The organism is Streptomyces bugieae, from assembly GCF_036352915.1.
Classification (GTDB): domain Bacteria; phylum Actinomycetota; class Actinomycetes; order Streptomycetales; family Streptomycetaceae; genus Streptomyces; species Streptomyces endophytica.
On sequence record NZ_JAZBJP010000023.1, the window covers coordinates 56,441 to 112,527 of the forward strand.

The following is a 56,087-nucleotide window of genomic DNA, read 5'->3' on the forward strand; positions in this document are numbered from 1 at the left end:
CGTCCCGGGCCCGCTTCGCCGCCTCGGTCCGCCCTCCGCTCAACACCACCCTCGCCGTGGTCGCCACCGACGCCGTGCTCACCCGCGCCCAGGCCCAGAAGCTCGCCGGCACCGCGCACGACGGGCTGGCCCGCGCGGTCCGCCCGGTGCACCTGCTCTCCGACGGCGACACCGTCTTCGCGCTGTCCACCGCCACCCGCCCGCTGGTCCCGGAAGAGACCGTCGTGGCCGATCCCGCCTTCGGCGTCCATGTGGAGGCCGGTGCGCTGAACGACATCCTGGCCGCCGGCGCGGACGTGCTGACCCGTGCGGTGGTGCGGGCCGCGCTCACCGCGGAGACGGTGGACGGGCCCGGCGGCCACTTCCCCTCGTACCGGGACCTGTACGGCGGCTGAGCGCCCTCCGGGGTGCGGGCGGCGTTCACCACGAACACGGAGGCCGGGCCCGGCAGCCGCGTCCCCTCGTACCGGGACCGCCACGAAGGCGGCCGAGCGATCTTCCAGGGGCGGCCCGGGTCAGGCGCCGACGGCGCCCAGCAGGGTCCCCGCCGCGTAGGTGACCGCCATGGCCAGCGCGCCGCCGCCGGCGTTCCGCAGCACCGCGCGCCCGGGCGGCGCGGACCCCAGCCGGGCGCTGGACCAGCCGCAGACCGCCAGCGCGACCAGCACCGCCACCACCGTGATCCACAGCCGGTGCGCGGCGGGCGGCAGCACGATCGCGAGCAGCGGCAGCAGCGCCCCGGCGGTGAAGGCGAGGAAGCTGGCGGCGGCCGCGTGCCAGGGGTTGGTGAGTTCGTCGGGGTCGATGCCCAGCTCGACCTCGGCATGGGCGCGCAACGCGTCGTGTTCGGTGAGCTGCTCGGCGACCTCGCGGGCGAGCTGCCGCTCCAGCCCCTTGCCCTCCAACAGGTCGGTCAGCTCGACCAGTTCGGCCTGCGGTGCGGTCGCCAGCTCCCGGCGCTCCAGGGCCAGCGCCGCCTTCTCCGAGTCGCGCTGGGTGGACACCGAGACGTACTCGCCGGCCGCCATCGACATCGAACCGGCCAGCAGCCCGGCCAGACCGGCCGTCAGCAGCGTCGCGCGGTCCTGGGTCGCGCCCGCCACCCCGACGACCAGCCCGGCGGTGGACACGATGCCGTCGTTGGCGCCGAGCACCGCCGCCCGCAGCCAGTTGAGCCGGCTGCCGAGGCCGCCGCCGTGCGCCTCGTCGTGCTCCGGAGTCTGCAAGGTCACCTCCTGAGGGTCTCACCTGTATCCCTTGTGCCCCGCCCGACGCCCCCGCCGCACCCCGGTTCGGCCGGTGGTAGAAACGGCCCTATGTCCGCACCACCCCCCTCCCGTCCTCCCCAACACCCACCGCCCACGCTCGTCCAGCCGGCTCCCGAGAAGCCCGCAGCGCCCGCGCCACGCCGCCGACTGTGGTGGCACCGGCTGATATTCGGGCTCTGGTACCGGCCGGTGGAGGTCCTGGACGAAGCGCGGGACCGCAGCGCGTGGAGCGCGGCGGTGCTGCTGTCGCTGATCAGCGGCGGCATCGGGGTGCTGTCGGTGGACGCGTTCCACGGCCAGTGGGCGGCCGACCGCTCGGCCGCGCTGCAGCTCGTCGGGCTGGCCGAGGCCGGGGTGCTGGCGGCGAGCCTGGCGCTGGGCGCGGTGACCCATGCGATAGCCCGCACGCTCGGCGGCAGCGGCCGGTTCGCGCCGACCGCGAGCCTGTTCATCGTGCTCTTCTGGGTGACGGACCTGCCGCGGCTGGCGATCGTCGCCTGGCTGCCGACCGACGCCACCTTCGTCCAGGCCGCGACCTGGACGACCTGGGGCTTCGGCTACGTCCTCGCGGTGCTGCTGATACGCGGCCAGCACCACCTGCCGACGGGGAAGTCGGCGCTGTCGGTGACCGTGCAGATGCTGGCCGCGCTGGCCCTGCTCAGGCTCGGCCCGGTCCGCTGAACCGGGCCGGCGCTCCCTCGCCCGCCCACGGGGCCGGCCGGTCCGGGTCCGGCCCCCGTGGCACCGGTCAGCTGCGGCTGGTCAGCTGCCGGACGAGCTCCTCGAACGCCTCGCGCTCGGCGGCGCTCAGCTCCACGCACTCCGCCGGCGGCCCGGCCGGGCCGGTCTGCCGGGGCACCGAGCCGAGCAGCTCCGGCGGTTCGGGGAGCCGCTCCGGGCCGGGCGCCGCGTACCGCATCCGCATCTCGCGCCGGTCGCGCCGCATGGCCGCCTCGTACCGGCCGTTCCGCAGCAGTCTGACGATGCCGACGACCCAGAGCACGGCCACCGCGAGGAGCACGCCGAGGCCGATCTGCTGCAGAATCGATACGGAGGGGAGCATGCGGTCCTCCAGGACGTATGAGGCTCTGGGCTAGAGCCAGTAGACACTACGCATCCACGGTTACAACAGAGGATCTTGGGACTTAAGTCCCGAAGTGACGCATCTCCTATGACATTTCGCCACATTTCTGGCGCCGCTCCAGATCCCCGCGACTGTCCATACGTACCGAAGAGGCCGACCCGTCAGAGTCGGGACCGTGTCCTTGGACACCCCGGACGCTTCCCCGCGGCGCGGCGGGCCGCCCACGATGGCGGCACATCGCCCGCGACGTGAGGAGCACCGCCGTGCCGCAGCCGCCCCGACCGCCCGCGTCCCCGCCCGCCCGCGCCCTCGACGGCATCCTCGTCGCGGACTTCAGCCGGGTGCTGGCCGGCCCGCTGGCCGCCGCGACGCTCGCCGACCTCGGCGCCGAGGTGATCAAGGTGGAGCGGCCGGACACCGGTGACGACACCCGCGCCTGGGGTCCGCCGTTCGGCCCGGACGGCACGGCCGCGTACTTCGACGCCGCCAACCGCTCCAAGCGGGGGCTCGCCCTGGACCTCGGCGACCCGGCCGACGCGGCCGCGGCCCGCGAACTGGCGCGGCGGGCCGACGTACTGATCGAGAACTTCCGCCCCGGCGCGCTCACCAGGTTCGGCCTGGACCACACCGCCACCCGCGCCGCCAACCCGCGCCTGGTGCACTGCACCATCACCGGCTTCGGCTCCGGCGCGGGGGCCTCACTGCCCGGCTACGACTTCGTCGTGCAGGCCGTCGGCGGGCTGATGAGCATCACCGGCGAGCCCGGCGGCCCGGCCCTGAAGGCGGGGGTCGCGCTGGTGGACGTGCTGACCGCCAAGGACGCCACGACCGGCATCCTCGCCGCACTGCGCCACCGCGACCGCACCGGCCGGGGCCAGCTGGTGGAGGTCAATCTGCTGTCGTCCCTGCTGGGTTCGCTGGTCAACCAGGCGTCCGGCCACCTGGCCACCGGCCGCGACCCGGGCCCGATGGGCAACCGCCACCCGAGCATCGCCCCGTACGAGACGCTGGCCTGCCGGGACGGGCGGCCGCTGGCGGTGGCGGCGGGCAACGACCGCCAATTCCGGGCCCTGGCCACGGCACTGGGCGCCCCGGAACTGGCCGACGACCCCCGCTTCGCCCGCAACCAGGACCGGGTGCAGAACCGTACAGATCTCATCAAAGCGCTGGAGGAACGACTGGCCTCCGACACCCCGGAGAACTGGACCTCCCGCCTGCTCGCCGCCTCCGTCCCCTGCGGCCCGGTCAACACCCTCTCGCAGGCCCTTCAGTTGGCCGGGCGGCTCGGGCTCGGCCCGGTCACCCCCGTCGGCGAGGGCCGGATCCCCCAAGTCACCAGCCCGCTCCGGCTCTCGGACACGCCGGTGACGCCACCGACGGCACCACCCCGCCTGGACGAACACGGCACCGCGCTGCGAACCTGGCTGTCGGGACCGGCCGACCACCCTCTCCCTCCCGAAATGTGACGTTCGTCACAACATGGCCTGACCCGCAACCAAATCTGCCCGTAGGTGCTGTTTACCAGCACGGAAATACACAACACCCCTGTATGGAGCAGCTCGTGACATCGCCGGACACCCCCGCGCCCGATCGGTCCCGCACCCCGCACCAGCTGTTCCCGTCAGCCGAGCAGCAGGTGACCGGCGCCCCGCGCCGCACCCGCCGGATGCGGCGCACGCTCGCGGTGACCGCCCTGCTCGCAGCGGGTGCGCTGGCCCTGTCGGCCTGTGGCGGCGACGCCGAGGCCGGCGGCAACGACGACGGGAAGAACGGCCAGGCGGGCGCGGACGCCGCGGCCAAGAAGGACGCCTCGGACGCCAAGATCACCGTCTCCTCGAAGGACGGCGCCACCGACGCCAGCATCAACGACACCGGTGTGAAGGTCACCGGTGGCAAGTTGACCGACGTCAAGCTCACCGCCGCCGACACGGGCGCCACGGTGGCGGGCGCCATATCGCCCGACGGCACGTCCTGGAAGCCGGGCGCCCAGCTGGAGCGCGGCACCAAGTACAAGATCGTGGCGAACGCGAAGGACGCCAAGGGCCGTTCGGCCACCGAGAACGCCACCTTCACGACGGTCTCGTCGGCCAACAGCTTCATCGGCACCTACACCCCCGACAACGGCAAGACCGTCGGCGTCGGCATGCCGGTGTCCTTCAACTTCGACAAGGTGATCACCAACAAGAAGGACGTCCAGTCCCACATCAAGGTGACGTCCAGCAGCGGCCAGGAGGTCGTCGGCCACTGGTTCGGGGCCCAGCGCCTGGACTTCCGGCCGGAGGACTACTGGAAGGCCGGCTCCAAGATCACCATGAAGATCGACCTGGACGGCGTGAAGGGCGGCAACGGCATCACCGGCGTGCAGTCCAAGACGGTGTCCTTCACGATCGGGCGCTCGCAGGTCTCCACGGTCGACATGAACACCCAGACCATGACGGTCAAGCGGGACGGCAAGGTCCTCAAGAGGGTCCCGATCTCCGGCGGCAGCCCCGAGCACCCCACCTACAACGGCCAGATGGTGATCTCGGAGAAGTTCGAGCAGACCCGGATGGACGGCTCGACGGTCGGCTTCGGCGGTGAGTACGACATCAAGGACGTCCCGCACGCCATGCGGCTGTCGTCGTCCGGCACCTTCATCCACGGCAACTACTGGGGCCCCTCCTCCGTCTTCGGCAACTCCGGCACCAGCCACGGCTGCGTCGGCCTGCGCGACAACAAGGGCGGCGGGGGCGACACCCCCGGCAAGTGGTTCTTCAACGAGTCGCTGGTCGGCGACGTGGTCATCGTGAAGAACTCCCACGACCGGATGGTCCAGCCGGACAACGGCCTCAACGGCTGGAACCTGTCCTGGTCCGACTGGAAGGCGGGCAGCGCGTCCTGACCCGCGTCCCGGACGAGTAGAGCGGTGGCCGGCCCCGAAAGGGACCGGCCACCGTCGTCTGCGGTACGTGACAGGTGCCGCGGAGCCCTAACCCTTCAGCAACTCCACGACCCCCGCGAACCCCTCGCTCCCGTGCCCGTCCGCCACCCGCCGCTCCATCAGCGCCAGTACCGGCGCCCACAGCTCCGGGCTCACCCCCTGCGCCCGCGAGACGTCGCCGATGGCGTCGTGCGAGACCTGCATGGCCAGGGGCGACCCGGTGACCGAGTAGTCGCCGGAATCGACCTGCTCCGCCATCGCGGGCAAAGCGCCGGCCATCGCCTGGATCCAGGGCACCAGCAGCGTGCTCGTGAACCCGGCGACCGGCCCGCCCGCCGAGCGGATCAGCGCCGCGGCGTGCGCGAAGCCGCCGAACATCCCGTACATCCCGCTCAGCAGCGCAAGATCGTTGAGCGGTGCGAGCCCGGGGTCCTCGCCCAGGTAGACGCTCCGCGCGAAGGAGTCCAGCAGCCCCCGGTACGTCTCGAAGGCCGTCCGGGACCCGCTGTACAGCACGAACGCCTGCGGCGTCGCCAGGATCTCCGGCACGGCCATGATGCCGCCGTCGAGGTATGCGCCACCGAGCGCGGCCACCCGCTTCGCCATCTCCCGGGCCTCCTCGGGCGACCCGTTGGTCACATTGACCACCACCCGCCCCTGCAACCCCGCCGGCCCGCCGGCCTGCTCCAGCAGCGGCCCGACATCGCCGTAGTCCAGGATGCAGACGATCACGACGTCACTGCCGTCCACCGCCTCGGCCACCGACCCGGCCTCCCGGGCCCCCCGCGCCACGAGCTCCCCGGCCTTCCCCGGCGTGCGGTTCCACACCCGCACCGCATGCCCGCCCGCCAACAACGCCCCGGCCAGCGCACTCCCCATGCTGCCCAGCCCCAGCACCGCAACACCAGTCTTCTCCACCGACACGACAGAACTCCCCCTCCACCTGGTGACTCGCGATCTCTCGCGCTTTCGATCTTGCGATCTCCCGCTCAGTCTTGGCCCGGGCGAAAGCAGCGACAAGTACCCACTTTTTAGTGCGTACTCACCTTGAGGTGGCCGGCTTACTCCCAGGTGAGTGCGGCGCGGAACGCAGAGCCGCCGCCACGAGGCCGGGGCCCGGGCCGCCTGTGGTGGCGGTCCCGGGCCCCGGTGGGGTGGAGGGTCAGGCGGCGGCCGGGACGACGGGGTGGTCGGACGGGGTCTCGGCCGGGGTGGGGGTGGGCCTGCGGAGGGCCTTGAGGAGGAGGACCAGGGCGGTGCTGACGCACGTACCGGCGGCGATGGCGAGCAGGTAGAGCAGGGGCTGGCCGATCAGCGGGACGACGAAGACGCCGCCGTGCGGGGCGCGCAGGGTGCAGCCGAAGGCCATCGACAGGGCGCCGGTGACCGCGCCGCCGACCATCGCGGAGGGGATGACGCGCAGCGGATCGGCGGCCGCGAACGGGATCGCGCCCTCGGTGATGAAGGACGCCCCGAGCACCCAGGCCGCCTTGCCGTTCTCCCGCTCGGTCTTGGTGAAGAGCCGCCCGCGGACGGTCGTCGCCAGTGCCATCGCCAGCGGGGGGACCATACCGGCGGCCATCACCGCGGCCATCACCTTCAGGCTGCCCTCGTTGGGATTGGCCAGGCCGCCGACCGCGAAGGCGTAGGCGACCTTGTTCAGCGGACCGCCGAGGTCGAAGCACATCATGAGGCCGAGCAGCGCGCCGAGGATGATCGCGTTGGCGCCGGTGAGCCCGGACAGCCAGTCGGTCAGCCCCTTCTGCAGCGCGGCGATCGGCTTGCCGACCACCAGGAACATCAGGAAGCCGACGAGCGCGGAGGACACGAGTGGGATCACGACGACCGGCATGATGCCGCGCAACGGTGCCGGGACGTTCAGGCGCTGGATCGTCATCACCACCCCGCCCGCGAGGAGACCGGCGATCAGACCGCCGAGGAAGCCCGCGTTGATGGTGAGCGCGATGGCCCCGCCGACGAAGCCGGGGACGAGCCCGGGCCGGTCGGCCATGCCGTACGCGATGAAGCCGGCCAGGACGGGGACGAGGAAGCCGAAGGCGACGCTGCCTATCTGGAACAGCAGGGCCGCCCAGCTGGTGGACTCGGTCCACAGGAAGTGGTCGGCGACGGACGGCGCCTTGTTGATCGTGTAGCCGCCGATCGCGAAGGCGAGCGCGATGAGCAGACCGCCGGCGGCGACGAACGGAACCATGTAACTGACGCCGGTCATCAGCCACTTGCGCAGGCGGGTGGCGTAGCCGTCGGCGGCGTCGGCACCCCGGTCCATGGGCACGGCGGGGCGCGCGGCCGCGCCGGCCGCACCGGTCTCGCCCCGGGCGGCCTTCTCCCGTACCTCCGCGATGAGTTCGGCGGAGCGGTTGATGCCCGCCTTCACCCCGACGTCGACGGTCGGCTTGCCGGCGAACCGTTCCTTGTCCCGCACCTCGACGTCATGGGCGAAGATCACGCCGTCCGCGTCGGCCACGAGCTGCGGATCGAGCCGCTTGAACCCGGCCGAGCCCTGCGTCTCGACGAACACCTCGACGCCGGCGGCCCGTCCGGCCTTCTCCAGCGACTCGGCGGCCATGTAGGTGTGCGCGATGCCGGTGGGACAGGAGGTGATGGCGACGATACGGAAGGGGGCGGGGGTGGGGGCGGGAGTGGGGGCCGAGGCGGTCTCCGGTTCCGGTTCCGGGGTGGGCTCCGGCTCCGGGGCGGCTGCGGCCGTCGGCTCCTCCGCCTCGGTCGGCTCCGGGGCGGCGGTGGGCTCCTCCGCCGCGGTGGGCTCCTCCGCCTCCTCCGGCGCCTCGCCCCGTATCAGCGCCGCCGCGCGGCCCGGTCCGGTGGCGGAGCGCAGGGCTCCGGTGAAGGACTCGTCCATCAGCTGGCGGGCGAGGCTGGAGAGGATCGACAGGTGGTCCGCGTCGCCGCCCGCCGGGGCCGCGATCAGGAAGATCAGGTCGGCCGGGCCGTCCGGCGCCCCGAAGTCGATCCCGGCGGCACTGCGCCCGAAGGCCAGCGTCGGTTCGGTGACGTGCGCGCTGCGGCAGTGCGGGATCCCGATCCCGCCGTCCAGCCCGGTCGGCATCTGGGCCTCACGCGCGGCCACGTCCGCGAGGAAGCCCTCCAGGTCGGTGACGCGACCGGACGCGACCATCCGCTCGGCCAGCGACCGCGCGGCGGCGTCCTTGGTGTCTGCGGACAGGTCGAGATCGACCAGGTCCGCGGTGATCAGCTCGCTCATCACGGGCTCCCTTCAGTACCGGCCCGAACGCCTGCCGGGCGACCGACCCTCGCGAACAACACGTCGGCGGACGGCAGCACACACTCCGCATCTGCCACCGCCCTGCTCCCCCGGCTCTTGATGACCCCCGCCCGGCGCCGCATGCCGCCCGCCCGGGCCCGGCGAACGCTCACCCGCGTCCGCCGCTCGCTCACCCGGCGCCGCATGCCGCCCGCCCGCCCGGTCATGACACCGGCTCCGTCAGCGGCCGGTCGTACGGCACGTCATCGGTGGTCAGGACCGCCGCCGGAGCCAGGTCCCGCGGCGTCGGCATCTGACTGCCGGGCAGTTGGACGGCGGCCGCGCCGTGCGCCACCGCGGCGGCCAGCGCGGCCGTCCCCGTACCGCCGGCCGCGAGGAATCCGGCCAGCGACGCGTCGCCGGCCCCCACGTTGCTGCGGACGGCGGCGACCGGTGCGCTGCCGAAGTGGGTGCCGTCCCCGTCGACCAGCAGCTGGCCGTCCGCCCCCAGGGAGGCGAGGACGGCCCGCGCACCGCGCGCCCGCAGCTCCTCGGCGGCCTTGACCGCCTCGCCCACGGTCGTGAGCGGGCGGCCGACGGCCTGCGCCAGCTCCTCGGCGTTCGGCTTGACGACGTCCGGCCGTTCGCGCAGGGCGGCGGTCAGCGACGGGCCGGACGTGTCCAGGGCGATCCGGGCCCCGGCACCGTGCGCCCGGGCGACCAGCTCCGCGTACCACTCGGGCGCCAGGCCGCGCGGCAGGCTGCCGCAGCAGGCGATCCAGCCGGCGCCCGCCGACCGCTCGCCGACCGTCGCGAGCAGCGCCTCCGACTCCTCGGCGGACAGCTCCGGACCGGTCGCGTTGATCTTGGTGAGGGTGCCGTCGGGCTCGGCGACCGAGATGTTGGAGCGGGTCTGGCCGGCCACCGGTACGCCCGCCACCTCGATCCCCTCCGCGTTCAGCAGCCCGGCCAGCGCCGCGCCCGCGGGGCCGCCCAGCGGCAGTACGGCGAGGGTGCGGTGTCCGGCGGCGGCGAGCGCCCGGGAGACGTTGACGCCCTTGCCGCCGGGGTCGATCCGGTCCGCGGTGGCCCGGAGCACGGCCCCGCGGTCCAGCGCCGGGATCTCGTACGTGCGGTCCAGGCTGGGGTTGGGCGTGACGGTGAGAATCATGGGCTTCTCGGAGGGGGTCATGCGCGTACTACTTCCGTGCCCGCGCGCTCGATGGCGAGGGCGTCGTCGGGGCTCAGCCCGGTGTCGGTGATGAGCAGGTCCACGTCCGAGAGGTCGCCGAAGCGGGCGAAGTGCCGCTGCTCGAACTTGCCGGAGTCGGCGAGCAGGACGACCCGGCGGGCGGCGCGGATCAGCGCCCGCTTGACCGCGGCCTCCGCGAGGTCGGGGGTGGTCAGCCCGCCCTCCAGGGAGAAGCCGTTGGTCGCCAGGAACAGCACGTCGGCGTTGATCTCGCGGTAGGCGCGCAGCGCCCAGTCGTCGACCGCGGCCCGGGTGCGGTGCCGGATCCGGCCGCCTACGAGGTGCAGGGTCAGCCCGGGGTGGTCGGCCAGCCGCGCGGCCACCGGCAGGCCGTGGGTGACCACGGTCAGCTCGGCCTCCAGCGGGATCTCGGCGGCGAGCCGGGCGGACGTCGTACCGGCGTCCAGGATCACGCTGCCGAAACCGCGGCCGCCGGGAGACCCGGCGCCCTGCTCGCCGTTCTCGCTGCCCGGGAGCTCGGCGAGCGCCGCGCGGGCGATGCGCAGCTTCTCGTCGGCGGCGACGGCGTCCCGCTCGGCGAGGTCCGGCTCGAAGTCCAGCCGGCCGGCCGGGATGGCACCGCCGTGCACCCTGCGCACCAGACCGGCCCGGTCCAGGGCCTTGAGGTCGCGCCGAACGGTCTCGGCGGTGACCTGGAACTCCTCGGCGAGGGAGAGCACGTCGACCCGCCCGCACTCACGGGCCAGTCGCAGAATCTCCTGCTGACGTTCCGGTGCGTACATCGCGTTTGTGTCCGTTTCCCTGCCCGAACCTGTGGTTTCACTGCGATGCTACGCCTGCATGTCAGTGAAGTAAACAGACTCGGGCGTCGATCGGACCCAAACAGACATCAGTGGGCTCGGGGCAGCGGGAGGGACGGAGTCCGCGCCCGCGCCCCCGCCGGGCGAGCGGGCGGCACCGTGGGCGACTCGGACGACACAAAAGGGCCCCGGCGCCGCGAAGGGCGCCGGGGCTCGTCCTGCTTGCCGGGGAGGGGGCGGCGGGGTTACGCGGCCGCGTCGAACCCCGTGTCGTGCGCCATCCGCTTCAGCTCCAGCAGCGCGTGCTTCTCGATCTGCCGGATCCGCTCGCGGGTGAGGCCGTGCTGCTTGCCGACCTCGGTCAGCGTGCGCTCGCGGCCGTCCTCGATGCCGTAGCGCGCCTTGATGATCGAGGCGGTGCGGTGGTCGAGGCGGTCGATGAGGTCCTCCAGCTCCTCGCTGCGCAGCAGCGTGAGGACCGACTGCTCGGGCGAGGCCGCGGAGGTGTCCTCCAGCAGGTCGCCGAACTGGGTGTCGCCGTCGTCGTCCACCGACATGTTGAGGCTGACCGGGTCGCGCGCCCAGTCCAGTACGTCGGTGACGCGGGCGGGCGTGGTGCCCAGCTCGCCGGCGACCTCCTCGGGCTCCGGGTCGCGGCCGTTCTCGCGGTTGAACTCGCGCTGCACCCGGCGGATCCGGCCCAGCTCCTCGACGAGGTGCACGGGCAGCCGGATCGTGCGCGACTGGTCGGCGATGGAGCGGGTGATCGCCTGACGGATCCACCACGTGGCGTACGTCGAGAACTTGAAGCCCTTGGCGTAGTCGAACTTCTCCACGGCCCGCACCAGGCCGGCGTTGCCCTCCTGGATCAGGTCGAGCAGGGGGAGTCCGGCGCGCGGATAGCGGCGCGCCACCGCGACGACCAGCCGCAGGTTGGAGCGGATGAAGACGTCCTTGGCCTTGGCGGCCTCCGCGGCCAGCGCCTCCAGCTCCTCGCGGCCGGCACCTGCGGCATTGCCGTCGGTGACCTCACCGTCCAGGATCTGCTGGGCGTAGACACCTGCCTCGATGGTCTGGGACAGCTCGACCTCCTTGGCGGCGTCGAGCAGGGGCGTACGCGCGATCTCGTCGAGGTACATGCCGACCAGGTCGCGGTCGGCGATCTCCCCGCCTACGGCGCGAACGCTGTGGGCCCCGTCAGAAGCGCTGCTGCTTTCCTGACGTCGGGCGACGGCACGGGTTGCCATGCGTGTGCTCCCTTTGCGATGAGTCGGTCGCGGGACGGTGGGGCGGGCCGGTTGGTGCACCGATGTACTGCGACGTTTGCCGTGCGACGTGGCGCGTCGCACCGGCTGACGTGCGCCGATACCGGTAGGGCATCGACTGCGATGCTTGCCGAGTGACCCGTCCGAAGGAAACAACGGCTGGAATCCGGACAGAATTCCCACCCGGCGCGGCTATTTTTCTGATCATGCAGTACCCTGCCCCCTCATCGAGGGAGGCCGTATGCCGTTCGGGCAAGGGGAAGTGCAGGTCAGAGCGGGCGTCGAGGCGGACCTTCCGGCCCTTACGGATCTTTACAACCACTACATCCGTGAGACTCCGATCACCTTCGACCTGGAGCCCTTCACCCCTGAGGAGCGCCGCCCCTGGCTGCTCTCCCACCCTCAAGACGGCCCCCACCGCCTTCTGGTTGCGCAGCTACCCGCAGACCGGACACACCACACGCCCAACGGGCCGCTGAAGGAGCAGGTGGCTCCGCTGCTCGGCTACGCGACCAGCAGCGCCTTCCGCCCCAAGGCGGCCTACGACCCGTCCGTCGAGGTCACCGTCTACTGCGCCCCACAGGCCGCGGGCCGTGGCGTCGGCACGCTCCTCTACGAGGCCCTGTTCGAGGCGCTGGCCGAAGAGGACGTGCACCGCGCCTACGCGGGCATCACCCAGCCGAACGAGGCGTCCACCCGGCTGCACACCCGCTTCGGCTTCCGGCACATCGGCACGTACACGGAGGTGGGCCGCAAGTTCGGCCGCTACTGGGACGTGGCCTGGTACCAGAAGGACCTCGGCTGAGGACCTGGTCAGGCCCTTCCGCCGCTCCGGTTGACGCGGCGGCCCCCCGGGTGTCGCCTGGACAGGAGGCGTGCCCGGCAGGCACGAAGACGCCCGGGCACGCAGGCATACGGTCCTGCGCCCGGTGAACGCGGGCCCGGGACCGGCGGGGCGATCGAGAGGAGCCCGCCATGGACCAGCACGCTCGCCGGCACGGCGCGAGGGCCGCCCGCTCACACGGCACGGTCGAGGGCGAACACGGAGCCACCGCCGGCCCCCGCCCCGGCTCCGCGGAACGGGCCTCCGGCAGATCGGGGACGACCTCACGCCTGGCGGCCATGGCCGAGCGCGTCCCGGCCACCGTCGCCTGGCCGCTCATCGCGGCGCTCGCCTTCGGTCTGTTCACGATCTTCCGCACCCACACCGCCGGCACGAAGGGCGGACCGGCCCTGCTGTACGGCGTGGCCGCGGCCGTGGTCAGCGGCGTCCTCGGGCTGCTGGTGGCACGCCACCAGTCGTCGATGCTCACCGAAACCCGGGCGCTCTCCTACGGCGCACTCTTCGGGCTGTCGATCGGCTGGGTCTACAGCCTGGCGGCGAGTCGATCCTGAAGTCCTGCATCTTCGGGTTCGTCATGGGCGGGATCATGTTCCTCTCCGTTCTGTACCTCTTCCGCACCCACAGCGCCCACGAACCGCACGGCCGGCACCGTCCGCACCAGGAGCACGGCACCGGGCGCCGCCGCCTGCCCGCCGCCACCCACTGATTCCGGGCGCCGGCGGCCTTGACCTCAAGCGCAATGGAGGTCCTGGCGTCGTCGGCATGACCACTCCACCTCCTGCTCAGCACGCCCAGGTCCTCACCGCCGTCGAACGGGAGTACCTCGCGGGTCAGCCACTGGCCCGCCTGGCGACCGTCGGGCCGGACGGCGGGCCCCAGGTGCGCCCGGTCGGCTTCGTCCTCAACGACGACGACACCCTCGACATCGGCGGACCGGCCCTCCGCCGCAGCCAGAAGTACCGCAACGCCGAGGCCCGGCCCGAGGTCTCGCTGCTGATCGACGACATGGCACCGGCCGACGACCCGATCGCGCCCGGCTGGGGCCGCGGCGTCGAGATCCGTGGCCGTGCCGAGGTGCTGACCCTCGACGCGCCTCCCATGGCGCCCGACTTCTTCAGCAACGACGTGATCCGCGTCCACCCGCGCCGGGTCATCAGCTGGCACCTCGAAGCGGACGGCGCCCGCACCCGCGCCCGCAACGTCAACGCCAACGCCGACGCCAACCCCGACGCCCGCTGAAGGTCAGAGACCGGCCCCCGGCCAGCCGGGCCAGGAGTCCCCTCACCCCACCTTCGGCGTCGCATCCTTCGACGTCCGCCGTATCGTGCGCACCGGCCGCCCCGGCGACCAGGTCTCCACCACCACATACGGGCTCTCGATGTACGTACGCACCACCTCCGTCACCTCCGCCCGGAACAGCTGGAACGGCTCGGGCGGGCGCACCTGCGCCGCATAGCGCGCGAGCAGCTCGGGGTCGGTCACTTCCACCGCCCGCCCGGACACCCGTACGTCCCCCAGCTCCGGCACCTCGGCGCGCTCCCCCGGATTGGCATGGAGCGAGAAGCGGGCATCGCGCCGCAGGTCCAGGACCTTGCGCGAGCCGTTCATCATCCCCAGCCACAGCTCCCCGCGCCGGAAGTCCGCCTCCAGGCCGCTGAGTCGCGGCGCGCCGTCCCGCCGGAGCGTGGCCAGCACGTGGTGCCGGTACGCCGCGAAGCGCGCCCGCACCCGGCCGGCCAGCTCGGGCGCCGCCTCCTCGACCACCGACCAGGCGGCCCCGTCGATCGCCGCGTCGTCACTTCGACCCGCCATGCCGTCACTCATGGCGCCCCTCATGCCGTTGCTCATGACGCCACTCTCCGCCCGATACCGGACACCCCCTGTCGGGATTTCCGTACGGCCTTACGACCAGCGCCGTAAGCCGAAAGCCCGTTACGTTCCCGCCCGCGGCCGACCTAGCCTCGCTCCATGGAAACGACGAGCGGCACACTCGACGAGGCGTTACAGCGCCTGCACGCAGCCGGCCCCGAATTCAAGGGGTTCCTGAGCAACCACGGCCCGATGGCCATCGAGGCGCTGGTCCGCAACGGCCAGGCCCGCACCGTCCACCGCTGGCTCGACACCTACGAGCACAAGCTGGAGGACGTACCGGTCGCCAAGTCGCCGATCACCGACGCCGACTGGCAGCAGGCGCTCGGTGAGACCGACCGGGTCACCGACTGGACCGCGTACTTCACCGAGCGGGTCGCCGAACGGCCCTGGCGGGACGTCCTCGCCGAGTGGTGGCCGCGGCTGCTCCCCGGTATCGCGGGCGCCGCCACCCACCCGGTCATCCGCCTGGGCCACGCCGTCCGCAGCCTCCTGGCGGACGGCGAGAACGCCCCGCGCCTGGCGGAGTTCGCGCACGCCCTCGGCTACTGGGCCGCCCGGCACCTGCTGCTCCCCACCGCCGTGCGCCCCACGGGTCGCGCCACCCCGGCCGAGGCGCTGGCGGCCGTGCCCCGTATCGCCGACCAGCGTGTGGCGCCGGTCCAGGGGTATGCGCAACTCCCCGGAACCGAGGGGTGGTTGACGACGACCGAGTCGCTGCACGTCCCCGAGGACCCGGAGGCCGTACGGGAGGGCCTGACCGCGCTCGTCCGGGCCGCCACCCTCAACTACGGCGACTACGGCCACGGGAACGGCATCATGCTGGTGCACGCCGCCACCGCGCCGAACGCGGTCCTGCGCATCCTGCCCGCGCTCCCCCAGGACCTGTGGGCGCCGTCCTTCACGGTGGCCTGGGCGGCAACCTCGGCGATCACCGCCATCTACGCCGCGGACACCCCGCGCCGGGCCCCGGAGGCCGGTTCCCTCACCCCGGAGGAGGTCTTCGCGCGGGCGGTCGCCAACGGGAACGAGCACGCGATCAAGTTCGCCGACACCGCGCTGGACGTGGCCGCGGCCTCCGAGGACGGCGACACCCGTGCCCTGTCGGCGGCCCTGAACGCCGTGGCGCTGATCGACGTGGACGACTGACCGGCGCCTGTTCGCCCCGGGCCGCCGTGCAGGAACACCCCCGAGCGGTCCGTCCGGCCGTACGCCGTCAGCCGTATTGCAGCGACCTCTTGGCCAGCCCCATGAAGAAGCCGTCGATCACACTCCGCCCGCTGTCCAGCTGCCCCCGGGCGTCCGCGGCCCCCAGGGTCACGAACAGCGGCGCGAAGTGCTCGGTGCGGGGATGCGCCAGCCGCCCGGCCGGCGCCTTGTGGAGGAAGTCGAAGAGGGCGTCGAGGTCCTGGGCCTCCAGGGCCTGCCGCCCCCAGTCGTCGAACTCCACCGACCAGGCGGGCGGGCCGTTGCGGGACTGCCGCAGCGCCGCCAGGTTGTGCGTGAAGAACCCGCTGCCGACGATCAGTACGCCCTCGTCGCGCAGGGGGGCGAGCCGGCGGCCGGTCTCGTACAGGAGGCGCGGGTCGAGTGTGGGCAGCGAGAGCTGGAGGACCGGAACGTCGGCGTCCGGGTACATCTCGACGAGCGGGACGTACGCGCCGTGGTCGAGGCCCCGGTCGGGGATGTCCACCACCGGGGTGTCCGCGGTGCGCAGCGTCTTCCGTATGCGCTCGGCCAGCTCCGGCGCACCGGGCGCGGGGTATCGGACCTCGTAGTAGTGGCGCGGAAATCCCCAGAAGTCGTAGACGAGCGGCACGGTCTCGGTGGCGCCGAGGGCGATCGGGGCCGCCTCCCAGTGCGCGGAGATGATCAGCACCGCCTTCGGGCGCGGCAGCTGTGCGGACCAGGCGGCCAGTTGGCCGGGCCAGATCGGGTCGTCGGCGAGCGGGGGCGCGCCATGACTGAGGTAGAGGGCCGGCATTACGGACATCACATCTCCACGGCGTCACACTGGCGGTAGTCGGTGATGCAGAGGCATCCGGCCACCGCAGGACCATTTACTTGAAACTTCAAGCGTCGGAGCACAGTCTAACCCCGGCGTTGTTAAAACTTAAATAACTCTCCGAGCGGTGAGAGAGTGGATGGCATGAGCAACGAAGCCGCAGTCGAGCCACGCTGGCTCAGTGACGAGGAGCAATACGCCTGGCAGTGCTACCTCCACGCCACCACGCTCCTGGAGGACCACCTCGACCGTCAGCTGCAGCGTGACGCCGGGATGCCGCATGTCTACTACGGGCTGCTCGTGCAGCTCTCCCGGGCACCGCGGCGCCGGTTGCGGATGACCGAGCTGGCCCAGAACGCCAAGATCACCCGCTCCCGGCTCTCGCACGCGATCGCCCGCCTGGAGAAGAACGGCTGGGTACGGCGCGAGAACTGCGCGTCCGACAAGCGTGGCCAGAACGCGTACCTCACGGACGAGGGCATGCGGGTGCTGGAGAAGGCCGCCCCGGGGCACGTCGCGGCCGTCCGCGCCGCGATCTTCGACCGCCTGTCGCCGGAGCAGGTCGGCCAGCTGGCCGAAATCTGTCAGGTGATGACCGAAGGGCTGCAACCCCAAGGCGCCGACCTCCCCTGGCTCCGCTGACCGTTCAGCGAAGCCGGGGAAAGCCGGCGCCCTCGGAAGCCTCCGGAAGCTCCGCCCGCCCCCGTACGGGGCGGGTGAGGACCCCGTCGAGGCGAGTCACCCGTAGGAGCGAGGTAGGAGTCCGGTAAGAGTCGGCGCGGAGCGCCTCAGTGGGCCATCACCGGGACCGGGACCTCGTCCGCACCCTCGGCCGCGCGCTCGCCGTCCGCCGAGGAGGCCGCCGGCGAACCGGCACCCGGACGCCCCGTGTTGATGAGGGTGAAGGCGATCGCCCCGGCCAGCAGCAGGATGCCGACCGCCCACCAGATCGCGGTGGAGTAGCCGTGCACCATCGACTGGAGCTTGAGCAGGTCGCGGGAGCGGGCACCGGCCGCGTGCGAGGTGGCGTACGCCGTGGTGGCGCTCGCCGCGATCGTGTTCAGCAGGGCCGTTCCGATCGCGCCGCCCACCTGCTGCGAGGTGTTGACCATCGCGGAGGCGACACCGGCGTCGCGCGGCTGGACCCCGTGGGTCGCCAGCGACATCGCGGGCATGAACGCCGTACCCATGCCGAGGCCCATCAGCAGGAAGCCGGGCAGGATCAGCGCCGGGTAGGACGTGTCCAGGTCGATCTGGGTCAGCACCAGCATGCCGGTCGCGGCCACCACGAAGCCCGGGGCCATCAGCAGCCGCGGCCGGATCCGGGTCATCAGCCGGGCGCCGATCTGCGTCGAGCCGGTGATCATGCCCGCGACCATCGGGAGGAAGGCCAGACCGGTCTCGACCGGCGTGTAGTGCTTCACGATCTGCAGGTAGTAGGTCAGGAAGAGGAAGAGACCGAACATGCCGATCACGGCCAGGCCGAGCGACGCGTAGACGCCGGCGCGGTTCCGGTCGGCGACCACCCGCAGCGGCAGCAGCGGGGCCTTCACCTTGGACTCGACCAGGACGAAGGCCAGCAGCAGCACGGCGGCCGCGGCGAACAGTCCGAGCGTCGGGCCGGCCAGCCAGCCGTCGGACTCGGCGCGGGTGAACCCGTAGACCAGCGAGACCAGACCGAGCGTGGCCAGGACGACGCCCGGGATGTCCAGCCGGGAGGGGTTGCGGCTGCCCGCGGGCTCCCGGATGACCAGGTAGGCACCGGTCGCGGCAACCACGGCGAACGGGATGTTCACGAAGAAGGTCCAGCGCCAGTTCATGTACTCGGTGAGCACGCCGCCGAGGATCAGACCGACGGCGCCACCACCACCGGCGATCGCGCCGAAGATGCCGAACGCCTTGGCGCGCTCCCGGGCCTCGGTGAAGGTCACGGCGAGGAGGGAGAGGGCGGACGGCGCCAGCAGCGCGCCGAAGAACCCCTGCAGCGCCCGCGCGCCGAGCAGCACGCCCTCGTTGGCCGCGGCCCCGCCGAGCGCGGAGGCGAGCGCGAATCCGGCCAGCCCGGTGATGAAGGTCCGCTTCCGGCCCCACAGGTCGGCGACCCGCCCGCCGAACAGCAGCAGCCCGCCGAAGGCCAGCGCGTAGGCGGTGATCACCCACTGCCGGTTGGCGTCGGTGATGCCGAGGTCCTTCTGGGCGGAGGGCAGCGCGATGTTCACGATGGTCGCGTCGAGGACGACCATCAGCTGGGCGAGGGCGATGAATATCAGCGCTTTCCAGCGCCGGGGATCGACGGTCGGGACGGTTTCAGGCATGGCGGGATCCACCTAGTGGGGTGTGAGTGAACAAGAGCGAAGAACGGGACGGGCGGGGCGGGACAGGACGGGACGGTGAAACGGAAGAGGGGCGGGCGGAGAGGGCGTAGCGGGCGGTGCGAGGAGGTGTGGCGCGTCAGGGCTTCCGGCGCCTGAGGTCCTCCAACGTGGCGGCACAGCCGGGGAGTTCGGAGCGGGCGGGCGCCTGCAGGCCGTCCAGGAACAGCTGCAGGTGCCGGTGGACGAACTTGTCGAAGTCGACACAACCGCTGCCCGGCAGGGGCCGGGTGAGCTGGGTGATCGCGACCATCAGGTCACCGACGGCGATGTCGGTGCGCAGCTGACCGCTGTCGCGCGCCGCGCCCATGAGGGCCTCGACGGCCGCCTCCAGGCGATCGCGCGCGGCGAGCAGATCGGGGTGGTCACGGTCCACGCCGTCGGAGAGCAGCGGGCACAGGGCCCCGATCTTCTCCTCCACCGCGGCGTGGACGAAGCGCCTCAGCGCTCGGAAGGCATCGGGCTCCTCGGCAAGGACGGATTCCGCCTGGTCCGCGGTACGGGACATGACGGAAAGCGTGACGTGGTGGATCAACTCCAGGCGATCCGCAAAGTGACGATAAAGCGTCGCATTGCCGACCCCCGCACGTCGAGCGATTTCATCGAAGGGGACCTCGGCGCCGAACTCGACCATCGTCTCGCGGGCGGCCGCGATGATCCGCTCCCGGTTGCGCAGCGCGTCGGCCCGCAGGCGGGGTGACGACGCACCGCCCTTCACCTTCTCGGCACTCGTGGTGCCGGCACCTACGGCCATCCGACTCACCCCTTTCGACATTCCGGCGACTCCGGCGGCTCCGGCGACTTCCGGCGGCAGCAACCGGGGAAACGCTCCCCGCTTCGGCCGAACGACTGGTTAAACGGGGAACCGCTCCCCGGATATTTCGCGTCGGCACGTGACCTGAAGCACACGACCGCGGCGCCCGGCGTTCCGCCCCCGCGCGCTCCCCTGATGGACCCCGGGTGGCCCCGGGTGGCCCCGTGCCTCCGATTGATGTAACTCCGCGCGCGAGCGATCATCCGGCGCCCCAAGGTGATCGTTATGAAGCTCAAGGTATCCGCGGTGCTGGCCGCCGGTGCGGCCACCGCGGCGGCGGCCATAGCGCTGGGTTCACCCCCCAACGCCGTGGCCATACCTCCCGGGCCCGGCGCCCCGCCCAGCGGCCCCTGCGCGCTGCACGGCATCACCAGCGACGTCGCCGAATCGGCCGACACCCCCGCCGGTTTCGCCCGCTCGTCCGGCGTCGTACGGGCCCTGACGCTCTTCATCGACTTCCCGGACGCCCGCGCCACGATGCCGGCCAGCGCCCGCTTCGCCGAGTTCTTCCCGGCCACCACGGACTTCTTCCGCACCAGCTCGTACGGCAGGCTGACCTATCTGCCGATGCCGCTGTTCCGGTGGATCCGGATGTCCCGGCCGCTGGCGGCGTACGGCATCCAGCGCGGCACCAACTTCGACCCCGCCTCGGACGGCGGCTACCACGCGCTGGCGCAGGAGGTCGTGCGCGCCGTCGACCCGATCGTCAACTTCCGTGACTACGACGTCATCAACATCATCGCGGCGCCCAACGCGGGACCGCCGGCCACCCGTACGGTCCTGTCGGTCACCTTCAGCGGGGGCGACATGGGGCTGAAGACGGCCGACGGGGTGCCGTTCCGGAACGCGTCCTTCATCTGGAGCCGGCAGTCGGGTCTGAGCGCCTTCCGGGTCCTCAACCACGAGAACGCGCACAGCTTCGGCCTGCCGGACCTCTACTACACCGACGACCGCCAGGAGCCGCCACCGGTGGGCCACTGGGACCCGATGGACGAGGACTGGGGGCCGAACAACGACTTCGTCGGCTGGCACAAGTGGAAGCTCGGCTGGCTGTCGCCCCAACAGGTGCACTGCGCGCCGCCGCACGGGACGCCCGGCGAACACACCCTCACCCCGGTCTCCACACCGGGCGGCACCAAGATCGTCGTCATCCCGACCTCGCCGCACAGCGCCCTGGTGGTCGAGGCCCGCAGCCGCGGCCTGCTCGAACCCGCGGTCTGCCGGCCGGGCGTCCTGCTCTACCGCGTCGCCACCGACGTGCCCTCGGGCCGCGGCCCGCTCCGGATCGTGGACGCCACCCCGCACAGCGGCGGCTGCTACCGGGACAACCCGTACGTCGACCCGGAACTGACCGATGCGACCTTCCTCCCCGGCGAGAGCTACACCGACCAGGCCACCGGGGCCTCGGTCACCGTCCTCACGGAAAACCAGGACGGCACCTACCGCGTCCGCGTCACCCCGGCCCGCGCCTGACCCGGCAGCCCCACCGGCCGGCCCTCAGGAAAGATCCCCCTCCTCCCGCCAGTGCTGCCGCCCGATGCTGATCAGCCGCAGCTGGCGGCGCGCCGTACGCACCACCTGGTCGGCGGCCCCGGGCGCGCCGTCCTCGTCGGCGTCGAGCAGCGCGGCGGCCGTCGTGACCAGCCGGTCCACGTACAGCTCGGCCAGCATCCGGACGTCGTCATCGCGCCATCCCTCCGACACCGGCTGGGACTTGAGCGCCGCCGCGACCTCCTCCGCGAACCGGTCGAGCTCGTCCGCGATGGCCTGCCGTACGGCCCGTACGCCGCCGTGCCGCTCGCGGGCGATGAACCGGATGTGCAGCGGGTACGCCCGTACGTGCCGCTCGACGACCGCGACCGTGCGGTCTATCCGCTCCTCGGCGCCGTCCTGTTCGGCGAGGATCGCCCGCACCATCACGTGCAGGCTGCCGAGCGCCTCCTCGACCAGTGCGACGCCGAGTTCCCCCAGGTCCTTGAAGTGCCGGTAGAACGCGGCCGGGGCGATCCCCACCACCCGCGTCACCTCCCGCAGCCCCAGGCTGCTCAGGCTCTGCTCCGCCAACAGGCCGAGCGCCGCGTCGAGCAGTGCCTGACGGGTCTTCTGCTTCTGGGCCTGGCGGACCCCAAGGGTGTGACTCATGTCATCCAGTAAACAACCGTTCTCTTAACTTCTCCACCCATGAACAGTCGTATGCTGGAGGCACTGAGTGAACAAGTGTCCTCCGAGTGGAAAAGGCAGATCATGCTCTTCCTCGTCGCAGCCCTCCTCCTGATGGGGATCATGCTGGGCACCGCGGCACACCTCCCCGTCCCCGTCACCCTCATCGCGGCCGCCGTCATCAGCGGCTGGCTGCTCGTCTTCTTCCTCCGCGAACGCCGCCACAAGACCGAGGTGACCTCCCGATGACCGCGCTCAGCCAAGCCCCGCGGACGACCGCCCCCGCGCCGGCCGTCGCCACCCGCGCCGCCCGCTCGCACGCCGACGGCATGGCCGTGGCCTCCTTCATCCTCGGCCTGCTCGGCACCCTGGTCCTCAACCTCGTCCTCGGCCCCTGTGCCCTGATCCTCGGCGGCCTCGCCCTGGCCCGCGGCACCACCCGCCGCGGCCGCGCCCTCCTGGGCCTCGCCCTCGGCGCCACGGACCTCCTCCTGCTCGCCCTCCTGGTCACCACGGACGGCACGGTCAGCTGGCACATCGCCGGCTGACCCACCCCCGGCAGGCGCCCCCGCACACCCCGCAACACCCCTGCCACGACCCGCCCCAACCGCGCTGACCTGCCGAAAGGCAAACCTTGCAAGCGTGGATCCCTTATCCGCTACGCTAGTCGCCGGATCACGCCGTGATCCACGCCTCCGTAGCTCAGGGGATAGAGCACCGCTCTCCTAAAGCGGGTGTCGCAGGTTCGAATCCTGCCGGGGGCACGGAGAAACACCTGGTCAGGGGCCCTTTCGCCCAGCGGGCGGGAGGGCTCTCGCACTCGCGGCACACATATGGCACACATGCGCTGCGAGCAGAGGGCGACCGGTGCAGAACGTGATCGACGGGTGTCGGTCGCCCGCCGATCTCCTCGACTCGGGCACGTAGCTTGATCAATGGGCGCGTCCGGGGCACTGCCCTGCATAGGCGAGCCAGCGCCGTAGCAGGGGACATCGATACCGCCGAGTCCGTGCCGGGGCCATTTGCGCGGCCCGCGCCGCCGCTGACCACACGCCTAAGGCGTCGCCGTGGCCTGTTCGGTGGTCAGGCGGGCCCGCCAGTCACGGACGTAGTCATGGGAGATGGAGGCCAGGCGGGCTATCTCCGCGTCGTCACGGCCGTCTCCCCACGCCAGGATCCGGGTCACGGTGCGGTTCCGCGCGGCGCGGAAGTCCTTGAGCACGCCTTCGAGACGTTCGACCTCCTCGCCTTCGTAGACGAGCTGCCGGTCGACGGCGGCCCGTTCGTCGGCGCGCAACTGCCGAAGATAGGCGGGCAGGCCCGTCAGGACCAACCCCTCCTCGTGCGCGGCGCTCTGGAAGCGTTCGACCAGGGCCGCCAGCACGCAGTCCGGCACATCGGCGAGAGTGGCTCCGGGCGGCTTGGCCGCCTCCCAGGTGCCCCTGCCGGCCTCCGTCGCCTCCAGCCAGAGGCGGGCCTCCGTAGGAGTACGGTCGCCGCACGCCTGGGCGCGATAGGCGTACAGGGCGGCGCGGTGGCCGTAGAAGGTGAAACCGTCCTCGATCTGCCGGTCGGCGGCGCGGCACATCCGCCCCGGGACACCGCCGTAGCCCGAGTCGGGCCGGTAGTCGGCGTAAGCCTCCAGTTCCGCGTCGGTGGCCACTCCCCAGGACGGCTCGCACAGGTCGGGGTTGCTCGCGAGGAACGCGCTGACCTCGACCCGCCACGCGGGGACCGGGCTCATCCGGAGCCTGGGCCAGACGACAGCTCCGGAGGGCGCGAAGGTGTAGGTGGCGGCCTGCTCGATGTCGTCCCAGGCGGTGGCGGCCTCGGCGGACCACTCCAGTTCACCGGCCGGTCCCGTGCGGTGTATCGAGTCCACGAGCCGCTGTACGGCGGGCAGTGTGCGCAGCGCGAGCGCATGCAGTTCCTCGGCGGTGAAGAAGCGCCAGGAGTAGCCGCGCTGCTCGTCGTGCGCCAGGTGGGTCAGCAGGTACACGAGAACGCCGGGGGTCGGCAGCGTCCCGTCACCGAGTGCGCTGCGCGGGACACCGGGGAGCTGACTGTCCAGGTGCTCGCGCGAGGCCCGCCAGTCGACGTCCCCGAACCAGACCGCACCGCTCTGCGCGTCGATGGCCAACCACTGGTGGTAGCCCACTCCCGGGCCGTACCGCTCCGCTTGCTGCTCGGCGTCTTCGTCGTGCCAGACGTACTCGGCGGGGGGCGGGTTCAGCTCTACGGCCACGAAGCCGTCCTCCGGGCGGTAGCCGGTGAGGATGCGGGCCGTGATCGGTGCGCTGTCGGCGGCGGTCATGAGGGGTTTCCTCTCGGTGGAACAGCAACCGCCGCAAACCGTAGTGCGCCCGTCGGTCATTAGTTCAATTTTCAGTCATTTGCGCCTGACTCGACACGGTAGGCGGGCACCCCCGGGGCCTCGATGTCACGCGAGGTCTACGCGTGTACAAGCGGACACCAGGTTGGCCATATTTCACGCAGCCTCCACGATTTGCTCACTTCACGGCATACCTTCACAGCTCGTCCTCGATCAGCTCGAAGGCATGCCGGGCGCGTGCGGCCGCCAGCGCCGGCGCGCCCGTCAGCACCGTCCACGCAGGCAACACACCCGGCCGGGGCACCGCATTCCTCACCGCGACCCACCTGAGCCGGGTCCCACAACCGTCAACATCGCGATCAAGGGTCGGCAAGACCCGCGGCGACCGATCCACAGACACAGAAGCGAAGCACCACCGCAGCGCGAGGGCGGCATCCGCCGACGACTGAAGCGGCCAGGCGCTCAGAACGCTGCCACCGGGGCCCTGGCCGTTGGCGTCGCTCGGGTGTCCACCGAAGTCCGCGCGAGGCTCCCGGTGAACTCCATCGACGACGTCAAGCTCCGCCGACGCCCGAACGGCACCGGTCGCCGGATCGGCGACACCCTGATAGTTTAATGTTCTACTACTTGCCAAGGTTGCGCCGCGCCCGCGTCCCCCACGAACGCAACGTGCTCGACTCCAGCCGCCGCGGATCCGGCGCGACCTTTCACCACCGGCATCCTCCGAAAGGCTCCGACCCTGAACACCGCACTCGCAGAAGCCCTCTCTGTCGCCCTGCTCCTGGCGGTGCTGGCATGTGCGGTGATCCGGCCGTGGGGGTGGCCGGAGGCGGTCGTGGCCGTTCCCGCCGCCGGAGTGGTCATCGCCACCGGCGCGATCTCCCTGGATCACGCGGCGGCCGAGGCCGTCCGGCTGGGTCCGGTGATCGGCTTCCTCGCGGCTGTGCTCGTTCTGGCCCAGTTGTGCGACGACGAGGGCCTGTTCCACGCCTGCGGCGCCTGGATGGCCCGCAGGGCGGCCGGCCGCCCCCGTCGCCTGCTGGTGCTGGTGTTCGTGATCGCCTCGCTGATCACCGCGGTGCTCAGCTTGGACGCCACGGTGGTGCTGCTGACGCCGGTGGTGTTCGCCACCGCCGCCCGGCTGGGCGCCCGCGCCAAACCGCACGTGTACGCCTGCACCCACCTGTCCAACACGGCCTCGCTGCTGCTGCCCGTCTCCAACCTGACCAACCTGCTGGCGTTCGCCGCCAGCGGCCTGAGCTTCACCCGCTTCGCCGCCCTGATGGCGCTGCCCTGGCTGGCCGCGATCGGTGCCGAGTACGTCGTCATCCGCCGCTTCTTCGCCACCGACCTGGACGCCGGCGCCCAGAGCCCGCCCACGGAAGCACCCCGCGAACTGCCACTGTTCGCCCTGATCACCGTGGCGGGCACCCTGGCCGGCTTCGTCCTGACCTCCGCGCTCGGCATCAACCCGGCCTGGGCCGCCGCCGCGGGCGCGGCCGTTCTGGCGGCCCGCGCGCTGACCCGGCGCCGCACCACCCCCACCGCGATCGTCCGGTCCGCGGCCCTGCCGTTCTGCGCCTTCGTCCTGGCCCTGGGCATCGTGGTCCGGGCGGTGGTCGACAACGGTCTCGCCGACGCGCTGGGCCACCTGGCGCCCGGCGGCACAAGCCTCCCGGCCCTCCTCGCCATCGCGGCCCTGGCAGCGGTACTGGCCAACATCATCAACAACCTGCCCGCCGTCCTGGTCCTGCTCCCCCTGACCGCCCCCACCGGCCCGGGTGCCGTCCTGGCCGTCCTCCTCGGGGTCAACATCGGCCCGAACCTCACCTACGCCGGCTCGCTGGCCACCCTGCTGTGGCGGCGCATCGTGCGCGAACACGACACCGACGTGGCCCTGGGCGAGTTCACCCGCCTCGGCCTGCTCGCCGTACCGGCCGCCCTACTGCTCGCGGTGGTGGCACTGTGGACCTCACTCCAAACGAGCGGAGGCTGAACACCGTGACCGTCATCGTCTGGATCGTCGAGGGCACCTGGCCCGCCTGCGTCGACGCCGCACGCGCCCACACGCCCGCGGACGCCGACACGGTGCTGCTCCACGTCACCGGCCACGAGGTACCGGACGCCGCGCACGGCGCCTACGCCGGACTGCTGGGCCGCGCACGCCCCGATCGCGACCCCGGCACCGCAGTGGAACACCTGGCCGCCGCCTCCGCCGAACAACTCCTGGCCAGCGCGGCCGCGCGGCTGGGTCGCCCCTGCACCCGGCAAGAACGCTCAGGCCGCGCCGAACAGGAGGTCGTGGCCGCCGCAGAAGGCGCCGACCTGCTCATCGTCGCCCGCGACGGCGACCGCACCCACCTCGGCCCCCGCAGCCTCGCCCCCACCAGCCGCTTCATCGTCGACCACGCCCCCTGCCCCGTGCTCCTCGTCTGGCCGGAGCCCGCGCCCACCACCGCCACCATCCCTCCACACCACTGCTAGTACTCCGGCTAAGAGAAGACGTCGCCTGAGCTGGTTCTCCTTTGTTGCTCGTCGTCCCATTCCATGACGGACTCGATCGGGCTGGTGAACTGCTTCGCCTCCTCGGCCAGGGCGTCGGACGACGCCGACCGATGACCGCGGCTACACCGCGGATGACACAGCGTTGCCCATCTACGACGGGTTGATCGACGGCACAGGTGCCGACGGCAACCACGTGCGCATCGAGGGAACAGCGACCGACATCGTGCGCCGCGGCACCGACGGCCGTTACCGGCACATCATCGACAACCTGTTCGGTATCCAGCGGAGGGGCCTCGGGCATGACGTCCGGGGCCGTTTTCGTAAGCGGACGGAGAGCTGAGTTCCCGAACGTGCCCGGCGGATCAGCTTCATCCGGCACGGATTTCCGCTCCCGGGCCGGCCAACGCGCGCCGGCATTTCCACTGCGCCGCCCCTCCCCGGCGAACAGCACCAGAGCGTCCGCGACGTGCCGGGCCGCTTCGGCATCCATGGAGACGATGCGCGCCTCGACGGTGCCCGCCGCGGGAGCAACGTCCGGAACGTCCCCGCTGGGGGTGGTCAACGTACTGCGCGGGTGCGGGCGGTCACGTCCGACCACCTGCCGTCGCGCTCTTCGCGGGGATGTGACCTTCATCGCGGTGGTGGAGTCTCAACGCGTTCACCGTTGCGCCGTCCCCCGGCGACGGTGGCGGCGGCTCATCCCCCGTCGATGAAGGTCATAGGGGTGTGGGCGGATGCGCACGGCAGAAAACGCCGGGCGCGCGGAGAGCCATATCTGTGTCCGCGACATGAGAAATAGGTTCGGGGCCCGACGAGCATTACTCCGAGCGTCGACCGGCGCGGAATTATTGACCGCGCAGGGCTGATCGCACCGTGCTACTGTCGATCTCAGTTGCAGGTGTGGTTGCCAGAAGGTTTATTTCCGACGGGGTAATCATCACGGCGACACGGAATTCGCACAGGGCGAATTCCTGACACCGCCTCGAAGGAGAAATAACATGGCTACTGGCACCGTGAAGTGGTTCAACGCGGAAAAGGGCTTCGGCTTCATCGCTCAGGACGGCGGCGGCGCCGACGTCTTCGCCCACTACTCGAACATCGCCGCCCAGGGCTTCCGCGAGCTGCTGGAGGGCCAGAAGGTGTCGTTCGACATCGCGCAGGGCCAGAAGGGCCCGACGGCCGAGAACATCGTTCCCGCCTGACACCGGCGCTGACGCATACTTCGCAGCTGGGGCCCGCACCTCTGGGGTGCGGGCCCCAGCTCGCTGCTTTTCAGGGCGCGACGGGAAGGCTCCACCACATCACCGACCGGTGAGAAATTCCCCGTCGCCTGACCCGCCCCACATCGACTGTGGCTCGTCTCGAAATTCTTTGCGCGCTCATCTGCTGCGGGAATTCCTTGCTACGTGCCCCATCAAGGATGGTTCCGCATGAAGCGCACCCGCACTCCCCGCACATATGACCGCTTCGGAGGAGGCGACGGCGCCAACCGCTCCGGTGGTCAGCGCCGTTCAAAGGGCTACGGAAACCACCGGGCCGGACGGCCCGCACACGGCGAGTTCGCGCCGCCGAAGACGATCACGCCCGCACTGCCCGCCGTCGGGTCGTTCGCCGAACTCACCATGCCGGCGCCGTTGCTGGCCGCGCTCGGCCACCAGGGCGTGACCGTGCCGTTCCCGATCCAGGCCGCGACCCTGCCCAACTCCCTCGCCGGTCGTGACGTACTCGGCCGTGGCCGCACCGGCTCGGGCAAGACCCTCGCCTTCGGCCTCGCCGTACTGGCTCGTACAGCCGGGCGACGTGCCGAGCCGCGGCAGCCCCTCGCCCTTGTCCTGGTCCCCACCCGTGAGCTCGCCCAGCAGGTCACCGAGGCGCTCACTCCGTACGCCCGCTCCGTGAGCCTGCGGCTCGCCACCGTCGTCGGCGGAATGTCCATCGGCAGGCAGGCCGGTGCGCTGCGCTCCGGGGCCGAGGTGGTCGTCGCGACGCCCGGACGGCTCAAGGACCTCATCGACCGGGGCGACTGCCGACTGGTGGATGTCGACATCACGGTCCTCGACGAGGCCGACCAAATGGCCGACATGGGCTTCATGCCCCAGGTCACCGCCCTGCTCGACCAAGTGCGTCCCGAGGGACAGCGGATGCTCTTCTCGGCCACCCTGGACCGTAACGTCGACCTGCTGGTCCGCCGCTACCTGACGGACCCGGTAGTCCACTCCGTCGACCCGTCGGCGGGCGCGGTCACCACGATGGAGCACCACGTGCTCCATGTGCACGACGCGGACAAGCATCGGACGACCACCGAGATCGCGGCGCGGGACGGTCGAGTGATCATGTTCCTTGACACCAAGCACGCGGTGGACCGGCTGACCGAGCACCTGCTGGGCAGCGGTGTCCGCGCCGCGGCCCTGCACGGTGGCAAGTCCCAGCCGCAACGCACGCGGACCCTGGCCCAGTTCAAGAGCGGGCAGGTGACGGTACTGGTGGCGACCAACGTCGCGGCGCGCGGGATCCACGTCGACAACCTCGACCTGGTCGTCAATGTGGATCCGCCCAGTGACCACAAGGACTACCTGCACCGCGGCGGCCGTACGGCCCGCGCCGGCGAGTCCGGCCGCGTCGTCACCCTGGTGACCCCTGACCAGCGTCGCGGCATGACCCGGTTGATGGCTTCCGCAGGCATCACCCCTCGGGTCGCCCAGGTACGTTCGGGCGAGTCGGAGCTGAGCCGCATCACAGGTGCCCAGGCCCCTTCCGGCGTCCCGGTCGTCGTCCCCGCGCCGGGCGGGGAACGTCCCCGCGGTGCGTCTTCTTCGTCCCAGGGCCGCCGAGGCCGCGTCGGCCAGGGCCGGCCCGTCGGCGAAGCGGCGCGCCGCAGGACACAGCGGCGGACCACCTTCGACTCGGCCGCCTAGAGCCGCCGTGATCACCAGCCCGTCCGTCCGGCAGGAGGCACCCATGACGACCGTTCAGCCGCACCAGGTAGCGGACCGCCCCACGGCCGTGGTCCACGACAGGGGCGCGTTCGGGCCTCGGGTCCGTGACGACATGACGGTCGAGGTGGCCCTCTCCCTCATGGCCGGTGCCCGTGTCGATCACCTCGTCGTGTGCGACGGGGACGACCAGAGCACGGGCCTGGTCACCCTGACCCGGCTCGCCGCTCTCCGCGGCAGCCCCGCCTACACGGACCGGATCCGTCTGCGGGACATCCTCGACGGACCGTTCACCTCGTCCGGCACCGTCGGGGAGCACGGCCGACCCCCGGGCGTCCTCGCCCTCGCCGGCTGATCCGCTTCGCCGCTCCGGACCGCTTCGGCGCTGCTCGGCGGCACCGCCTCCACGGAGGTGTGAGGACAGGCGGAAAGCCGCCGTCAAAGACCCGGTGAGGGCCCGGCCGACGCGCGTCGGCCGGGCCCTCATCCGTCGTATCGCCGCCCGGCGTCTCGTCGTCCGTGCGAAGGCTCCTGGTCGAGCGGAGGGGCGAGGCGGCGTCTGACTGCCCGCGGTGGCCGGGACGGACGCATCCCTTCAGGAGCGTCGGCACACATGCCCACACTCGCGTACCGGCCTGTTCGGCCCTGCCCCTGGCGTGACGCGACCGCCGGGGCGACAAGAGGCGGCTGCCCCAAGCCCTGAGGGACCGGGCCGTGTGCGCGCCGCCCAGGACGACCTGTTCCATCCGTTACCGCAGGCCATAGGAGACCTGTGGCTCCTGAGCATCAAAATCTACTCTTGCCAGAGTAGACATTGACTTCCGGCACGGTTAATCTTTGTCTCGTCGATATGGTCGAGCGAGACCCGGCAGACATGAACTGCCGGGTAGCAGTACCTGAAGTTCGCAGGTCAGCGCGGTTCTGGAGTTCCGAAGCCAAGGCGTTCGAAGAATGGTGACGGGGCTGAGAGCCGCACTGAGCAGCCCGCAGGTCGAGGGGCTGCGCAACAGCATCACCGAGCAGTACGGCAGTAGCCGCTCACCAAGTGGTCGGTTCGAAGAAAGGACGGAGGAGGCAGACGCCATCAGGATCGCCCGGCCCGGCAAACTCCCGGTCCGGGTACCGAAAGACCCCGGAATGGATGGTGGTCCCCGGTCACACAGCCGCGATCCCCGCACCCCTCCCCTTGCCGGGCCGGGTAGCGGAAACAGAAGGTCGGCAGAGCATGAGGGCCGACAGATGGTGTTTCATTTCCTTCGGGGCCCTGGTGCCGTACGGCACCAGGGCCCCTCGACGCGTTGCACTACGAGGTGACATGGCAGCAGATACTCCACTCAGCGATCGTCTGGATGACGACGACTACCCCGCGTACACGATGGGCCGGGCCGCCGAAATGCTCGGCACCACCCCGGGCTTCCTCCGAGCCATCGGTGAGGCTCGTCTGATCACTCCGCTGCGCTCGGAGGGCGGACACCGCCGGTACTCCCGCTATCAACTGCGGATCGCCGCTCGCGCCCGCGAGCTCGTCGACAGAGGAACCCCGATCGAGGCCGCTTGCCGCATCATCATTCTCGAGGACCAGCTTGAGGAGGCTCAGCGCATCAACGCCGCGTACCACCGTGCCGCGAACGATGCGTCCGACAGCTCCAGTCCCGGGTCGGGCTGATCACGTGGGCGGGGCGGGGCGGCTCGGGCACGCACGACTCCGCGACGCACATGAAGGAAGACGCACACGGTCGGCCCGTCCGTGCCGACGAGCGCTGGTTGCCGTTCTGGTGTGCATCAAGGCCCGTCCGGCACCGTTCGCCGCCTGTGACGGCCCACTCCGCCGCAGGGCATAACCGTGCGCGATCGTGCGCGGACTGCCCGGCCGAGGGCGTCCTGCCGGGGATCATCGTGCATGCCGCCGCTGCATCGCTGACCAGGGCGAATGGCGCTACGGAGCGGCATCGAGCAGCCCCCGGCAAGGCCGGTTCTGGAGGGTATGCCCCTCTTGGGCCGGCCCTTTTGTCTGTGCGGGGAGGAGCGGGACGGCCGGGCGGGCGGGCGCGCGGAGTCTGTTCGGCCCGGGCTTCGGGAGCGGTGCCGGCCGGTCAACTCCCCGGAATGCGGCGGGAGTCGGGAGGTCCGGCGGATACGGTGGGGGATGGCTGAGCGATGCGTGCACGAGCTGGTCGTCGAGCAGTGCGTGGACTGCGCTCCGGCGCCGCGGGGGCTGACGAAGTTCGTGTACACGACGGCGCAGGGGCAGGTGTACCACCGGGTTCCGGGGTGCAAGGCGCTGCTGGAGGGGCAGCGGTACGCCGAGCGGCTGGGGCTGGAGATCCACGATGTGCGACGAGTGGCACTGGCCGTTGCCCGGGCGGAGGGGCGGGGAGCCTGCTCGTACTGTTTATGGGGATACCGGCCGGGCTGAAGGGGCCGGGCACCGGAAGTTGTCCACAGGCGCCGCGGGGAGCAGCGCGGAGCTCGTAGGCTTTCGGGGTGGCTCTGGCGGACGTGGGAATGGTCGAGGACATGGATGCAGCAGACGCTCCGGAGGCGGGCGAGGCGGTGCAGGTGCTGCGCCGCGTCTTCGGGTACGACGCGTTCCGGGGCAGCCAGCAGGAGATCATCGAGCACGTCATAGGGGGCGGCGACGCCGTCGTCCTGATGCCGACCGGTGGCGGCAAGTCGCTCTGCTATCAGATTCCGTCGCTGGTCAGGCCGGGTGTCGGGGTCGTGATCTCGCCGTTGATCGCGCTGATGCAGGACCAGGTCGACGCCCTGCGGGCGCTCGGGGTGCGGGCCGGGTTCCTCAATTCGACGCAGGATCTGGAGGAGCGGCGGCTCGTCGAGGCGGAGTTCCTGGCCGGCGAGCTGGATCTGCTGTATCTGGCGCCGGAGCGGCTGCGGGTGGAGCAGACGCTGAGCCTGCTGGACCGGGGGAAGGTCTCCCTCTTCGCGATCGACGAGGCGCACTGCGTGGCGCAGTGGGGGCACGACTTCCGGCCGGACTATCTGGCGCTGTCGATGCTGCACGAGCGCTGGCCCGACGTGCCGCGGATCGCGCTGACGGCCACGGCGACCGACGCCACGCACGCCGAGATCACCTCCCGCCTGAAGATGGCGGAGGCCCGGCACTTCGTGGCGAGCTTCGACCGGCCGAACATCCAGTACCGGATCGTGGCCAAGAGCGAGCCCAAGCGGCAGCTGCTGGAGCTGCTGCGGGGCGAGCATGCCGGGGACGCCGGGATCGTCTACTGCCTCTCGCGGGCCTCCGTGGAGAAGACCGCGCAGTTCCTGGTGGAGAACGGCATCGCCGCGGTGCCGTACCACGCCGGCCTCGACACCCGGACGCGCGCGGAGCACCAGGCGCGGTTCCTGCGGGAGGACGGGCTGGTCGTGGTCGCCACCATCGCGTTCGGGATGGGGATCGACAAGCCGGACGTGCGGTTCGTGGCGCATCTGGACCTGCCCAAGTCGGTGGAGGGCTACTACCAGGAGACCGGGCGCGCCGGCCGGGACGGCCAGCCCTCGACGGCCTGGCTGGCGTACGGACTGCAGGACGTGGTCCAGCAGCGGAAGATGATCGACGGTTCGGAGGGCGACGAGGCGCACCGGCGGCGGCTGTCCGCCCACCTCGACGCGATGCTGGCGCTGTGCGAGACGGTGCAGTGCCGGCGGGTCCGGCTGCTGGCCTACTTCGGGCAGGAGAGCGCCGGCGCCACCTGCGGCAACTGCGACACATGCCTGTCCCCGCCGCAGACCTGGGACGGCACGGTCGCCGCGCAGAAGCTGCTGTCGACGGTCGTACGGCTGCAGCGCGAGCGCGGGCAGAAGTTCGGCGCGGGCCAGATCATCGACATCCTGATGGGGAAGAAGACCGCGAAGGTCATCCAGTTCGACCATGACGCGCTGAGCGTCTTCGGGGTGGGCGACGATCTCCGCGAGGCCGAATGGCGCGGTGTCGTACGGCAGTTGCTGGCTCAGGGGCTGCTCTCCGTCGAGGGTGACTACGGCACGCTGGTGCTCACCGAGACGAGCGGCGAGGTGCTGCGCGGCCGGCGCGAGGTGCCGATGCGGCGGGAGCCGGAGAAGGCCGCGCGGGCCGCGAAGGCGAAGACCGCGAAGGGCAAGCGGGCGCCGGTGGACCTGCCCGAGGAAAAGCTGCCGGTCTTCGAGGCGCTGCGCGGCTGGCGGGCCCGTACGGCCAAGGAGCAGGGCGTGCCCGCGTACGTGATCTTCCATGACGCGACGCTGCGGGAGATCGCCCTCCTGGGACCGGCGACGACGACCGAACTCGGGACGGTCACCGGGGTCGGCGAGAACAAGCTCGTGAAGTACGGCCAGCAGATCCTGGACGTGCTGGCGGGGCGGGACAGCGACGGGGAGGACGCGGGCGGTGGGCGCGCGGCGGCGGTCGCCGATCCCGGGCCCGGCGCCGGTCCCGCGCCCGACTCCGGGCCCGGGCCGGAGGACGAGGAGGCGCTGCCGGAGCCGCCGGACGACATCGACTGGTGAGCGGAGTCCCTCGGCCGGAGAGCGGAGTTCCTCGGCCGGTGAGCGGCGGGTGCGGCGTGGACCGGTGAGCCGCTCAGGAGGGCGCCGAGGCGTCTTCCCGTGGGAGACGGAGGACGGCGCGGGCGCCGCCGTCGGGGGCGTTGGTGAAGCGGAGGTCGATGCCCAGGACGGCGGCCTGGCCGACGGCGATGGTCAGGCCGAGGCCGTGGCCCCTGCCCCGGCCGGGCGCGTCGGTGCGGAAGCGCTGCGGGCCGTGGCGCAGCAGGTCTCCGGGGTAGCCGGGGCCGTGGTCACGGATCTCGATGGCCGGTGGGCCGCCGGGCGGGGTGTCGACGGTGACCACGACCGGCGGCCGGCCGTGCCGGTGCGCGTTGAGGACGAGGTTGGCGAGGATGCGGTCGAGGCGGCGCCGGTCGGTCTCGACGACGGTGTCCGCGGCGACCCGTACGTCGGCGTCGAGGCCGGTGGCGCGCACGGAGCGGGTGACCAGCGCGCCCAGTTCGTACGCGGCGAGATCGGCGTGCTCGGTGCCGGAGTCCAGCCGGGAGATCTCCAGCAGGTCCTCGGTGAGGCGGTGCAGCGCCCGCAGCCGGTCGTTGATCATCTCCTTGGGCCGGCCCTCGGGAAGCAGTTCGGCCGAGGCGAGGATGCCGGTGAGCGGTGTCCGGAGTTCATGGGCCACATCGGCGGTGAACCGCTGTTCGGCCCGCAGCCGGCTCTGCAGGGAGCCGGCCACCGAGTCGAGGGCGGCGGCCACCGCCGCCACCTCGTCCCGCGCCGCAGGCCCGCCGCCCGGGTTTCGGCCCTCGTCCGCGCCGTCACCGTTGCCGCCGCCGACCCGGGCGTCCAGATCGCCGGCGGTGATGCGGCGGGCGACCGCCGCCGTGGTGCCCAGCCGGCGGCTGATGCGGTGCGCGAGGAACAGCCCGGCGAGCGCGACGACCGCGGCGGCGAGCACGGCCGAGCCGAGGATCGCGGTGTCGAAGTTCTCCAGCGAGCGGCGGGTGTTGCCGTAGGGCGACCAGACCGCCATGACCTGGCCGTCGGCCGGCGCCGCGGCCCACATGGCCGGTTGGCCGCGATAGGTACCGACCATGCTGCCGCGCTGCCCCGAACGCGCCAACTCCCTCAAGGGACGCGGTAGTTCGACCGGGTCGAGGAGGGAGTTGATGCCCTCGCGGGAGGTGCCGTACTCGAAGAGGTCCAGCGCGGTGTCGAGGTTCGCGCGGGTCTCCTTCCGTACCTGGCCCACGGTCTGACGGGCCACCGCGTTGTGGACGAGCACGCCGAGGACGGCGGCGACCGCACAGCTCACCGCCATCACGGTCAGCGCGATCTTCCAGCGGAGGGAGACCGCCGGGCGCCTCATGGCCCGCTCCCGGCACGCCCGTTGCTCCCGCCGCTCCCACTGCCGCCGGTCCGGCGGGTCTGGTGTCTGCGGGCCTCGTCGAGGGTGAGGTCCCACAGGGCCATCGCCTTGCCGTCCCAGACCAGGTCGGTGACGCTCACGTAGCGCGGGTCCTTGGTGGGCTCACGCACCGCCAGATGACCGGCCGCCAGCTCGACGCCGGCCAGCACGCCGCGCAGCACGAGCACCCGGGTCACCACCGTCTTCCGCACGCTGTAGACGCGGAGTTCGCTGGTGCGCGGGTCGAGGTCGATGACGGTGATCAGGTCGGGTTCACCGTCGTCCGTGAGGTCGTGCAGCGCGGGGCGGCGAACGGCGCGGCGGGCGGGCGGATGCTGCCCCTCCGCGGAGATGTCCGCGTCGAGGACGGCGAGCGGGTCGGCGTCCGCCATGCTGCCGCTGCGGACGTGCGGCACACCGGCCACGGGCGTGAGTGCGGCCGGGTTGTCCTCCCGGCCGAGCGGGGCGGGGGTGTACTCCGGCCAGAGCGCGAGCGGCGCCTTGACGTCGCGGGCCCGTCCGTCGCTCTCCAGACCCTCCAGACCGGCGCAACCGGCGAGGAGCGGGAGGGCGCAGAGGGCGGTGGCGCGGCAGATGCGCCGCCAGGGGCCGTTGTGCCGCCGTGAGCTGACGCGCTCCCAGGGGCGACGGCGTCTTGGCGCGCGGCCGTCCTCGCCGCCTCGCATCCCGTCGTCACCGCCTCCCGTCCGGGCCCGTTTCCTCAAGCTATCCAAGGCGGCGGGCGGGGGAACCTTCAGCGCGGCCATCCGACGGCGGGGCGCGGACGACCCCGGCGGCGTCCGGCCCAGGCCCCGGCGCCGGCTCGAACACCTTGCCGGGCTTGCGGCCTTTGGCCCGAACTGGTGGGCGCATTGTCACGGGACCGATCCCAGAGATCTTGCTGACTGTTACACAACGTATGGATTGCCGTTAAGGACGCTCCGTAAGGTGCCTGCCGTACCGTGACCCCGGGCGGCCCGAGCCGCCCCCGACGAGGAGTACCCATGCGGGCCCAGCGCCGCTCCATGATCCGTACCGCCACCGTCGCCACCGGTGCGCTCGCCGTCCTGCTGCTGCCCGCGGGCGCCGCCTTCGCCGCGGACTCCACCGTGCCCACGGAAAGCCGTACGTCGATCATGCTGCCCGACAACGGGCTGGCCGGGCTCGCCGAGAAGGCCGGGCACCTGCCCAAGGCGGGCCTGATCGGAGGCGCGGGCGCGCTGGGCGTGGCGGGCGCGGCCGTCGCCGTCCACCGCCGCCGCCAGGCGGGCCGGGGCCGGCAGGCCTGAGCGCCGAGCGGGGGGACCTACTCCCCCTGCTCCTCCCCCACCATCCGCTGGACGTCCTCGTACATGAGCGCCGCGCCGCCCGGCTCCGGCAGCGGCTGCCCCGTACGGATCGCCTCCGCCGTCCCGAGGGTGGCCTGCAGGGCCGTACGGAAGAGCAGCGAACCGGTGCTGATCCGGCGCACGCCGAGCTCCGCCAGCCGGGCGACGGTGTGCCGGCCCGGCGTGAAGAGGATGTTCAGCGGGGCCTGGACCTCGCGGACCAGCACCGCGATGTCCTCGTCGGCGACGATCCCCGGCACGAACACCCCGTCCGCGCCCGCCGTCAGATAGGCCTCGGCGCGGGTGAGCGTCTCCGACAGCGGGGGCGGGGTGGTCACCCGCCAATGGGTGTCGATCCGGGCGTTCAGGAACAGCCCCGGCGCCCGCTGCTTCACCGCGGCGAGCACCTCGGCCTGCCGCGCCGCTTCCTGCAGCCCCGCGCCACCGGGCAGCCCGTCCTCCAGATTGATCCCCGCCGCCCCGGCCTCCGCCAGCGCCCCCGCCAGATCCGCCACCTGCTCCGGCCCGCCACCGAACCCGCCCTCGATGTCGACGGTGTACGGGCAGGCCAGCCGGCCGTTGAGGCGCAGTGCCAGGGCGAGGGTGGCGTCCTTGACCTCGGCGAGCCCGCGGCCGTCCGGATAGCCGTGGGCCGCCGCGACCCCCAGGCTCGTCGTGCCGACCGCCGCGAATCCGGCCCCGGCGAGGGCCACCGCCGACGCGACGTCCCAGGCGTTGGGGAGCAGCAGCGGCTGGTCGGCATGGTGCAGCGCGTGGAAGTGGAAGGTGGCGTACTCCGGGGAGGTGCTCATACGGGCACCGTAGGCACGAGTCCCTTCGGTACGCACCGAAGACTCGCGGCGGACAATCGAGTCATGACCACTCCGGCGTACAGCACCGCGACGAACCGGACCGCGACGCACCGCGCCCCCGCGGACGGCACTCCGGCGTACAGCACCGAGCTCGCACGGCTGGCCGCGCTGCTGGCGGACCGGACCCGGGCCGCCTTCTGCCTGGCGCTGCTCGACGGGCGGGCCTGGACGGCCGGCGAGCTGGCGGCATACGCGCAGGTCGCGCCCTCGACGGCAAGCGAGCACCTGACCCGGCTGACCGAGGGCGGACTGCTCGCCGAACGGCGCCAGGGCCGCCACCGCTACCTCCAGCTCGCCGGCCCGCACGTCGCCGAGCTGCTGGAATCCCTGACCGCGCACCTCGACCCGCCACAGGGGGCGCCGCGCGGGCTGCGCGCGGTGTCCGCCTCCGCGGCGCTGGCCCGGGGCCGCACCTGTTACGACCACCTCGCCGGCCGGCTCGGCGTGGCCATCACCGACGCGATGACCGCACGTGGCCTGGTCGACCAGGACGGCGGCTTCGCGCTCACCGACGCCGGCCGGGACTGGTTCACCGACGCGCTGGGCGTCGAACCGGCCGACCTGCGCACCGGCCGCCGGCCGCCGGCCCGTGCCTGCCTCGACTGGACCGAGCGCCGCAACCACCTCGCGGGCACGGCCGGCGCCCGGCTCTGCGACCGGCTGCTCGACCGCCGTTGGGTCCGCCGCATCGGCAGCGGCCGGGCGGTGCGCCTCACCGACGCCGGCGCGGCGGCCCTCCAGGAGCTGCTGGGGCTGGACGGGACGGCGGCCGGGCTGCGCTGAAGGGGCCGGCACCTCGGTCGGACGTGGCCCCCTCTTGGGTGGTTCAACGAGCTCTTCGGTGTTTCAGCGAGCTCTTCGGTGCTTCAGCGCGCGTTTGCCGCCCCGCACGCCCCCGCCCGCCCGTACACCGTGATGCGGGCGCCCCGGACCTCCGTGGTGCTGCAGACCCGGAAGGCGTCGCGCAGGGTGGCCCGTTTGGCGATTTCCTGGTCGTTGTCGTCGGCGGGCTGGCCGTCCGGGTCACCGGCGACCACGATCCGGCGGCTGGCCAGCATCCGGGCGCGGATGGCGTCGCCGGAGCGTTCGGTGCCGTAGAGGGTGTGGGAGGCCAACGGGCTCTCGGCCAGGGCGAGATCGGTCAGGCCGCGGAAGTCGTGCGGCCGGGTCGCCCGCCAGATCCGCCGCCGGGCCGGCATGAAGAGCAGCCCGTCGCCCGGCTCGGCCACCGCGCGTACGGCCTGGGCGACCGCGGTGACGTCGTCGACCCGGCTGTCCGGGCTGCGCAGATGGACGTCGACGGGCAGCAGGGCGGCCAGCACCAGCGCGACGGCCGCGGTCCGGCGCAGCCGGCGGGCCCGGGTCTGCCCCAGTTCGCCGGCCGGGCGCAGCAGCCGGGCCAGCGCGGCACCGGCGAGCAGGGCGAAGCCGACGACGTAGTAGAGGACGTAGCGGTCGACGTAGGCCGGTTCGACGTGCGAGAGCAGCAGCAACAGGACGGTGGGCAGGAGCAGCAGCGGGATGCCCAGGGCGCGCAGGCCGATCGGGCCGCGGGAGCGGATCCGCACCCGGGCGCAGGCCAGGCCGAGGACCGCGAGCACGGCGAAGGTCAGCAGCTGCAGCGGGTCCGGCCACATCAGCCAGCTGATCTGCGCCGACTGCCGGGTGCTGAAGACCGCGAGCGGGGACAGGGCGGCGAGGACGGTGGCCGCGGACAGCGCCCAGGCGCGCAGTACGCGGCGGGGCAGCCGGGCGAGGATCAGCGCGGCGGCGTGGACGGGCAGCACCAGGCACGCGAACTCGTGCAGCAGGCAGGCGGCCAGCATGAGCGCCGTGTAGCCGGGCCACAGCCCGGGGCGCGGGTGCGGGACCGGCTGGGGGTGCGGACGCGAGGGCGGGGGTGCCGCCGCGGCCGCGGTCAGGACCAGCAGGTACGTGGCCCAGACGACCAGTGCGCAGACGGTCGCGTACGAGCGCCCCTCCTGCGCGTACTGCTGGACGACGGGGATGCACGCGAACGTGAAGCCGGCCAGCAGGCCCGCCCGCCGGCCGACGAGGCGGTGCCCGAGCAGGGCGACGCCCGCGGTGGCGGCGGTCATCGCGGCCACCGACGGCAGCCGCAGCCCCACCACCGCGCCGAACGTCCCGTCGAGGGTGGCGTCGTAGACCCGGAACCAGACGTGCATCAGCGCGTAGTACAGGCCGTGGACGACATCGGCGTGCAGCAGCGTGTGCCACAGGTCGGGCAGGCTGCGGTGGGCCATGTCGTAGGTGACCGCCTCGTCGCGCCATATGGCGTCCTGGCGGCGGATCCCCCACGCCCCCAGGAGCAGCATCACCCCGGAGGGCAGCAGCGTCACCGCGCCCTGCGCCGCCCACGCTCTGCGCGTGGCGACGGCGGACGCATAGGCCGGCTTCTGTGCTTGCGCTACGTCGATGACGGGCTCCGGTCACGTACGGGACGGAGGACGGGCGAGCGGGGCGGGCGGTGTTGCCGGGGCCGGGAGGACTCCGGTGGCGGCGCCGGGCGGATGTGCCCGTCACCGCCGCCGGAGTCCGTGGACGCTCACCCGATGCGGGTCAGCTTCGCCCCGAAGGTCGGCTCGACGAGGTCGTCCTTCAGGGCGACCGGGACCTTCTGGGTGCTCGCGCCGTTGCCGACCGTCAGCACACCGACCTTGGTGCCGGCCTTCGCCTCGTGCGGCAGGGTCTTGTCGGTGCTCATCGAGAACGTCGCCTTCATGCCGGGCCAGCCGACCGCCGAGAGGTCCTTGGTCGCCACGACCGGCGTCTGACCGCCGAGGCCGTCGTCCACGTACCCGACGACCTGGCCCTTCTTCACCACGGTGTCCGAGACCAGCGCACCCCGGGCCGCGGTGATCACCTTCTGGGTGTTGTTCAGCACCAGGTCGAGCTGCGCGTTGGGGTCCGGGCTGTTGGTGTGCTGGTCCATCGTCACACCGAGGATCAGCTGGTCCTTGCCGCCGACGGTGCGGTAGCTGGCCCACATGAACGTGCCGCCGGCCGGCGAGCTCGATCCGGTCTTGATGCCGGCGACCTGGCCCGCCATCGTCGTGAGCAGGCGGTTGTTGTTGTAGATCTTCTCCGGCAGGCCGGCGATCTGGACGTTCTCGGTGCGCACGACCTCGCGGAACGCGTCGTTCTTCATGACCTGCTCGGCCAGCTTGAGCTGGTCGACGGCGGTGCTCACGGTCGCCTTGTCCAGGCCGCTGGGGTCGGTGTACGTCGTCTTGGTCATGCCCAGCTTCTTGGCGGCGGCGTTCATCTTCTTCACGAACGCCTCCTCCGAGCTGGCGTCCCAACGGGCCAGCTGCCGCGCGACGTTGTTGCCCGAGGGGATCATCAGCATCTGCAGCATCTGGTACTGGGTGAACTGCTGGTCCTTCTTGAGCGGGACGCGCGACTCGTCCTTCTTCTGCGAGTCCGCCTCGCCCTGCGCGTCGATCGTGATCGTCTCGCCCTTCTCGCCCTTCTTGAGCGGGTGGTCGCGGAGGATCACGTACGCGGTCATCACCTTGGCGACGCTCGCGGTCGGCACCGGCTTGGCCGCACCGGAGCTGCCGATCCGGCCCACGCCGACGACCTCGGCGGCGGCCTGACCCTGGTCCGGCCACGGCATCGAGAGGGTGCCGCCCTTGAAGGTGAACGAGGTGGCGTCGCCGACGGCGAGTTCCGGGTTGGGCAGCGGGCGCACGCCCTGGACGATCACGAAGATGATCGCCAGCAGCACCACCAGCGGGGTCCAGATCTTGAACCGGCGGACGACCGTGCGCAGCGGGGTCTCGGGCGGCGGCGGGGTGTTGGTGAGCTTTGCCAGGAGGTCGAGCGGCGGCAGCGGCTGCTGCTTGGTCCGCTCGGACTCGGGCAGCGCCTCGGGACGGGCCGGCGCGGCGGCGTCCGTCGGGGCGGCGGGCGGCAGGGCACCGGGCCGACCGGCGGGCTTGGGCGGGGCGGCGGATGCGCCGGCCGGCAGGGCTCCGGAGGCCTTCTCCTTCGCCCCGGCCTTGTCCGCGGGCTTGTCCGCGGCCTTGTCCGTCGTCTTGTCCCCCGCCTTGCCGGCGGGCTTCTCGGCGGTCTTGCCGGTGGCCTTCTCGTCGGCCTTGGCAGTGGGCTTGCCGGGCGTACCGAGGGGGGTCCGGGGCGCCGTCTTGCCGAGGGACTTGCCGGCCGTGCCGTCGTCCGCCGACTTCAGCGCCACGAACTGGCTGGTCCGCTCCGCGTCGCTCTCGGCCGGGGCCGCCTTGCTGCCGCCCTTGCCGTCCTTCCCGCTGTCCTTGCCGTCCTTCCCGCTGTCCTTGCTGTCCTTCTCGCTGTCCTTCTCGGCGTCCTTCGCCTTCTCGCTCTTGCCGGAGTCCTTGGCCGGGTCCTTGGCGGAGTCCTTCCCGGAGTCCTTCGCCGGGCCGGTCTCGGAGTCCTTCTCGGAGTCGGAGTCCTTCTTGAAGTCCTTCTTGGAGTCGGAGTCCTTGGCGGCGGCCTTGGTGGCGGCCTTTGCGGGGGACTTTGCGGGGGACTTGGCAGGCGGGTTGATCTTGAGGGCGGTGGTCGCCTGGTCGACCGGCGCGGCCGTGTCGGCGGAGGCACCCTTCGCCTTCAGCTTCGCAACAGCGAACACCCGGGTCGCATCATCCACCGCCGACCCGTCGGCCCCGTCCTCCTCGTCGGCCGCCTCTACGGGCTTGCTCTTCTGCGGCCCGACGGTCTTGAACACGGCGGTCGGCTGATCAACGACCTCAGCCTTGGCCTTGCCCTCGGACTTGCCCTCGGACTCGACCTCGGACTTGGCCTTGACCTCCGACTTGGGCTCGGACTTGGCCCTGGCCTCAGGCTTGGCCTTGGGCTTGACCTTGGCCTCAGGCTTGGCCTTGGGCTCGGGCTTGGCCTCCGACTTGGCCTCAGGCTTGGCCTTGGCCTCCGACTTGGCCTTGGGCTCGTCCGCCGAGTCCTTGGGCGCAGGCTTGTCGCCACCCTCGGGGTCGTCCGCACCGGACTCGGCCCCGGCCGCGGCATCACCCTCCGGGTCGGCGGCAGCCTCAGCGCCTGCGTCCGACCCCCGCTCGCCCTCCGGCTTTGCGGAAGCGTCGTCCGTCTCCGCGCGCTCCTCGTCGCCCTTCCCGGCGACCCAGGCGGCCACAGCCGACCGCAGACGCTCGTCACCGGCCTCGGGGGCCTCCTCGTCGCCGGCGGGCTTCTGCACCCCGTCGGACGCCTCCGGCGCCTCGGCATCCCCGTCCGGCTCCGACGCCCCGGACGTCCCGGACGCCTCCGACTCCTCGGACGGCGCGGACGGATTCACGTCCTCGCCCTCGCCCGCCGTCACTTCCTCCGCCGGCTCGGCCGGCTCCCCTCGGAGGACGGACAGGCGCGGATCATGTTCATTCCGCGCCGTCTCCCCCGACGACTGCTTCTTGTCCGACTTGTCGGGGGACTCGCCCGCCACCGATGTCTCCTTCATATGTCGCACTGCCGCATTGGATCAGTGTTCCCAAGTCTCCTGTGTTCACGTGGCAGCGCCTCGCCGCCACGCGAACCGGTACGCGCCGCACCCCACGGATAGATGTCGCCAACGTGCAAGACGAGAACGACATACCTACCGGTTCCCTACCGAACCCCCCACGCACTCTCGACAGATGAATGTGAGAGGGGTCACCCTGTCATTCATCCACGCGGGGAGGCATGGATGGGCAGGAGCCGCAGAACAATTCCGGAGGAGCTTCTGCTGCTCGCTTTGGACCCGGCGACGGGCACCACAGCGCAGCCGCAGTCGCTCGACCTCGGCCTGGCCGGGGCCCAGCTAGTAGAGCTGGCTCTGGCAGGACGGATAGCCCCAGACGGGGATCGTATCGCCGTGGTGATGGCACGGCCGACAGGAGATCCGACTCTGGACTCCGCGCTCGAACTGCTGCGCCGACGCGGCAGTCCGGTGCGCGCGGTCCACTGGATCGGCGGGCCCCGACTGGGGCTGCGCCAGACGTACCTCACGCATCTCGAACGGTGCGGCATGGTGCATGCCGTGGCGGGCCAGATGTGCGGGGTGCTGCCGACGACGCGCTACCAAGCGACGGAGACGGCCATCAGCCGGGAAATCAGGGCCCGGTTGGACAACGCGATCCGCACCGGCGTACCCCCGGACCCGCGGACCGCGGCGCTCGCCGCGCTGGCCCATGCGGTCGGACTCGGCAAGCACCTCTATCCAGGGAACGAGGGGCGGTCATCGCGCTCCCGTCTCCGGGATCTGATCCGGCACGACCCCATGGGCGGGCTGGTGGCCCACGCCGTCATGGACGTGCAGAACGGCGCCGCGGCGCAACCACGGCGGTCGCAGGCCGCCGCCGGCGGTGCCGTACGGCAACCGGCGTCCCACGCCGCGGCGAACGCGTCCGGCACACCGGGCCAGTCGCGGCACGGTCACGGCAGGATGGCCCGCGTGGGCGCCCGCTGACGCCCTGAAGGGCCCGTGCGACCGGGCGCCCTGCAAGGACGCTCCACCGTTCCACCAGTGCCACCCCGCGCACACGCTCGCTCGCCTTGTGTGCGCATTTCACTGCGCGGCGTCACTCCGGAGTGGCAGTCTGCTGACCAGGAAATGACAGCAGTACGGAGCCGGAGGTGCACATCCCGTGGCGTCCCACGTCAATCCCACCGTCAGGCGACGCCGGCTGGGCCAGGAGCTGCGCAGGCTCCGCGAGCTCAAGGGCATGACGGCGGAAGAGGTGGCCGAGCGGCTGCTGGTCTCGCAATCCAAGATCAGCAGACTCGAGAACGGTCGCCGCAGCATCAGCCAGCGTGATGTCCGCGATCTCTGCGGGGTCTACGAGGTCGAGGACCACCGGATAGTCGATTCGCTGATGCAGATGGCGAAGGACTCCCGCCAGCAGGGCTGGTGGCACGCCTTCGGCGACATCCCGTACAGCGTCTACATCGGTCTGGAGACCGAGGCCGCCTCGCTGCGGATCTACGAGTCGCTGCTCGTGCCCGGGCTGCTGCAGACGCCCGGTTACGCGGAGGCGGTCATTCCCGGTACGGTCCCCGAGCTGGCGCCGGACCATCTGGAGAAGCGCATCCAGGTGCGGATGCGCCGCCAGGAGCGGGTCAACGAGCCCGAGCGCCCGCTGCGGCTGTGGGTCGTGCTGGACGAGAGCGCGCTGCGGCGGGTGGTCGGCAGCCACCTGATCATGCGCGAACAGCTCGACCATCTCGTCGAGGTGAGCCATCTCCCGCACGTGACCGTGCAGGTGCTCCCCTATGACGCCGGTGCGCACGCCGGAATGTCGGGGACGTTCTCCATCCTGGAATTCGACGATGCCGCGGATTCCAGCGTGGTGTACATCGAGGGCGTCACCAGTGACCTTTATCTGGAGAAGACCAATGATGTGCACAAATACACGATCATGTACGAGCATTTGCGGGCACAGGCCCTGAGCGCGGAAGCGAGCCGGGAGTTCATCGCGGACGCGGCGAAATTGCATGCGGACGCGAGGGGGTGAGACCGGAGCGGTAGACCGACGCACCGGACCGGAACGACGGGTCCGGAGCAGGGCGGAAAGCGGGCGGAATGCGAGGTTCCGGATAACGGGTTCGCACGGTACACCCGCGCCCGCCGCCGTGAAAAGAGATCAAGGAATATGCCATTCGGACGGGTGAACGGCCCCTGCGGTTGGTGATGTTGGCGCGTAGCGTCGTCACTACCGAATCCGCGGTAACTCAGAGTAATTGGAGTGAACATGGCCGTGCAGCCGAATTCCGCATTCTCCTGGACCAAGTCCTCGTACTCCGGTGGTAACGGCGCCTGTGTGGAAATCGCCGTACCGACCACCGCAGCCATCGCGGTGCGCGACTCCAAGGACCCCGAGGGGCCGCGCCTCACGTTCGACAACGCCTCCTGGAGCCGCTTCGTGTCGGACGTCGCCGACGGCGCGTTCGACGTGGCGTGACCTGAGCCGGCACGCTCCACAGTCCGCATCCGCGGATACGAGCCCTCTCGACTGGATCGCCGTCCCGGCCGAGGGGGCTCGGCCTTGCCCGCACCTCGACGCGTTCCCTCCCGCCCCCGTCACCGCGCGTCAGCACCCATCAGCGCAATTCGGCCACGTACCGGTCCGTCCCGGGCACGGTCGGCACGAACGGCGCCACCAGCTCCACCCGCCCCAGTCCCGCGTCCGCGACCTCCGCCCCCAGGTCCGCGAAGTGCGCCGACCAGGCGTCGCGGGGATCTTGCTCCAGGAACCACAGCAGCGTCAGCCGGGTGTCGACGCCCTCGACCTGCCGTACGTACGACATCCGGTCACCGGGCAGCGGGGTCGGCCGGAAGACCGTGACCATCGCGGCGGGTGAGCCGGCCAGCCGCCGCGGCAGCTGCCGGTCCCGCAGCCACTCCAGCAGCCCGGCCCGCTCCTCCGGTCCGGCCGCGTCGACCACCTCCAGCACCAGCCCCGCGTAGGGGTGGTCCAGCGCGTGGAAGTCCCGGGGGCCCGCCGCGCCGTCCCGATAGACCGTCGCCAGGTGGTCCTGGAAGGCCGTGAAGACGTGCGTACGGTCCTGGTGGACCCGGTCGTCCTGGTTGAGGCGCCGGTTGATCGCCACCGTCCACCGCATGTGCTCGTCGTAGCGGCCTTCGGTGAGCCAGTACGTGGAGAGGTAGCAGCCGGCCGTGACCGGCCGGGCGACGGCGGACTCCGTGGGATAGCGCAGGAGTTGCAGGTCGCGGGTGGCGACCCAGCGGCGGCCGGCGAACATCCAGGGCATTGCCATGGCGCCGGCGATGTAGTGGTCGTCCTCGTACCAGCGGTTGTAGGCGTACTCGTGGCCGGGATGGGGTTCGACCATGGTGATCAGCGCATGCCCGGGGCGGACGCCGTAGGGGCCGACGGCGGCCAGTTCACCGTAGGCGGCGACGTGGGTGGCGGTGGCATCCTCCGGCGTGATCCTGCTCGTGCTCTCGCGGTCTGCGGTCATGGGGAACAGGTGTAGCTGACGAAGTGTCAGAACGGGAGGGGTCCGGCATGCTCACCATGTGGGCATCCCTGCACATCCGTTCCCTTCCCGCTTAAGCTGCCTGGCATTTGCAGCTAACGCGGGTTAACCCGCGGCCCGGAGTGATGGGAGTCGCCATGCCGGATGCGATCCTCGCCGATGCCCGTACGCCCCTCCGTACGCCCGCCCGTGCGCCGCTCCCCGAGCTCGCCGCGCGGGCGGCGCGCACCGGCGGCTCGCCGGTACGCGACATCCTGGCGCTCACCGCCCGGCCCGAGGTCATCTCGTTCGCCGGCGGGCTGCCCGCCCCCGAGCTGTTCGACGCGGCCGGGATAGCGGCCGCCTTCCAGCACGTGCTCGCCGAGGACCCGCGGCGCACCCTGCAGTACTCCACCAGCGAGGGCGACCCGGCGTTGCGCGCGGCCGTCGCGGCGCGCACCACCGCCCGCGGGCTGCCCACCGGTCCCGACGAGCTGCTGGTGACCACCGGCTCCCAGCAGGGCCTGTCGCTGCTGGCCACCGTCCTGCTGGAGCCGGGCGACACGGTGCTGGTGGAGGACCCCTGCTATCTGGCGGCGCTGCAGATCTTCTCGCTGGCGGGCGCCCGGGTGGTGCCGGTGCCCACCGACGACGAGGGCCTCGATCCGGCCGCGCTGGACGAACTCGCCGCCCGCGAGCGGCCGAAGCTGCTGTACGTCATCCCCACCTTCCAGAACCCGACCGGCCGCACGCTCTCCGCCGAGCGCCGGGCCGCGGTCGCCGAGATCGCCGCCCGGCGCGGACTGTGGATCGCCGAGGACGACCCGTACGGCGAACTCCGCTTCGAGGGCGAGGCGGTGCCGTGGGTGGCGTCGTTCCCGGGGGCCGAGGACCGTACGGTGCTGCTGGGTTCGTTCTCGAAGGTGATGGCGCCCGGGCTGCGGCTGGGCACGCTGCGGCTGCCGGACCCGCTGCGGCGCCCCTGCGTCATCGCCAAGCAGGCCGCCGATCTGCACACCTCGACCGTCGACCAGGCGGCCGCGGCACGGTACTTGGCGACCACGGACCTGGACGTCCACCTGGCGCGGGTGCGCGACGCGTACCGCGAGCGCCGGGACGCGCTGGTCGACGGGCTCGCCACGGCGCTCCCCGAGGGCTCGCGGTGGAACCGGCCGTCGGGCGGCATGTTCGTGTGGGCCGCCCTGCCCGCCGGCCACGACGCGACCGCCCTGCTGCCCGAGGTCGTGCGGCATGACGTCGCGTACGTGCCCGGGGCGCCGTTCTTCGCCGGCCCGCCGGACCCGGCCGCGGTCCGCCTGTCGTTCGTCACGCACACGCCGGAGGAGATCCGCGAGGGGCTGGGGCGGCTGCGCGGGGCGCTGGCGGAGGCGCGCGGGGAGGGGTGAGCTCGGAGAGCGGCGCGCCCGGGGGCTTCCGGGGAGCGCCGCTTCGGGGTGGCCGCCACGGGGAAGAACAGGGGGTGGGAACACGGGAACACCTTTCCGGGAGGCGGGAGGACGGATGACCCACGGCACGCACGACACCCCAGGCCCCCACGACGCGGACGACCCGACAGGCGGCGCGCCGGACCCCGATGTCTCCGAGAGCGGTCCGACCGAGCCGCCCCCTTCGCTCGCCCGGCACCTCTGGGCCCGGCTGTGCGGGGCCCGGGTGCGGGTGGTCGCGGTCCTGCGCCGGCTGCGGGCCGCGGTGCCGCTGCGCCGGGGGCACGCGCACTGACCGGGCAGCAGCACGCCACGACGCGAAATCCGCGAAGGGACGGGCCTGTTGCTTTCGGGGCGGGCACCCTAACCTGACGAGTCGTCAGGAGAGGTACGTGGTGCGCGATGCCCGGAGGCGGAGATGCTGCTGCGGAACAAGACCGTCGTCGTCTCGGGCGTGGGGCCCGGCCTCGGCCATCAGGTCGCGGCGGCCTGCGTGCGGGACGGCGCGTCGGTGGTGCTGGGCGCGCGCACCGAGGCGAACCTCGCCAAGTCGGCGGCGCGGATCGACCCTGCGGGGACGCGTACCGCCTGGCGGGTGACCGACATCGGGGACGAGGCGCAGTGCACGGCGCTGGCCGCGCTGGCGGTGGAGCGGTTCGGCGGGATCGACGCGGTGATCCATGTCGCCGCGCTGGACTCGCTGTTCGGCGGACTGCGGGACGCCGACTTCGACTCCTGGCGCGACGTCGTGGACGTCAACCTCTTCGGCACGCTGCGGATGACCCGGGCCTGTCTGCCGTCGCTGACCGCGCGCGGCGGGGGTTCGGTGGTGTTCATCGGCACCCAGTCGTCGGTCGCGGCGCCCTCACAGGTGCGGCAGGCGGCGTATGCGGCGTCGAAGGGCGGGCTGGTCTCCGCGATGTACTCGCTCGCCCGCGAGCTGGGGCCGGACCGGATACGCGTCAACACCGTGCAGCCGGGCTGGATGTGGGGCCCACCGGTCGAGGCCTACGTACGGTTCCAGGCGCAGACCGAGGGCGTGGCGGAGTCCGAGGTGCTCGGGCGGCTCACCGAGCGGATGGCGCTGCCGGAGCTGGCCACGGATGCCGATGTGGCCGAGACCGCGGTCTTCCTGGCGTCCGACCGGGCGCGCGCCATCACGGGCCAGTCGCTGCTGGTCAACGCGGGTGAGCTGATGCGGTAGCGGCCGCACTCCTTCCGCCGCCCTTTCCGCACTCCCTTTCCGCACTCCTTTTCCGCACCCCCTTTCCGCACCCCCTTTCCGCACTCCTTCCCTTTACGGCCGTACGGGTCCCGCACCCGTACGGCCGTTGTGCCGGTCGCTCATCGTGGGTGCGGGGGGCGCGGGACGCGGCAACGTTCCCGGCGGTCAAGAGACGGCGCATTGGTCCACTTCGCTGATCAGTGTTCATATCTGTGATTGCCGAGAGTCTTGACCGGCGTGCCCAACGGGCGCTTCAATCCCGGGAGTTCCGGGAGTTCCGGGAGTTCCCCACTCCCGCGCGGGGACACGGCACCGCGGAACGCATCACGGCGATGTGATCGATGTTCACAAGGCGGACCCCTGGAGGGGGCATGAACAGTCTCGACTGGGCCGTGCTCATCGGCTACTTCGGCGTGATGGTCGCGATCGGTGTGTGGTCGCACAAGCGGGTGGACGACGTCAGCGACTTCTTCACCGCGGGCGGCCGGATGCCGTGGTGGCTGTCCGGGATCTCCCACCACATGTCCGGCTACAGCGCGGTGATGTTCACCGGGTACGCCGGGATCGCCTACCAATACGGGGTCACCTCGTACGTGACCTGGTCCTTCCCCATCGCGATCGGGGTCGCCATCGGCGCCCAGCTGTTCGCCGGGCGGCTGAACCGGCTGCGGTCGCGGCTGGGTGTCGCCTCGCCGCTGGAGTACCTCAAGAGCCGCTACGACCTGCCGACGCAGCAGGCGCTGGCCTGGTCCGGCGTGCTGCTGAAGATCGTCGACGTGGGCGCCAAGTGGGCCGCGATCGCCACCCTGTTGTCCGTCTTCACCGGGATCTCGCTCAACCAGGGCATCCTCATCACGGGCGTGATCACCGGCGTCTACTGCACGGTCGGCGGTCTGTGGGCGGATGCGCTGACCGAGCTGGGGCAGTTCGTCATCCAGCTGCTGGCGGGTGTCGCGATGCTGGTCACCGTTCTGGGGAAGCTGGGGGGTGTCAGCGCGCTGTGGACCGTATGGGGCGAGCTGCCGGACACCCACACCCGGCCGACCGTCGGCCCGTACACCCTCACCTTTCTGCTCGCCTATCTCTTCATCAAGACCTTCGAGTACAGCGGCGGGATGTGGAACCAGGCGCAGCGCTTCATGGCGACGGGCAGCGCCCGGCAGGCCAAACGCGCCGCGCGGCTGTCCGCGGCGCTGTGGTTCGTCTGGCCGGCCGTTCTCTTCTTCCCGATGTGGGCCGCGCCGCTGCTGGTCACGGCACACAGGCCGGACGCCTCCGACGCGTACGCGCTGCTGACCGAACGCCTGCTGCCGCACGGGCTGCTGGGGCTGGTGATCGTCGGCTTCTTCTCCCACACGATGGCCATGTGTTCCTCGGACGCCAACGCCATCTCCGCGGTGTTCACCCGCGACATCGCGCCGGCCCTCTCGGCAAGGGCGCGCGCGTGGTCGCACCGGGCCGGGCTGCTGGCCGCGCGGCTGTCGACGGTCGCGTTCCTGGGCCTGTCGATGGCGATCGCGACCCAGGTCAACTCGCCCACGTTCAAGGACATCATCACCGTCGTCATCAAGTGGGTGGCCGGACTGGTCGGGCCGATCTCCATCCCGTTCCTGCTCGGCATGGTGCGGCTCTTCCGCCGCTCGGGCCCCACCGCGGCCCTGGTTTCCTGGGCGGCCGGCCTGTTCGCGTTCTGGCTCACCAACTACGGCCTGAACGGCGTCCAACTCCAGGTCCAGATCGTCGCCCCGGTCGCCACCTCGCTGCTGCTCTTCGCCCTGCTCGGCCACCTGCGGCCCGAGGCCACCCCGGAACGCGACGCGGTGCTGGCACGGATCAACGACGGCGAGGGGGACGGTGAGGGGGACGGGGACGGTGACGGGGACGGGGACACGGGAGGCGCCGCGGCGGATCTTGGGGGCAGCCTCCCGGAGCAGGGGGACGGGTCGGGCGGGGTGCGGGGGGTGCGGGCGCCTTGAGGGCAGGTGGGGTGGCGGGGGGACGACACGGGAATTCCGCCGACCCCCGGACTGTTGTGGCCCCCCGAGGGGGCGTTTGTGTCCCCTACGGGAGGTGTTCGACCTACCAGTAGGGGCCTGAGCCGGGAATACCGCCGACGCCCGAGCCGTTGTGGCCCCCCGAGGGGGCGCTCGGGTCCCCTAGGGAAAGTGTTCGGCCCTCCCGTAAGGGACCGGCGGGCCCCAGGCCCCCAGCCCCTTCGCCCTTCCCCTTCGCCCTTCGCCCTCGCCCTTCCCCTTCGCCCTTCCCCTTACGTCCTAACCCTTACGCCCTGACCCCCGCGACGGCCCCCTACGCCCGCGGATACCGTGCCAGCCATCCCGGGGACGAGCCGGCCGGGCCGTGCAGGGCGGGGCCCTGGGTCATTTCCATGGCGAAGTCGTCGGCCAGTTGCAGGATCGTGGCCCGGCCCTCCAGTTCGACCAGCCAGTCCGGCGGCAGCGCCGTTTCGCCGTGCAGGGTGCCGAGGAGGTTGCCGCAGATGGCGCCGGTGGAGTCGCTGTCGCCGCTGTGGTTGACGGCGAGCAGCAGGCCGTGCCGGATGTCCTCGGCGACCAGTGCGCAGTACACGCCGATGGACAGCGCCTCCTCGGCCGTCCAGCCCTCGCCCAGCGACTCCACCCGGGCCGGCGTCGGCATGCCCTGCCGTACGGCGCCCAGCGCGCGCTTGAGGGCCTCGGTGGTCTCCTCGTGGCCGGGGCGGGTGGCCAGGTGGGCCAGCGCCTTCTGCACCGCGCTGTCGAGGTCCTCGCCGCGGGCCAGTGAGTGGCTGATGACGGCGAACGCGCCGGCCGCCAGATAGCCGGTGGGGTGGCCGTGCGTCTGCGCCGCGCACTCCGCGGCGAGCTGGAACACGAGCTGCGGCTCCCAGCCGACCAGCAGCCCGAACGGCGCCGAGCGCATCACCGCGCCGCACCCCTTGGAGTCCGGGTTCTTCGGCGCTTCCAGGGTGCCCATCACCTCGTCGCCGAGGCCGCTCAGGCAGGCCCGGCCGGGCGCGCGGCGGGAGTACAGCCACTCCTCGCGGGCCAGCCAGCCGTCGTCCGTCTTGCGCTCGTCGGGGCCCCAGTCGTGCTGGGTGGCGGCCCAGCGCAGGTAGGCGCGGTGGACGTCGGTGGGCGGGTGCCAGGCGCCGGTGTCGCGGCGTACCTGGGCGCGGATCAGCCCGTCGACGGTGAACAGGGTCATCTGGGTGTCGTCGGTGACCGCGCCGCGCCGCCCGAAGGCGGGTACGAAATCGGTCACGCCCTCCTGGCCGTGCGCCGCGCGGATCGCGTCGAGCGAGTCGAATTCGATGCCGGCACCGAGCGCATCGCCGATGGCACCGCCGAGCAGGCAGCCGCGTACCCGGCTGCGGAAGTCCTGCTGTTCCGCGCGCCCCCAGATGGCGGCGCCGCCTCCTGCTGCGCTCACTGTGCCTCCCGAAGCTCACCACGTTCCGGGGCCTTGCAAGGGCCCCTGGCGCAGCACTGTAATCGACCGGGATTGATCAGTTTCCGGCCAGGTGAGTATGCGCATAGTCGCTGGCTAGGCGGCTTTTGGGCGCTACGGTCCGGATGACCGCCGAACTGCACTCCGGGAGATCTCCTGTGACACCGCGCTGCGCCGTACTCGACGACTACCAGGGCGTCGCCCTCTCCCTGGCCGACTGGTCACCGCTGGACGGTGCGGTCGAGGTCCGTACGCTGCGCGAGCCGTTCCGCTCCGAGGACGAGGTGGTCGCGGCGATCGGCGACTGCGAGATCGTCGTGGCGATGCGCGAGCGCACCCCGTTCCCCGCCTCGCTGCTCGCCCGGCTGCCCCGGCTCCGGCTGCTGATCACCTCCGGAATGCGGAACGCCGCCATCGACCTGACGGCCGCCGCCCGGCACGGGATCACCGTGTGCGGCACCGCCAGCAACACCGAGCCGCCCGTCGAACTGACCTGGGCGCTGATCCTGGGCCTCGCCCGCAACGTCGTCACCGAGAGCACCGCGATGCGCGCCGGCGGCCCCTGGCAGTCCACTCTCGGCGCCGATCTGCACGGCCGTACGCTCGGGCTGCTCGGTCTCGGCAAGATCGGCGGCCGGGTCGCCCGGATCGGCCTGGCCTTCGGCATGGACGTGGTGGCGTGGAGCCGGAACCTGACCGCCGAGCGCGCCGCGGAGGTGGGCGTACGCGCCGCCGCCACCAAGGAAGAGCTCTTGGAGGCCGCCGACTTCGTCTCCGTCCATCTGGTGCTCGGCGACCGCACCCGTGGGCTGCTCGGCGCGGACGAGCTCCGCCGGATGCGGCCCTCGAGCTACCTCGTCAACACCTCGCGCGCCGCGATCGTCGACCAGGAGGCGCTGCTGCGGGCGTTGCGCGAGAACTGGATCGCCGGGGCCGGCCTGGACGTCTTCGACCAGGAGCCACTGCCGGCCGGTCACCCCTTCCGCACCCTCCCGAACGTGCTCGCGCTCCCGCACCTCGGCTACGTCACCCGCCGCAACTACGAGGGGTACTTCCAGCAGGCCGTCGAGGACATCAGCGCCTTTCTGGCGGGCGGTCCGGTGCGTCAACTCAACTGATGCGCGACAGCGCCGGGGCTCATCCGTTCGATGATGGCGGCGCCGCACGGTGGGCATGCTTTCCCCATGTCCGAGTACGAGTGGGATCGCACCACCATGGCCGTTGTCGCCTCGGCCCTCTCCGGGGACAGCGACGGCGCGGTGGAACTCCTCCGGCCGCTCCCCCAGAGCGACGTCTGCCACATCGCCGTACGGCTCGCCGCGATGGCCGCCGACGCCCTGATCGTCGCCGCCCAGGACAGCGGGGGCGACCGCGAGGAGGCGCTGTCCCAGTGGCAGCAGTGCATCCTCCAGCACGAGTCGGAGTACGACGGGGACTGAGGCGGGGACCGAGGCCGGAACCGAGCGGGGACCGAGGTCGGGACCGAGCGGGGACTGAGCCGGGTCCCGGCCACTACGGCCGGTGGCTGCCGGGGCAGCCACGACGATTACCGGCCACTACGGCCGGCGGTTCAGTCCACCACCGGCAGCAGCTCGGGCAGGTGGCCGTCCGAGGCGAGGGCGGCCGCCCGGCGCTCCTCGGGGACCGGGCCGTAGGTCGTGGTGCGGGGGCGGGCAGGGCGGCCGGCCCGCTCGGCGATGGCGATCAGGTCCTGGATGGAGCGGTACGAGCCGTAACTGGAGCCCGCCATACGGGAGATGGTCTCCTCCATCAATGTGCCGCCGAGGTCGTTGGCGCCGGAGCGGAGCATTTCCGCGGCGCCTTCCGTGCCCAGTTTGACCCAGCTGGTCTGGATGTTGGTGATGTGCGGGTGCAGCAGGATCCGGGCCATGGCCGTCACGGCGCGGTTGTCGCGGGTCGTCGGGCCGGGGCGGGCGATCCCGGCGAGGTAGACGGGCGCGTTGGTGTGGATGAACGGGAGCGTGACGAACTCCGTGAAGCCGCCGGTCTCCTGCTGGATCCCGGCCAGCAGCCGGAGGTGCCCGAGCCAGTGGCGCGGCTGGTCGACATGGCCGTACATCATCGTCGAGGACGAGCGGATGCCCAGCTCATGGGCGGTCTTGATGACCTCGACCCAGGTGGCGGTGGGGAGTTTGCCCTTGGTGAGGATCCAGCGGACCTCGTCGTCGAGGATCTCGGCGGCGGTGCCGGGGATCGTGTCCAGGCCGGCAGCCTTGGCCTCGCTCAGCCATTCGCGGATCGACAGCCCGGTGCGGGTCGCGCCGTTGGCCACCTCCATGGGGGAGAAGGCGTGTACGTGCATACCGGGGACGCGTTCCTTGACGGCGCGCGCGATGTCGAAGTACGCCGTGCCGGGCAGGTCGGGGTGGATGCCGCCCTGCATGCACACCTCGACGGCGCCCACGTCCCACGCCTGCTGGGCGCGGTCGGCGACCTGGGAGAGGGAGAGGGTGTAGGCGTCGGCGTCGGTGCGGCGCTGGGCGAAGGCGCAGAAGCGGCAGCCGGTGTAGCAGACGTTGGTGAAGTTGATGTTCCTGGTGACGATGTAGGTGACGTCGTCGCCGACCGTGGCGCGGCGCAGGTCGTCCGCGATGCGGCAGAGGGCGTCGAGGGCGGGTCCGTCGGCGTGCAGCAGGGCCAGCGCCTCGGGGTCGGTGAGCCGGGTGGGGTCGTCCGCGGCCCGGGAGAGCGCCTGCCGTACGTCCGCGTCGATCCGCTCGGGCGCCATACCGGGCGCGGCGGCCTCGCGCAGCGCCTCCCAGTCGCCGTAGACCTCGTCGAAGTCGTCCCGGCGGTCGGCGCTGCGGCCCTCGGTGTCGATGGTGTGGTGCAGGTCCGTACGGCCCGAGGAGCTCATCGTGAAGCCCTCGTCGGGCTCCTGCCAGGGCCGGCCGACGACGGGCGCGTCCTCGACGGCCAGGCCCGTCTCGGGATCGGCGAGGGCGCGGACGTGCGGCAGCAGGCGGGGGTCGAGCCAGGGTTCGCCGCGCTGGAGGAACTCCGGGTAGATCGGGAGCCGTTCGCGCAGGCGGAAGCCGGCGGCGGCGCAGTGCTCGGTCAGCTCCTCGATCTGCGGCCAGGGCCGCTCGGGGTTGACGTGGTCCAGGGTCAGCGGGGAGACCCCGCCCCAGTCGTCGATGCCGGCGCCGATCAGCAGGGCGTATTCGCCGTCGACCAGGTTGGGCGGTGCCTGGATGCGGGTCGAGGGGCCCATGATGTGCCGGGCCACCGCGATGGTCG

The 56,087-nt window shown here is 71.9% G+C and carries 53 protein-coding genes and 1 tRNA gene (2 of these 54 running past the window's edge); 33 read left to right on the forward strand and 21 right to left on the reverse strand.

What is annotated here, in order from left to right; genetic code table 11:
• Positions 1–395: the 3' portion of a P1 family peptidase gene (locus V2J85_RS27880; protein ID WP_330823120.1), read on the forward strand. Its footprint begins 718 nt before the window's first position; 395 of the gene's 1,113 nt are visible here — the last part of the coding sequence; the start codon falls outside the window, past its left edge; it ends in the stop codon at positions 393–395.
• A 120-nt stretch (positions 396–515) separates the two neighbouring features.
• On the opposite strand, the gene V2J85_RS27885 is transcribed toward V2J85_RS27880, so the two are convergent.
• The gene (locus V2J85_RS27885) at positions 516–1,232 is read right to left on the reverse strand and encodes a VIT1/CCC1 transporter family protein (protein WP_261950920.1); all 717 of its coding nucleotides are present in this window, start codon (positions 1,230–1,232) and stop codon (positions 516–518) included.
• Between the two features lie 84 nt (positions 1,233–1,316).
• Between V2J85_RS27885 and V2J85_RS27890 the strand changes: the two genes are divergently transcribed.
• A complete protein-coding gene (locus V2J85_RS27890; protein WP_261950919.1) occupies positions 1,317–1,949 on the forward strand; it encodes a YIP1 family protein in 633 nt (210 codons plus the stop codon).
• 67 nt (positions 1,950–2,016) lie between these two features.
• Here the strand turns inward: V2J85_RS27890 and V2J85_RS27895 are convergent, their stop codons facing one another.
• Positions 2,017–2,331 carry a hypothetical protein gene (locus V2J85_RS27895; RefSeq protein ID WP_261950918.1) on the reverse strand — a complete coding sequence of 105 codons (315 nt, stop codon included), beginning with the start codon at positions 2,329–2,331 and terminating at the stop codon, positions 2,017–2,019.
• Positions 2,332–2,615: 284 nt separating this feature from the next.
• Here V2J85_RS27895 and V2J85_RS27900 point away from each other — a divergent pair, with 284 nt between their 5' ends.
• Together V2J85_RS27900 and V2J85_RS27905 are read left to right on the forward strand one after the other, a co-directional pair.
• The gene (locus V2J85_RS27900; RefSeq protein ID WP_330823091.1) at positions 2,616–3,818 is read left to right on the forward strand and encodes a CaiB/BaiF CoA transferase family protein; all 1,203 of its coding nucleotides are present in this window, start codon (positions 2,616–2,618) and stop codon (positions 3,816–3,818) included.
• Between the two features lie 83 nt (positions 3,819–3,901).
• Positions 3,902–5,233: a L,D-transpeptidase gene (locus tag V2J85_RS27905; RefSeq protein ID WP_261950916.1), complete on the forward strand. Its 1,332-nt coding sequence runs from the start codon at positions 3,902–3,904 to the stop codon at positions 5,231–5,233.
• An 87-nt stretch (positions 5,234–5,320) separates the two neighbouring features.
• Here V2J85_RS27905 and V2J85_RS27910 read toward each other — a convergent pair whose 3' ends face one another.
• From V2J85_RS27910 to V2J85_RS27930, 5 genes are all read right to left on the reverse strand, one after another.
• Positions 5,321–6,196: an NAD(P)-dependent oxidoreductase gene (locus V2J85_RS27910; protein WP_410011130.1), complete on the reverse strand. Its 876-nt coding sequence runs from the start codon at positions 6,194–6,196 to the stop codon at positions 5,321–5,323.
• A 238-nt stretch (positions 6,197–6,434) separates the two neighbouring features.
• Complete coding sequence (locus tag V2J85_RS27915) at positions 6,435–8,516, reverse strand: PTS fructose transporter subunit IIABC (RefSeq protein WP_330823092.1); 2,082 nt, start codon at positions 8,514–8,516, stop codon at positions 6,435–6,437.
• 223 nt (positions 8,517–8,739) lie between these two features.
• Positions 8,740–9,687, reverse strand: coding sequence for a 1-phosphofructokinase (gene pfkB / locus V2J85_RS27920; RefSeq protein ID WP_261957087.1), 948 nt, complete (start codon positions 9,685–9,687; stop codon positions 8,740–8,742).
• A gap of 17 nt (positions 9,688–9,704) precedes the next feature.
• The gene (locus V2J85_RS27925) at positions 9,705–10,511 is read right to left on the reverse strand and encodes a DeoR/GlpR family DNA-binding transcription regulator (protein ID WP_261950913.1); all 807 of its coding nucleotides are present in this window, start codon (positions 10,509–10,511) and stop codon (positions 9,705–9,707) included.
• A gap of 263 nt (positions 10,512–10,774) precedes the next feature.
• On the reverse strand, positions 10,775–11,776 hold the full coding sequence (locus V2J85_RS27930) for a sigma-70 family RNA polymerase sigma factor (RefSeq protein ID WP_261950912.1): 1,002 nt from the start codon (positions 11,774–11,776) through the stop codon (positions 10,775–10,777).
• Between the two features lie 259 nt (positions 11,777–12,035).
• Between V2J85_RS27930 and V2J85_RS27935 the strand changes: the two genes are divergently transcribed.
• From V2J85_RS27935 to V2J85_RS27950, 4 genes are all read left to right on the forward strand, one after another.
• On the forward strand, positions 12,036–12,599 hold the full coding sequence (locus V2J85_RS27935; protein WP_261950911.1) for a GNAT family N-acetyltransferase: 564 nt from the start codon (positions 12,036–12,038) through the stop codon (positions 12,597–12,599).
• A 170-nt stretch (positions 12,600–12,769) separates the two neighbouring features.
• Entirely contained in the window at positions 12,770–13,189 is a 420-nt protein-coding gene (locus tag V2J85_RS27940) for a hypothetical protein (RefSeq protein WP_330823093.1), read from the forward strand.
• Positions 13,190–13,212: 23 nt separating this feature from the next.
• Positions 13,213–13,344 carry a hypothetical protein gene (locus V2J85_RS27945; RefSeq protein ID WP_330823094.1) on the forward strand — a complete coding sequence of 44 codons (132 nt, stop codon included), beginning with the start codon at positions 13,213–13,215 and terminating at the stop codon, positions 13,342–13,344.
• Positions 13,345–13,400: 56 nt separating this feature from the next.
• Complete coding sequence (locus V2J85_RS27950; RefSeq protein WP_330823095.1) at positions 13,401–13,877, forward strand: PPOX class F420-dependent oxidoreductase; 477 nt, start codon at positions 13,401–13,403, stop codon at positions 13,875–13,877.
• A 42-nt stretch (positions 13,878–13,919) separates the two neighbouring features.
• On the opposite strand, the gene V2J85_RS27955 is transcribed toward V2J85_RS27950, so the two are convergent.
• The gene (locus V2J85_RS27955) at positions 13,920–14,450 is read right to left on the reverse strand and encodes a pyridoxamine 5'-phosphate oxidase family protein (protein ID WP_330823121.1); all 531 of its coding nucleotides are present in this window, start codon (positions 14,448–14,450) and stop codon (positions 13,920–13,922) included.
• A gap of 156 nt (positions 14,451–14,606) precedes the next feature.
• Here V2J85_RS27955 and V2J85_RS27960 point away from each other — a divergent pair, with 156 nt between their 5' ends.
• Complete coding sequence (locus tag V2J85_RS27960; protein ID WP_261950907.1) at positions 14,607–15,656, forward strand: questin oxidase family protein; 1,050 nt, start codon at positions 14,607–14,609, stop codon at positions 15,654–15,656.
• 67 nt (positions 15,657–15,723) lie between these two features.
• Here V2J85_RS27960 and V2J85_RS27965 read toward each other — a convergent pair whose 3' ends face one another.
• Entirely contained in the window at positions 15,724–16,500 is a 777-nt protein-coding gene (locus tag V2J85_RS27965) for a dioxygenase family protein (protein ID WP_261950906.1), read from the reverse strand.
• Positions 16,501–16,656: 156 nt separating this feature from the next.
• Between V2J85_RS27965 and V2J85_RS27970 the strand changes: the two genes are divergently transcribed.
• Complete coding sequence (locus V2J85_RS27970) at positions 16,657–17,154, forward strand: MarR family winged helix-turn-helix transcriptional regulator (RefSeq protein ID WP_261950905.1); 498 nt, start codon at positions 16,657–16,659, stop codon at positions 17,152–17,154.
• A gap of 146 nt (positions 17,155–17,300) precedes the next feature.
• On the opposite strand, the gene V2J85_RS27975 is transcribed toward V2J85_RS27970, so the two are convergent.
• Positions 17,301–18,827 (reverse strand): MFS transporter, encoded by a 1,527-nt coding sequence (locus tag V2J85_RS27975; protein WP_330823096.1) that lies wholly within the window; start codon positions 18,825–18,827, stop codon positions 17,301–17,303.
• A 136-nt stretch (positions 18,828–18,963) separates the two neighbouring features.
• Entirely contained in the window at positions 18,964–19,638 is a 675-nt protein-coding gene (locus tag V2J85_RS27980; RefSeq protein WP_261950903.1) for a TetR/AcrR family transcriptional regulator, read from the reverse strand.
• A gap of 285 nt (positions 19,639–19,923) precedes the next feature.
• Here V2J85_RS27980 and V2J85_RS27985 point away from each other — a divergent pair, with 285 nt between their 5' ends.
• A complete protein-coding gene (locus V2J85_RS27985) occupies positions 19,924–21,171 on the forward strand; it encodes a M6 family metalloprotease domain-containing protein (RefSeq protein ID WP_261950902.1) in 1,248 nt (415 codons plus the stop codon).
• Positions 21,172–21,195: 24 nt separating this feature from the next.
• Here the strand turns inward: V2J85_RS27985 and V2J85_RS27990 are convergent, their stop codons facing one another.
• Entirely contained in the window at positions 21,196–21,840 is a 645-nt protein-coding gene (locus V2J85_RS27990) for a TetR family transcriptional regulator (RefSeq protein WP_261950901.1), read from the reverse strand.
• A gap of 39 nt (positions 21,841–21,879) precedes the next feature.
• Between V2J85_RS27990 and V2J85_RS27995 the strand changes: the two genes are divergently transcribed.
• The 3 genes from V2J85_RS27995 (at position 21,880) to V2J85_RS28005 (ending at position 22,622) form a co-directional block, all read left to right on the forward strand.
• Entirely contained in the window at positions 21,880–22,107 is a 228-nt protein-coding gene (locus V2J85_RS27995) for a hypothetical protein (RefSeq protein ID WP_261957572.1), read from the forward strand.
• On the forward strand, positions 22,104–22,406 hold the full coding sequence (locus tag V2J85_RS28000; protein ID WP_261950900.1) for a hypothetical protein: 303 nt from the start codon (positions 22,104–22,106) through the stop codon (positions 22,404–22,406). The genes V2J85_RS27995 and V2J85_RS28000 overlap by 4 nt, the downstream gene beginning before the upstream one ends.
• A 143-nt stretch (positions 22,407–22,549) precedes the next feature.
• Positions 22,550–22,622 (forward strand) — tRNA-Arg (locus V2J85_RS28005).
• 290 nt (positions 22,623–22,912) lie between these two features.
• On the opposite strand, the gene V2J85_RS28010 is transcribed toward V2J85_RS28005, so the two are convergent.
• On the reverse strand, positions 22,913–24,172 hold the full coding sequence (locus V2J85_RS28010; RefSeq protein ID WP_261950899.1) for a hypothetical protein: 1,260 nt from the start codon (positions 24,170–24,172) through the stop codon (positions 22,913–22,915).
• A 757-nt stretch (positions 24,173–24,929) separates the two neighbouring features.
• On the opposite strand from V2J85_RS28010, the gene V2J85_RS28015 reads away from it, so the two are divergent.
• From V2J85_RS28015 to recQ, 8 genes are all read left to right on the forward strand, one after another.
• Positions 24,930–26,186 (forward strand): SLC13 family permease, encoded by a 1,257-nt coding sequence (locus tag V2J85_RS28015; protein WP_330823122.1) that lies wholly within the window; start codon positions 24,930–24,932, stop codon positions 26,184–26,186.
• Positions 26,187–26,191: 5 nt separating this feature from the next.
• Positions 26,192–26,674 (forward strand): universal stress protein, encoded by a 483-nt coding sequence (locus V2J85_RS28020; RefSeq protein WP_261950898.1) that lies wholly within the window; start codon positions 26,192–26,194, stop codon positions 26,672–26,674.
• Between the two features lie 163 nt (positions 26,675–26,837).
• Entirely contained in the window at positions 26,838–27,035 is a 198-nt protein-coding gene (locus tag V2J85_RS28025) for a hypothetical protein (protein WP_330823097.1), read from the forward strand.
• Positions 27,036–27,693: 658 nt separating this feature from the next.
• Positions 27,694–27,897: a cold-shock protein gene (locus V2J85_RS28030; RefSeq protein ID WP_161242060.1), complete on the forward strand. Its 204-nt coding sequence runs from the start codon at positions 27,694–27,696 to the stop codon at positions 27,895–27,897.
• A gap of 228 nt (positions 27,898–28,125) precedes the next feature.
• On the forward strand, positions 28,126–29,610 hold the full coding sequence (locus V2J85_RS28035; RefSeq protein ID WP_330823098.1) for a DEAD/DEAH box helicase: 1,485 nt from the start codon (positions 28,126–28,128) through the stop codon (positions 29,608–29,610).
• A 43-nt stretch (positions 29,611–29,653) separates the two neighbouring features.
• Entirely contained in the window at positions 29,654–29,983 is a 330-nt protein-coding gene (locus V2J85_RS28040) for a CBS domain-containing protein (RefSeq protein ID WP_261950895.1), read from the forward strand.
• A gap of 960 nt (positions 29,984–30,943) precedes the next feature.
• Positions 30,944–31,294, forward strand: coding sequence for a helix-turn-helix domain-containing protein (locus V2J85_RS28045; protein WP_261950894.1), 351 nt, complete (start codon positions 30,944–30,946; stop codon positions 31,292–31,294).
• 851 nt (positions 31,295–32,145) lie between these two features.
• Positions 32,146–34,131 carry a DNA helicase RecQ gene (gene recQ, locus V2J85_RS28050; protein ID WP_330823099.1) on the forward strand — a complete coding sequence of 662 codons (1,986 nt, stop codon included), beginning with the start codon at positions 32,146–32,148 and terminating at the stop codon, positions 34,129–34,131.
• 73 nt (positions 34,132–34,204) lie between these two features.
• On the opposite strand, the gene V2J85_RS28055 is transcribed toward recQ, so the two are convergent.
• Both V2J85_RS28055 and V2J85_RS28060 read right to left on the reverse strand, forming a co-directional pair.
• Positions 34,205–35,500 carry a sensor histidine kinase gene (locus V2J85_RS28055; RefSeq protein ID WP_330823100.1) on the reverse strand — a complete coding sequence of 432 codons (1,296 nt, stop codon included), beginning with the start codon at positions 35,498–35,500 and terminating at the stop codon, positions 34,205–34,207.
• A complete protein-coding gene (locus V2J85_RS28060; protein WP_261950890.1) occupies positions 35,497–36,225 on the reverse strand; it encodes a hypothetical protein in 729 nt (242 codons plus the stop codon). The genes V2J85_RS28055 and V2J85_RS28060 overlap by 4 nt, the downstream gene beginning before the upstream one ends.
• Positions 36,226–36,543: 318 nt before the next feature.
• Between V2J85_RS28060 and V2J85_RS28065 the strand changes: the two genes are divergently transcribed.
• The gene (locus tag V2J85_RS28065) at positions 36,544–36,828 is read left to right on the forward strand and encodes a hypothetical protein (protein WP_261950889.1); all 285 of its coding nucleotides are present in this window, start codon (positions 36,544–36,546) and stop codon (positions 36,826–36,828) included.
• A gap of 17 nt (positions 36,829–36,845) precedes the next feature.
• On the opposite strand, the gene V2J85_RS28070 is transcribed toward V2J85_RS28065, so the two are convergent.
• On the reverse strand, positions 36,846–37,679 hold the full coding sequence (locus V2J85_RS28070) for an isocitrate lyase/PEP mutase family protein (protein ID WP_330823101.1): 834 nt from the start codon (positions 37,677–37,679) through the stop codon (positions 36,846–36,848).
• A 63-nt stretch (positions 37,680–37,742) separates the two neighbouring features.
• Here V2J85_RS28070 and V2J85_RS28075 point away from each other — a divergent pair, with 63 nt between their 5' ends.
• On the forward strand, positions 37,743–38,522 hold the full coding sequence (locus V2J85_RS28075) for an ArsR/SmtB family transcription factor (protein WP_261950887.1): 780 nt from the start codon (positions 37,743–37,745) through the stop codon (positions 38,520–38,522).
• Positions 38,523–38,605: 83 nt separating this feature from the next.
• Here V2J85_RS28075 and V2J85_RS28080 read toward each other — a convergent pair whose 3' ends face one another.
• Entirely contained in the window at positions 38,606–40,099 is a 1,494-nt protein-coding gene (locus V2J85_RS28080) for a glycosyltransferase family 39 protein (RefSeq protein WP_261950886.1), read from the reverse strand.
• A 206-nt stretch (positions 40,100–40,305) separates the two neighbouring features.
• Positions 40,306–43,197 (reverse strand): serine hydrolase, encoded by a 2,892-nt coding sequence (locus V2J85_RS28085; protein WP_330823102.1) that lies wholly within the window; start codon positions 43,195–43,197, stop codon positions 40,306–40,308.
• Between the two features lie 240 nt (positions 43,198–43,437).
• On the opposite strand from V2J85_RS28085, the gene V2J85_RS28090 reads away from it, so the two are divergent.
• The 3 genes from V2J85_RS28090 (at position 43,438) to V2J85_RS28100 (ending at position 45,691) form a co-directional block, all read left to right on the forward strand.
• Positions 43,438–44,199, forward strand: a complete 762-nt coding sequence (locus V2J85_RS28090; protein ID WP_261950884.1) for a GOLPH3/VPS74 family protein — start codon at positions 43,438–43,440, stop codon at positions 44,197–44,199.
• A 178-nt stretch (positions 44,200–44,377) separates the two neighbouring features.
• Complete coding sequence (locus tag V2J85_RS28095; RefSeq protein ID WP_261950883.1) at positions 44,378–45,244, forward strand: helix-turn-helix domain-containing protein; 867 nt, start codon at positions 44,378–44,380, stop codon at positions 45,242–45,244.
• Between the two features lie 237 nt (positions 45,245–45,481).
• Complete coding sequence (locus V2J85_RS28100; protein WP_261950882.1) at positions 45,482–45,691, forward strand: DUF397 domain-containing protein; 210 nt, start codon at positions 45,482–45,484, stop codon at positions 45,689–45,691.
• 139 nt (positions 45,692–45,830) lie between these two features.
• Here the strand turns inward: V2J85_RS28100 and V2J85_RS28105 are convergent, their stop codons facing one another.
• Positions 45,831–46,712, reverse strand: a complete 882-nt coding sequence (locus tag V2J85_RS28105) for a hypothetical protein (RefSeq protein ID WP_330823103.1) — start codon at positions 46,710–46,712, stop codon at positions 45,831–45,833.
• Positions 46,713–46,867: 155 nt separating this feature from the next.
• On the opposite strand from V2J85_RS28105, the gene V2J85_RS28110 reads away from it, so the two are divergent.
• From V2J85_RS28110 to V2J85_RS28125, 4 genes are all read left to right on the forward strand, one after another.
• Complete coding sequence (locus V2J85_RS28110) at positions 46,868–48,115, forward strand: aminotransferase-like domain-containing protein (RefSeq protein ID WP_261950880.1); 1,248 nt, start codon at positions 46,868–46,870, stop codon at positions 48,113–48,115.
• 115 nt (positions 48,116–48,230) lie between these two features.
• Positions 48,231–48,449: a hypothetical protein gene (locus tag V2J85_RS28115; protein WP_330823104.1), complete on the forward strand. Its 219-nt coding sequence runs from the start codon at positions 48,231–48,233 to the stop codon at positions 48,447–48,449.
• Between the two features lie 123 nt (positions 48,450–48,572).
• Positions 48,573–49,358 carry an SDR family oxidoreductase gene (locus V2J85_RS28120; protein ID WP_261950878.1) on the forward strand — a complete coding sequence of 262 codons (786 nt, stop codon included), beginning with the start codon at positions 48,573–48,575 and terminating at the stop codon, positions 49,356–49,358.
• 392 nt (positions 49,359–49,750) lie between these two features.
• Positions 49,751–51,355, forward strand: coding sequence for a sodium:solute symporter family protein (locus V2J85_RS28125; protein ID WP_330823105.1), 1,605 nt, complete (start codon positions 49,751–49,753; stop codon positions 51,353–51,355).
• A 331-nt stretch (positions 51,356–51,686) separates the two neighbouring features.
• Here V2J85_RS28125 and V2J85_RS28130 read toward each other — a convergent pair whose 3' ends face one another.
• Complete coding sequence (locus V2J85_RS28130) at positions 51,687–52,808, reverse strand: ADP-ribosylglycohydrolase family protein (RefSeq protein WP_261950876.1); 1,122 nt, start codon at positions 52,806–52,808, stop codon at positions 51,687–51,689.
• Between the two features lie 176 nt (positions 52,809–52,984).
• Between V2J85_RS28130 and V2J85_RS28135 the strand changes: the two genes are divergently transcribed.
• Together V2J85_RS28135 and V2J85_RS28140 are read left to right on the forward strand one after the other, a co-directional pair.
• Positions 52,985–53,944, forward strand: coding sequence for a D-2-hydroxyacid dehydrogenase family protein (locus tag V2J85_RS28135; protein WP_330823123.1), 960 nt, complete (start codon positions 52,985–52,987; stop codon positions 53,942–53,944).
• A 66-nt stretch (positions 53,945–54,010) separates the two neighbouring features.
• Positions 54,011–54,265: a hypothetical protein gene (locus tag V2J85_RS28140; protein WP_030415575.1), complete on the forward strand. Its 255-nt coding sequence runs from the start codon at positions 54,011–54,013 to the stop codon at positions 54,263–54,265.
• Positions 54,266–54,396: 131 nt separating this feature from the next.
• Here the strand turns inward: V2J85_RS28140 and V2J85_RS28145 are convergent, their stop codons facing one another.
• Positions 54,397–56,087, reverse strand: partial view of a bifunctional FO biosynthesis protein CofGH gene (locus tag V2J85_RS28145; RefSeq protein WP_330823106.1) — the 3' portion only. 982 nt of this gene lie beyond the right edge of the window; the window shows 1,691 of its 2,673 coding nt (coding positions 983–2,673); its start codon lies off the right edge, out of view; its stop codon occupies positions 54,397–54,399.

Bases quoted from the DNA above. Each gene is read 5' to 3' on its own strand.
- V2J85_RS27890 (WP_261950919.1), top strand. From the start codon at position 1,317: ATGTCCGCACCACCCCCCTCCCGTCCTCCCCAACACCCACCGCCCACG.
- V2J85_RS27895 (WP_261950918.1), bottom strand. From the start codon at position 2,331: ATGCTCCCCTCCGTATCGATTCTGCAGCAGATCGGCCTCGGCGTGCTC.
- V2J85_RS27905 (WP_261950916.1), top strand. From the start codon at position 3,902: ATGGAGCAGCTCGTGACATCGCCGGACACCCCCGCGCCCGATCGGTCC.
- V2J85_RS27915 (WP_330823092.1), bottom strand. From the start codon at position 8,516: ATGAGCGAGCTGATCACCGCGGACCTGGTCGATCTCGACCTGTCCGCA.
- pfkB (WP_261957087.1), bottom strand. From the start codon at position 9,687: ATGATTCTCACCGTCACGCCCAACCCCAGCCTGGACCGCACGTACGAG.
- V2J85_RS27925 (WP_261950913.1), bottom strand. From the start codon at position 10,511: ATGTACGCACCGGAACGTCAGCAGGAGATTCTGCGACTGGCCCGTGAG.
- V2J85_RS27930 (WP_261950912.1), bottom strand. From the start codon at position 11,776: ATGGCAACCCGTGCCGTCGCCCGACGTCAGGAAAGCAGCAGCGCTTCT.
- V2J85_RS27935 (WP_261950911.1), top strand. From the start codon at position 12,036: ATGCCGTTCGGGCAAGGGGAAGTGCAGGTCAGAGCGGGCGTCGAGGCG.
- V2J85_RS27940 (WP_330823093.1), top strand. From the start codon at position 12,770: ATGGACCAGCACGCTCGCCGGCACGGCGCGAGGGCCGCCCGCTCACAC.
- V2J85_RS27945 (WP_330823094.1), top strand. From the start codon at position 13,213: ATGGGCGGGATCATGTTCCTCTCCGTTCTGTACCTCTTCCGCACCCAC.
- V2J85_RS27950 (WP_330823095.1), top strand. From the start codon at position 13,401: ATGACCACTCCACCTCCTGCTCAGCACGCCCAGGTCCTCACCGCCGTC.
- V2J85_RS27955 (WP_330823121.1), bottom strand. From the start codon at position 14,450: ATGGCGGGTCGAAGTGACGACGCGGCGATCGACGGGGCCGCCTGGTCG.
- V2J85_RS27960 (WP_261950907.1), top strand. From the start codon at position 14,607: ATGGAAACGACGAGCGGCACACTCGACGAGGCGTTACAGCGCCTGCAC.
- V2J85_RS27965 (WP_261950906.1), bottom strand. From the start codon at position 16,500: ATGTCCGTAATGCCGGCCCTCTACCTCAGTCATGGCGCGCCCCCGCTC.
- V2J85_RS27970 (WP_261950905.1), top strand. From the start codon at position 16,657: ATGAGCAACGAAGCCGCAGTCGAGCCACGCTGGCTCAGTGACGAGGAG.
- V2J85_RS27975 (WP_330823096.1), bottom strand. From the start codon at position 18,827: ATGCCTGAAACCGTCCCGACCGTCGATCCCCGGCGCTGGAAAGCGCTG.
- V2J85_RS27980 (WP_261950903.1), bottom strand. From the start codon at position 19,638: ATGGCCGTAGGTGCCGGCACCACGAGTGCCGAGAAGGTGAAGGGCGGT.
- V2J85_RS27985 (WP_261950902.1), top strand. From the start codon at position 19,924: ATGAAGCTCAAGGTATCCGCGGTGCTGGCCGCCGGTGCGGCCACCGCG.
- V2J85_RS27990 (WP_261950901.1), bottom strand. From the start codon at position 21,840: ATGAGTCACACCCTTGGGGTCCGCCAGGCCCAGAAGCAGAAGACCCGT.
- V2J85_RS27995 (WP_261957572.1), top strand. From the start codon at position 21,880: ATGAACAGTCGTATGCTGGAGGCACTGAGTGAACAAGTGTCCTCCGAG.
- V2J85_RS28000 (WP_261950900.1), top strand. From the start codon at position 22,104: ATGACCGCGCTCAGCCAAGCCCCGCGGACGACCGCCCCCGCGCCGGCC.
- V2J85_RS28010 (WP_261950899.1), bottom strand. From the start codon at position 24,172: ATGACCGCCGCCGACAGCGCACCGATCACGGCCCGCATCCTCACCGGC.
- V2J85_RS28030 (WP_161242060.1), top strand. From the start codon at position 27,694: ATGGCTACTGGCACCGTGAAGTGGTTCAACGCGGAAAAGGGCTTCGGC.
- V2J85_RS28035 (WP_330823098.1), top strand. From the start codon at position 28,126: ATGAAGCGCACCCGCACTCCCCGCACATATGACCGCTTCGGAGGAGGC.
- V2J85_RS28040 (WP_261950895.1), top strand. From the start codon at position 29,654: ATGACGACCGTTCAGCCGCACCAGGTAGCGGACCGCCCCACGGCCGTG.
- V2J85_RS28045 (WP_261950894.1), top strand. From the start codon at position 30,944: ATGGCAGCAGATACTCCACTCAGCGATCGTCTGGATGACGACGACTAC.
- recQ (WP_330823099.1), top strand. From the start codon at position 32,146: ATGGATGCAGCAGACGCTCCGGAGGCGGGCGAGGCGGTGCAGGTGCTG.
- V2J85_RS28055 (WP_330823100.1), bottom strand. From the start codon at position 35,500: ATGAGGCGCCCGGCGGTCTCCCTCCGCTGGAAGATCGCGCTGACCGTG.
- V2J85_RS28060 (WP_261950890.1), bottom strand. From the start codon at position 36,225: ATGCGAGGCGGCGAGGACGGCCGCGCGCCAAGACGCCGTCGCCCCTGG.
- V2J85_RS28065 (WP_261950889.1), top strand. From the start codon at position 36,544: ATGCGGGCCCAGCGCCGCTCCATGATCCGTACCGCCACCGTCGCCACC.
- V2J85_RS28070 (WP_330823101.1), bottom strand. From the start codon at position 37,679: ATGAGCACCTCCCCGGAGTACGCCACCTTCCACTTCCACGCGCTGCAC.
- V2J85_RS28075 (WP_261950887.1), top strand. From the start codon at position 37,743: ATGACCACTCCGGCGTACAGCACCGCGACGAACCGGACCGCGACGCAC.
- V2J85_RS28090 (WP_261950884.1), top strand. From the start codon at position 43,438: ATGGGCAGGAGCCGCAGAACAATTCCGGAGGAGCTTCTGCTGCTCGCT.
- V2J85_RS28100 (WP_261950882.1), top strand. From the start codon at position 45,482: ATGGCCGTGCAGCCGAATTCCGCATTCTCCTGGACCAAGTCCTCGTAC.
- V2J85_RS28105 (WP_330823103.1), bottom strand. From the start codon at position 46,712: ATGACCGCAGACCGCGAGAGCACGAGCAGGATCACGCCGGAGGATGCC.
- V2J85_RS28110 (WP_261950880.1), top strand. From the start codon at position 46,868: ATGCCGGATGCGATCCTCGCCGATGCCCGTACGCCCCTCCGTACGCCC.
- V2J85_RS28115 (WP_330823104.1), top strand. From the start codon at position 48,231: ATGACCCACGGCACGCACGACACCCCAGGCCCCCACGACGCGGACGAC.
- V2J85_RS28120 (WP_261950878.1), top strand. From the start codon at position 48,573: ATGCTGCTGCGGAACAAGACCGTCGTCGTCTCGGGCGTGGGGCCCGGC.
- V2J85_RS28125 (WP_330823105.1), top strand. From the start codon at position 49,751: ATGAACAGTCTCGACTGGGCCGTGCTCATCGGCTACTTCGGCGTGATG.
- V2J85_RS28140 (WP_030415575.1), top strand. From the start codon at position 54,011: ATGTCCGAGTACGAGTGGGATCGCACCACCATGGCCGTTGTCGCCTCG.